53 protein-coding genes and 1 tRNA gene are annotated in these 55,454 nt (G+C 71.7%); 39 read left to right on the top strand and 15 right to left on the bottom strand.

All coding sequences use genetic code 11. From position 1 onward, the window contains the following. Nucleotides 1-61 precede the first annotated feature (61 nt). From ABD875_RS07435 to ABD875_RS07425, 3 genes are read left to right on the top strand one after another with little or no spacing between them, the layout of a single operon-like run. Nucleotides 62-2,224 carry an MMPL family transporter gene (locus tag ABD875_RS07435; RefSeq protein ID WP_345172857.1) on the top strand — a complete coding sequence of 721 codons (2,163 nt, stop codon included), beginning with the start codon at nt 62-64 and terminating at the stop codon, nt 2,222-2,224. A 42-nt stretch (nt 2,225-2,266) separates the two neighbouring features. Beyond that, nucleotides 2,267-2,908: a hemerythrin domain-containing protein gene (locus ABD875_RS07430; RefSeq protein ID WP_345172856.1), complete on the top strand. Its 642-nt coding sequence runs from the start codon at nt 2,267-2,269 to the stop codon at nt 2,906-2,908. 30 nt (nt 2,909-2,938) lie between these two features. After that, nucleotides 2,939-3,649, top strand: a complete 711-nt coding sequence (locus ABD875_RS07425) for a hypothetical protein (RefSeq protein WP_345172853.1) — start codon at nt 2,939-2,941, stop codon at nt 3,647-3,649. 3 nt (nt 3,650-3,652) lie between these two features. Here ABD875_RS07425 and ABD875_RS07420 read toward each other — a convergent pair whose 3' ends face one another. Then, nucleotides 3,653-5,710, bottom strand: a complete 2,058-nt coding sequence (locus ABD875_RS07420) for an acyltransferase family protein (protein WP_345172852.1) — start codon at nt 5,708-5,710, stop codon at nt 3,653-3,655. A gap of 70 nt (nt 5,711-5,780) precedes the next feature. Between ABD875_RS07420 and ABD875_RS07415 the strand changes: the two genes are divergently transcribed. Next, nucleotides 5,781-6,926 carry an acyl-CoA dehydrogenase family protein gene (locus tag ABD875_RS07415; RefSeq protein ID WP_345172850.1) on the top strand — a complete coding sequence of 382 codons (1,146 nt, stop codon included), beginning with the start codon at nt 5,781-5,783 and terminating at the stop codon, nt 6,924-6,926. A 3-nt stretch (nt 6,927-6,929) separates the two neighbouring features. On the opposite strand, the gene treZ is transcribed toward ABD875_RS07415, so the two are convergent. The 3 genes from treZ to glgX are packed head-to-tail and all read right to left on the bottom strand — an operon-like array spanning nt 6,930 to nt 13,104. Beyond that, nucleotides 6,930-8,666 carry a malto-oligosyltrehalose trehalohydrolase gene (treZ, locus tag ABD875_RS07410; RefSeq protein WP_345172848.1) on the bottom strand — a complete coding sequence of 579 codons (1,737 nt, stop codon included), beginning with the start codon at nt 8,664-8,666 and terminating at the stop codon, nt 6,930-6,932. Further along, nucleotides 8,666-10,924: a malto-oligosyltrehalose synthase gene (gene treY, locus ABD875_RS07405; protein ID WP_345172846.1), complete on the bottom strand. Its 2,259-nt coding sequence runs from the start codon at nt 10,922-10,924 to the stop codon at nt 8,666-8,668. The genes treZ and treY overlap by 1 nt, the downstream gene beginning before the upstream one ends. A gap of 2 nt (nt 10,925-10,926) precedes the next feature. Continuing rightward, nucleotides 10,927-13,104, bottom strand: a complete 2,178-nt coding sequence (gene glgX / locus ABD875_RS07400; RefSeq protein ID WP_345172844.1) for a glycogen debranching protein GlgX — start codon at nt 13,102-13,104, stop codon at nt 10,927-10,929. 117 nt (nt 13,105-13,221) lie between these two features. Between glgX and ABD875_RS07395 the strand changes: the two genes are divergently transcribed. From ABD875_RS07395 to thpR, 3 genes are read left to right on the top strand one after another with little or no spacing between them, the layout of a single operon-like run. Then, nucleotides 13,222-14,664, top strand: coding sequence for an MDR family MFS transporter (locus tag ABD875_RS07395; protein ID WP_345172842.1), 1,443 nt, complete (start codon nt 13,222-13,224; stop codon nt 14,662-14,664). Between the two features lie 52 nt (nt 14,665-14,716). Then, nucleotides 14,717-15,448: a VIT1/CCC1 transporter family protein gene (locus tag ABD875_RS07390; protein ID WP_345172840.1), complete on the top strand. Its 732-nt coding sequence runs from the start codon at nt 14,717-14,719 to the stop codon at nt 15,446-15,448. After that, nucleotides 15,448-16,014 (top strand): RNA 2',3'-cyclic phosphodiesterase, encoded by a 567-nt coding sequence (thpR, locus tag ABD875_RS07385; protein ID WP_345172837.1) that lies wholly within the window; start codon nt 15,448-15,450, stop codon nt 16,012-16,014. Before ABD875_RS07390 ends, thpR begins: the two co-directional genes overlap by 1 nt. On the opposite strand, the gene ABD875_RS07380 is transcribed toward thpR, so the two are convergent. Next, nucleotides 15,978-16,739 (bottom strand): GTP pyrophosphokinase, encoded by a 762-nt coding sequence (locus ABD875_RS07380; RefSeq protein ID WP_345172835.1) that lies wholly within the window; start codon nt 16,737-16,739, stop codon nt 15,978-15,980. The genes thpR and ABD875_RS07380 overlap by 37 nt on opposite strands. 55 nt (nt 16,740-16,794) lie before the next feature. Here ABD875_RS07380 and ABD875_RS07375 point away from each other — a divergent pair, with 55 nt between their 5' ends. The 4 genes from ABD875_RS07375 to ABD875_RS07360 all read left to right on the top strand — a co-directional run bounded on the left by ABD875_RS07375 (nt 16,795) and on the right by ABD875_RS07360 (nt 19,883). After that, a complete protein-coding gene (locus ABD875_RS07375) occupies nt 16,795-17,919 on the top strand; it encodes an NAD(P) transhydrogenase subunit alpha (protein WP_345172833.1) in 1,125 nt (374 codons plus the stop codon). Next, nucleotides 17,919-18,239, top strand: coding sequence for an NAD(P) transhydrogenase subunit alpha part 2 (locus ABD875_RS07370; protein WP_345172831.1), 321 nt, complete (start codon nt 17,919-17,921; stop codon nt 18,237-18,239). The genes ABD875_RS07375 and ABD875_RS07370 overlap by 1 nt, the downstream gene beginning before the upstream one ends. Beyond that, complete coding sequence (locus ABD875_RS07365) at nt 18,239-19,618, top strand: NAD(P)(+) transhydrogenase (Re/Si-specific) subunit beta (protein ID WP_345172829.1); 1,380 nt, start codon at nt 18,239-18,241, stop codon at nt 19,616-19,618. The genes ABD875_RS07370 and ABD875_RS07365 overlap by 1 nt, the downstream gene beginning before the upstream one ends. Before the next feature lie 88 nt (nt 19,619-19,706). Next, the gene (locus ABD875_RS07360) at nt 19,707-19,883 is read left to right on the top strand and encodes a hypothetical protein (RefSeq protein WP_345172826.1); all 177 of its coding nucleotides are present in this window, start codon (nt 19,707-19,709) and stop codon (nt 19,881-19,883) included. A 112-nt stretch (nt 19,884-19,995) separates the two neighbouring features. On the opposite strand, the gene upp is transcribed toward ABD875_RS07360, so the two are convergent. Continuing rightward, entirely contained in the window at nt 19,996-20,637 is a 642-nt protein-coding gene (gene upp, locus ABD875_RS07355) for a uracil phosphoribosyltransferase (RefSeq protein WP_345172824.1), read from the bottom strand. Between the two features lie 103 nt (nt 20,638-20,740). Here upp and ABD875_RS07350 point away from each other — a divergent pair, with 103 nt between their 5' ends. Genes ABD875_RS07350 through ABD875_RS07340 form a run of 3 tightly spaced genes read left to right on the top strand, consistent with a single transcriptional unit; the run spans nt 20,741 to nt 21,840 of the window. Continuing rightward, nucleotides 20,741-21,226: a tRNA adenosine deaminase-associated protein gene (locus tag ABD875_RS07350; RefSeq protein WP_345172822.1), complete on the top strand. Its 486-nt coding sequence runs from the start codon at nt 20,741-20,743 to the stop codon at nt 21,224-21,226. Continuing rightward, on the top strand, nt 21,223-21,684 hold the full coding sequence (locus ABD875_RS07345) for a nucleoside deaminase (protein WP_345172820.1): 462 nt from the start codon (nt 21,223-21,225) through the stop codon (nt 21,682-21,684). The genes ABD875_RS07350 and ABD875_RS07345 overlap by 4 nt, the downstream gene beginning before the upstream one ends. Nucleotides 21,685-21,696: 12 nt before the next feature. Beyond that, nucleotides 21,697-21,840: a hypothetical protein gene (locus ABD875_RS07340; RefSeq protein ID WP_345172818.1), complete on the top strand. Its 144-nt coding sequence runs from the start codon at nt 21,697-21,699 to the stop codon at nt 21,838-21,840. 21 nt (nt 21,841-21,861) lie between these two features. Here the strand turns inward: ABD875_RS07340 and ABD875_RS07335 are convergent, their stop codons facing one another. After that, nucleotides 21,862-22,845 carry a LacI family DNA-binding transcriptional regulator gene (locus tag ABD875_RS07335; RefSeq protein WP_345172816.1) on the bottom strand — a complete coding sequence of 328 codons (984 nt, stop codon included), beginning with the start codon at nt 22,843-22,845 and terminating at the stop codon, nt 21,862-21,864. Nucleotides 22,846-22,923: 78 nt separating this feature from the next. Between ABD875_RS07335 and ABD875_RS07330 the strand changes: the two genes are divergently transcribed. From ABD875_RS07330 to ABD875_RS07305, 6 genes are read left to right on the top strand one after another with little or no spacing between them, the layout of a single operon-like run. Further along, nucleotides 22,924-23,484, top strand: a complete 561-nt coding sequence (locus tag ABD875_RS07330) for a TRAP transporter small permease (protein ID WP_345172814.1) — start codon at nt 22,924-22,926, stop codon at nt 23,482-23,484. Next, the gene (locus ABD875_RS07325; RefSeq protein ID WP_345172812.1) at nt 23,481-24,755 is read left to right on the top strand and encodes a TRAP transporter large permease; all 1,275 of its coding nucleotides are present in this window, start codon (nt 23,481-23,483) and stop codon (nt 24,753-24,755) included. Before ABD875_RS07330 ends, ABD875_RS07325 begins: the two co-directional genes overlap by 4 nt. Next, nucleotides 24,752-25,654: a shikimate dehydrogenase gene (locus ABD875_RS07320; protein ID WP_345172810.1), complete on the top strand. Its 903-nt coding sequence runs from the start codon at nt 24,752-24,754 to the stop codon at nt 25,652-25,654. Before ABD875_RS07325 ends, ABD875_RS07320 begins: the two co-directional genes overlap by 4 nt. After that, a complete protein-coding gene (locus tag ABD875_RS07315; RefSeq protein ID WP_345172807.1) occupies nt 25,654-26,697 on the top strand; it encodes a DctP family TRAP transporter solute-binding subunit in 1,044 nt (347 codons plus the stop codon). Before ABD875_RS07320 ends, ABD875_RS07315 begins: the two co-directional genes overlap by 1 nt. Further along, nucleotides 26,694-27,680, top strand: a complete 987-nt coding sequence (locus ABD875_RS07310) for a phosphotriesterase family protein (RefSeq protein WP_345172805.1) — start codon at nt 26,694-26,696, stop codon at nt 27,678-27,680. Before ABD875_RS07315 ends, ABD875_RS07310 begins: the two co-directional genes overlap by 4 nt. Before the next feature lie 2 nt (nt 27,681-27,682). Further along, on the top strand, nt 27,683-29,470 hold the full coding sequence (locus ABD875_RS07305; protein ID WP_345172803.1) for a bifunctional sugar phosphate isomerase/epimerase/4-hydroxyphenylpyruvate dioxygenase family protein: 1,788 nt from the start codon (nt 27,683-27,685) through the stop codon (nt 29,468-29,470). On the opposite strand, the gene ABD875_RS07300 is transcribed toward ABD875_RS07305, so the two are convergent. Together ABD875_RS07300 and ABD875_RS07295 are read right to left on the bottom strand one after the other, a co-directional pair. Then, entirely contained in the window at nt 29,467-30,129 is a 663-nt protein-coding gene (locus ABD875_RS07300) for a hypothetical protein (RefSeq protein WP_345172802.1), read from the bottom strand. The genes ABD875_RS07305 and ABD875_RS07300 overlap by 4 nt on opposite strands. Before the next feature lie 60 nt (nt 30,130-30,189). Further along, entirely contained in the window at nt 30,190-31,203 is a 1,014-nt protein-coding gene (locus ABD875_RS07295; protein WP_345172800.1) for a LacI family DNA-binding transcriptional regulator, read from the bottom strand. A gap of 186 nt (nt 31,204-31,389) precedes the next feature. On the opposite strand from ABD875_RS07295, the gene ABD875_RS07290 reads away from it, so the two are divergent. The 10 genes from ABD875_RS07290 (at nt 31,390) to ABD875_RS07245 (ending at nt 44,632) form a co-directional block, all read left to right on the top strand. Further along, entirely contained in the window at nt 31,390-32,910 is a 1,521-nt protein-coding gene (locus ABD875_RS07290) for a sugar ABC transporter ATP-binding protein (protein ID WP_345172798.1), read from the top strand. Next, entirely contained in the window at nt 32,907-33,953 is a 1,047-nt protein-coding gene (locus ABD875_RS07285) for an ABC transporter permease (protein WP_345172796.1), read from the top strand. The genes ABD875_RS07290 and ABD875_RS07285 overlap by 4 nt, the downstream gene beginning before the upstream one ends. Then, complete coding sequence (locus tag ABD875_RS07280; RefSeq protein WP_345172793.1) at nt 33,950-35,062, top strand: ABC transporter permease; 1,113 nt, start codon at nt 33,950-33,952, stop codon at nt 35,060-35,062. The genes ABD875_RS07285 and ABD875_RS07280 overlap by 4 nt, the downstream gene beginning before the upstream one ends. Nucleotides 35,063-35,067: 5 nt before the next feature. Beyond that, nucleotides 35,068-36,099 carry a rhamnose ABC transporter substrate-binding protein gene (gene rhaS, locus ABD875_RS07275; protein ID WP_345172790.1) on the top strand — a complete coding sequence of 344 codons (1,032 nt, stop codon included), beginning with the start codon at nt 35,068-35,070 and terminating at the stop codon, nt 36,097-36,099. A 201-nt stretch (nt 36,100-36,300) separates the two neighbouring features. After that, nucleotides 36,301-36,654 (top strand): L-rhamnose mutarotase, encoded by a 354-nt coding sequence (locus tag ABD875_RS07270; protein ID WP_345172787.1) that lies wholly within the window; start codon nt 36,301-36,303, stop codon nt 36,652-36,654. Between the two features lie 6 nt (nt 36,655-36,660). Further along, nucleotides 36,661-37,824, top strand: coding sequence for an L-rhamnose isomerase (rhaI, locus tag ABD875_RS07265; protein WP_345172783.1), 1,164 nt, complete (start codon nt 36,661-36,663; stop codon nt 37,822-37,824). 3 nt (nt 37,825-37,827) lie between these two features. Then, nucleotides 37,828-39,873, top strand: coding sequence for a bifunctional aldolase/short-chain dehydrogenase (locus ABD875_RS07260; RefSeq protein ID WP_345172780.1), 2,046 nt, complete (start codon nt 37,828-37,830; stop codon nt 39,871-39,873). 124 nt (nt 39,874-39,997) lie between these two features. Next, complete coding sequence (locus ABD875_RS07255) at nt 39,998-41,473, top strand: rhamnulokinase (protein WP_345172777.1); 1,476 nt, start codon at nt 39,998-40,000, stop codon at nt 41,471-41,473. Beyond that, the gene (locus ABD875_RS07250) at nt 41,470-42,702 is read left to right on the top strand and encodes an alpha-hydroxy acid oxidase (RefSeq protein ID WP_345172775.1); all 1,233 of its coding nucleotides are present in this window, start codon (nt 41,470-41,472) and stop codon (nt 42,700-42,702) included. Before ABD875_RS07255 ends, ABD875_RS07250 begins: the two co-directional genes overlap by 4 nt. Nucleotides 42,703-42,757: 55 nt before the next feature. Beyond that, the gene (locus ABD875_RS07245) at nt 42,758-44,632 is read left to right on the top strand and encodes a CocE/NonD family hydrolase (RefSeq protein WP_345172773.1); all 1,875 of its coding nucleotides are present in this window, start codon (nt 42,758-42,760) and stop codon (nt 44,630-44,632) included. On the opposite strand, the gene ABD875_RS07240 is transcribed toward ABD875_RS07245, so the two are convergent. Continuing rightward, nucleotides 44,629-45,048: a MarR family winged helix-turn-helix transcriptional regulator gene (locus ABD875_RS07240; protein WP_345172771.1), complete on the bottom strand. Its 420-nt coding sequence runs from the start codon at nt 45,046-45,048 to the stop codon at nt 44,629-44,631. The genes ABD875_RS07245 and ABD875_RS07240 overlap by 4 nt on opposite strands. Nucleotides 45,049-45,146: 98 nt before the next feature. Between ABD875_RS07240 and ABD875_RS07235 the strand changes: the two genes are divergently transcribed. Both ABD875_RS07235 and ABD875_RS07230 read left to right on the top strand, forming a co-directional pair. Then, on the top strand, nt 45,147-45,725 hold the full coding sequence (locus ABD875_RS07235; RefSeq protein ID WP_345172770.1) for a TIGR03086 family metal-binding protein: 579 nt from the start codon (nt 45,147-45,149) through the stop codon (nt 45,723-45,725). A gap of 42 nt (nt 45,726-45,767) precedes the next feature. After that, nucleotides 45,768-45,855: transfer RNA gene (locus ABD875_RS07230), tRNA-Ser, on the top strand. Between the two features lie 84 nt (nt 45,856-45,939). Here the strand turns inward: ABD875_RS07230 and ABD875_RS07225 are convergent. After that, nucleotides 45,940-46,119 carry a hypothetical protein gene (locus ABD875_RS07225; protein ID WP_345172768.1) on the bottom strand — a complete coding sequence of 60 codons (180 nt, stop codon included), beginning with the start codon at nt 46,117-46,119 and terminating at the stop codon, nt 45,940-45,942. Between the two features lie 97 nt (nt 46,120-46,216). On the opposite strand from ABD875_RS07225, the gene ABD875_RS07220 reads away from it, so the two are divergent. From ABD875_RS07220 to ABD875_RS07200, 5 genes are all read left to right on the top strand, one after another. Further along, nucleotides 46,217-46,933, top strand: coding sequence for a hypothetical protein (locus tag ABD875_RS07220; RefSeq protein WP_345172766.1), 717 nt, complete (start codon nt 46,217-46,219; stop codon nt 46,931-46,933). 495 nt (nt 46,934-47,428) lie between these two features. Continuing rightward, the gene (locus tag ABD875_RS07215) at nt 47,429-48,319 is read left to right on the top strand and encodes a hypothetical protein (protein WP_345172764.1); all 891 of its coding nucleotides are present in this window, start codon (nt 47,429-47,431) and stop codon (nt 48,317-48,319) included. 9 nt (nt 48,320-48,328) lie between these two features. Then, nucleotides 48,329-48,454 (top strand): hypothetical protein, encoded by a 126-nt coding sequence (locus ABD875_RS07210; protein ID WP_345172762.1) that lies wholly within the window; start codon nt 48,329-48,331, stop codon nt 48,452-48,454. 26 nt (nt 48,455-48,480) lie between these two features. Next, nucleotides 48,481-49,008 carry a gamma carbonic anhydrase family protein gene (locus tag ABD875_RS07205; protein WP_345172760.1) on the top strand — a complete coding sequence of 176 codons (528 nt, stop codon included), beginning with the start codon at nt 48,481-48,483 and terminating at the stop codon, nt 49,006-49,008. Beyond that, the gene (locus ABD875_RS07200) at nt 49,005-49,766 is read left to right on the top strand and encodes a crotonase/enoyl-CoA hydratase family protein (protein WP_345172758.1); all 762 of its coding nucleotides are present in this window, start codon (nt 49,005-49,007) and stop codon (nt 49,764-49,766) included. The genes ABD875_RS07205 and ABD875_RS07200 overlap by 4 nt, the downstream gene beginning before the upstream one ends. On the opposite strand, the gene ABD875_RS07195 is transcribed toward ABD875_RS07200, so the two are convergent. After that, nucleotides 49,763-50,089 carry a hypothetical protein gene (locus ABD875_RS07195; RefSeq protein WP_345172756.1) on the bottom strand — a complete coding sequence of 109 codons (327 nt, stop codon included), beginning with the start codon at nt 50,087-50,089 and terminating at the stop codon, nt 49,763-49,765. The two genes, ABD875_RS07200 and ABD875_RS07195, sit on opposite strands and share 4 nt — an antisense overlap. A 77-nt stretch (nt 50,090-50,166) precedes the next feature. Here ABD875_RS07195 and ABD875_RS07190 point away from each other — a divergent pair, with 77 nt between their 5' ends. Both ABD875_RS07190 and ABD875_RS07185 read left to right on the top strand, forming a co-directional pair. Beyond that, nucleotides 50,167-51,069: an AAA family ATPase gene (locus tag ABD875_RS07190; protein WP_345172754.1), complete on the top strand. Its 903-nt coding sequence runs from the start codon at nt 50,167-50,169 to the stop codon at nt 51,067-51,069. After that, nucleotides 51,066-52,442, top strand: coding sequence for a vWA domain-containing protein (locus tag ABD875_RS07185; protein WP_345172752.1), 1,377 nt, complete (start codon nt 51,066-51,068; stop codon nt 52,440-52,442). Before ABD875_RS07190 ends, ABD875_RS07185 begins: the two co-directional genes overlap by 4 nt. Here the strand turns inward: ABD875_RS07185 and ABD875_RS07180 are convergent. The 3 genes from ABD875_RS07180 to ABD875_RS07170 are packed head-to-tail and all read right to left on the bottom strand — an operon-like array spanning nt 52,439 to nt 55,452. Then, nucleotides 52,439-53,923 carry a hypothetical protein gene (locus ABD875_RS07180; RefSeq protein ID WP_345172749.1) on the bottom strand — a complete coding sequence of 495 codons (1,485 nt, stop codon included), beginning with the start codon at nt 53,921-53,923 and terminating at the stop codon, nt 52,439-52,441. The two genes, ABD875_RS07185 and ABD875_RS07180, sit on opposite strands and share 4 nt — an antisense overlap. Beyond that, nucleotides 53,923-54,222, bottom strand: coding sequence for a putative T7SS-secreted protein (locus ABD875_RS07175; RefSeq protein ID WP_345172747.1), 300 nt, complete (start codon nt 54,220-54,222; stop codon nt 53,923-53,925). Before ABD875_RS07175 ends, ABD875_RS07180 begins: the two co-directional genes overlap by 1 nt. A gap of 60 nt (nt 54,223-54,282) precedes the next feature. Next, on the bottom strand, nt 54,283-55,452 hold the full coding sequence (locus tag ABD875_RS07170; protein WP_345172745.1) for a pyridoxal phosphate-dependent aminotransferase: 1,170 nt from the start codon (nt 55,450-55,452) through the stop codon (nt 54,283-54,285). Nucleotides 55,453-55,454: the final 2 nt, after the last annotated feature.

Below are 55,454 nucleotides of genomic sequence, written 5' to 3'. Positions count from 1 at the left end.
CTTACGGTTTACACCGTTCACAAACCTGACGGATGTTCACCGAGGGCGCGAGGAGACGGTCATGCTGGATCGATGGGGCGGGTTCGTGGCCCGCCGGGCGGTGCTGGTGCTGGTGGCGGCGGTGCTCGTCACGCTGGGCGCCGCGGCGTACGGGAGCGGGGTGTTCGACTCCCTGAGCCAGGGCGGGTTCGACGACCGGGGCTCGGAGTCGGCGCGTGAGCTGGAGGCCGAGCGGGACACGTTCGGCAACCGCGCGGTCGACGTCGTCGCGGTGTACTCCAGCGACGAGCTCACCGCCGGCGACCCGGCCTTCCGCGGCGCGGTCGAGGACGTGCTCGCCGACCTGCCGGCCGGGACCACCACCCAGGTGGTGCCGTACTGGGCGGCTCCCGAGGCCGGGCTGGTCTCCGGCGACGGGCACACCGCCCAGGTGCTGATCTCGCTGGCCGGCGAGAGCCAAGACGACTACCTCACCCACTACGACGAGATCGAGCCGGTGCTCCACGCCGACGGGGTGGACACCGACCTCGCCGGGTCGTTCGCGGTCTACAACGACGTCAACGAGATCACCTCCGAGGACCTCGAGCGCGCCGAGCTGATCTCGCTGCCGCTGGTGATCCTGCTGGCCCTGCTGATCTTCGGCAGCGTCGTCGCCGCGCTCATGCCCGCGATGGTGGGCGTAGTCGCGATGGTCGGCGCGCTCGCGGTCGTGCGGCTGCTGACGAACGCCACCGAGGTCTCGGTCTTCGCCGTGAACGTGATCTCCCTGCTCGGCATCGGCCTGGCGATCGACTACGCGCTGTTCGTGATCAGCCGTTTTCGCGAGGAGCTCGCGCTGCTGCCGGCCGACCACCCCGACGCGTCCGCGATCGCGATCCGCCGCACGATGGGGACGGCCGGCCGCACCGTGCTGTTCTCCGGCCTCACCGTCGCCGCGGCCCTGGCCAGCCTGCTGATCTTCCCGCAGGCGTTCCTCAAGAGCATGGGGTACGGCGGCATCGCCGCGGTGCTCGTCGCGATGGTGGCGGCCCTCACGATCCTGCCGGCGACGCTGAAGCTGCTCGGCCGCCGCATCGACGCCGGCCGGCTGCCGTGGCGCCGCCACCAGGCGGTCTCGGGCGCCGACGAGCACGGCCGGTGGGCCCGGCTCGCCCGCGCGGTGATGCGGCGCCCCGTCGCCGTCATCGTCGCGACCGTCGCCGTGCTGCTGGTCATCGCGTCGCCGTTCCTCGGCGCCCAGTGGGGCAGTGTCGACCACCGGGTGCTGCCCGAGGACGCCCCCGCGCACCAGGCGCAGGCGCTGCTGAGCGAAGAGTTCGGGGCCGAGACCTCGACCGCGAACCTGCTGCTCCAGGGCGCCGACGAGGCCGACGTGGCGTCGTACGTCCGCGCGGTCGAGCAGGTGCCCGGCATCGTCTCGGTCGCGCCGGTCGACCAGTCCGGCGACACCACGCTGCTGCGGGCGACGTGGGAGGGCAACAGCCAGTCGGAGGAGTCGCAGGCGGTCGTCGCGGAGCTGCGGCAGGTCGACCCGGGGTCAGGCACCGCGCTGGTCGGCGGACTGACCGCCGACACCGTCGACCTGATCGACTCCGTCGGCGCGCACCTGCCGTGGATGGGCCTGATCGTCGTCGTGGTGATGCTCGGCCTGCTGTTCGTCGCCTTCGGGTCGGTGGTGCTGCCGGTGAAGGCGGTGGTGATGAACCTGGTCTCGATCACGGCGTCGTTCGGCGTCGTCACCTGGATCTTCTCCGACGGCCACCTGGCCGAGCAGCTCGGCTTCGTCTCCCAGGGCTACCTCGACGCGACGATGCCGATCCTGATGCTGGCGATCCTGTTCGGGCTCTCCATGGACTACGAGGTGTTCCTGCTCTCGCGGATCCGGGAGCAGTACGACCTCACCGGCGACAACGACGAGGCCGTGGTGACCGGCGTGCAGAAGACCGGCCGGATCATCACCAGCGCCGCCCTGCTGCTGGCGGTCGTGATCGGGGCGTTCGGGCTCTCCGGGATCGTGTTCATGAAGATGCTCGGCATCGGGATGCTGGTCGCGCTGCTCATCGACGCGACCGTCGTCCGTGCGGTCCTGGTCCCCGCCACGATGAAGCTGCTCGGCCGGTGGAACTGGTGGGCGCCGGCGCCGATGCTGCGCTGGTGGGAGCGGCACGGCTTCCGCGAGAGCGACGCCGAGCGCCCGGAGCGCGAGCCCGTCGGCGTGGTCTGAACCGGTCTGGTCGCCGTTCCGGGACGGGCCTACCGTCCCGGAATGGCCCCGACCGCCCCGATGTCGATGAATCGGGTCATCCACGCCGCCGTACGGCGCGACCTCGCCCGGCTCGACACGGCGTTGGGCGACCTGCGAGACGGTGACGCCGGGCGGGCCCGCGACCTCGAGCGCGCGTACGCGTTCCTCCGCGCAGAGCTCACCCGGCACCACGAGCACGAGGACGACCTGGTCTGGCCGATGCTCGCCGACTTCGACGTCGACCCCGCGCTGCTCGCGGCCATGGAGTCCGAGCACCACGCGATGGCCGACGCGCTGCGGGAGGTGGCCGAGGCGCTCGCCCGCCTGGTCGAGAGCCCCACCGCCGCGTCGGCGCGCGAGGCCCGCCGGGTGGTCGGGGCCGCGCGGGAGGTCGTCGACCAGCACCTCCACCACGAGGAACAGACCATCGAGCCGGTCATCCACGACCTCCTCGACACCCCGGAGTGGAAGTCGGTCGAGAAGCGGCTGCGCAAGGCGCCGCCGACGGTCGCGGGCGACTTCTTCGCCTGGATCCAGGACGGCATCGAGGATCGCGAGCGCAGCTACCTGCGTGACACCGTGCCCGGCCCTGTGACATTCGTCCTCGGGCGGGTGCTCGGGCGCGGCTACCGGCGCGAGGTCGCGAGCGTCTGGCACGGTTGAGGCCACGCACGCCAAACCAAGGAGACTTCCATGACCCGGATCGGACTCGCTGTCGCGAGCGTCGGCCTCGCCACCGCCCTCACCGCCTGCGGAGGAGGCGACAGCTTCACCGACCAGTCCGCCGAGGAGATCGCCGACGCCTCGAAGGACGCGATGGCGGACCTGAAGTCGGTGAAGGTCGCTGGCTCGATCACGGCCGACGGCCAGCAGGTCGAGATCGACATCCAGACCGACGACCAGGGCAGCTGTGTGGGGAGCATCGGCGTCGACGGTGCGTCCGCCGAGCTGCTCGGCGCCGACGGCAAGACGTGGTTCCGCCCGAGCGAGGAGTTCTGGCGGCAGTCCGGGGGCGAGGCGGCCGACCAGCTCATCTCGATGGTCGGCGACAAGTGGGTCGTGATCCCGGAGGGCGAGGAGGACGGCTTCGGCCAGTTCTGCGACCTCGACGAGCTCCTCGAGCAGATGCTCAAGGACGACGAGGAGGACGACGACGCGAAGTTCTCCAAGGGCGACACCCAGGACATCGACGGCGAGGAGGCGATCGCCATCGACCAGGAGGACCCCGAGGACGGCACCTCGACCGGCTACGTCCTCGTGGACGAGCCGCACTACCTCGTGAAGATCGAGAAGACCGACGGCGAGGACTCCGGTGACGTGACGTTCTCCGCGTTCGACGAGGAGGTCGACGCGGAGGCGCCCGCCGAGGAGGACACGATCGACCTCGACAGCCTCGGCGGGTAGTCGCTAGGGGAGCACCCCGTCGAGCTGCTCGAGCTCGGGGAGGATGTGCTCCACCCAGTCGATGCTGAGGTGGTCGGCGTTCGCGAAGACCATCCGGCCGCCGGCGAAGCTCGGGCAGCGCTGCTCGAGGCAGACCAGGGGTGTGATGTCGACGTACGTCGCCCCGGTCTCCTCGGCGGCCTGCCGGGTCGCGCGGTTCGCGTCGCGGACCGGCTGGTTCGCCGGCGCGGTGCAGGTCGCCATCGTCGCCTCGAGGTCGGTGAGACAGTCGATCGGGTCGAACTGGGTCCTGTTGGTGTCGGCGAGCAGCCGGACGTCGGGCGCCGTCGCCTGCAGCGCCCGCACCGTGCTCGCGACGCCGTCCCGCCACACCTGTGACCGCTCGTCACCGGTCACCAGGTAGTTGCCCGGCATGCCGCGCCCGCTCACGTAGACGACGTCCGGGTCGAGCTCGGGCAGCTCCTCGAGCACCCAGCTGCGGAAGTCCTCGCACTCGGTGTAGGGCCGCGACAGGTCGTCGGTCACCAGCGGCACGTCGTACGGCACGCAGCCGAGCTTGATCAGCGGCACGACGCGGTAGCCCTGCTCCTGCCCGATCCGGTCGAACGCCGGCAGCCACTGCCCCGCGTGCGAGTCGCCGAGCACGACGAGGGTCTTGTCGCTGTCGACGTCGCCGACCGGGCAGATCTTGGCGACGCTCCGGTCGTGCCCGACGAAGCACTTGTACTGGTGGTTCCAGAGGTCGCGGGCCAGCTCGTCGACCTGCCCGATGCTCTCCAGCGGGAACGCGACCGGAGCCTCGCTGTCGGCGAGCTCGAGCGAGACGGCGAGCTCGTCTCGGACCGGCACCTGCTCGGAGCGCAGCGCCTCGTACTGCTCCAGCTCGCCGAGGTGCTCCTCGAGCCGGTGGTCGGCGACCGAGCGTCCGCCCATGACCGCGACCAGGACCACGGCGAGCGCCGCCGGCCAGAGCACCAGCCCGCGCCGCGTGGACCCGCGGAACCAGCGGCCGTTGCGGAAGGGGTTCTCGACGAGGTGGTAGCTCGCGAGCGACAGCAGCAGCGTGAGCGCCAGCAGGACGCCGGTCCCGGCGTGCGCGGCGCCGTACACGAGCACCGGCCAGTGCCACAGGTAGATCGAGTAGGACAGGTCGCCGATCCACGGCAGCGGTGTGATCGAGAGCGCGCGGCCGGCGCTGGCCCCGGCCCCGGTCGCGCCCCCGGTCGCGCTGCCGGTCCCGGCGGCGATGAGGGCCGCGGTGCCGAGCACGGGCAGCAGGGCGTGGAACCCGGGGAACGGGGTCGCGGCGTCGAACGTCCAGACGGCGAGGGCGATCGCCGCGAGCCCGGCCCAGCCGAGCACCAGGCGCGGTGCGCGCCCGAGGTTCGTCAGCCGGGCGCCGGCGAGGGCCAGGAGCGCACCGATCCCGAGCTCCCAAGCGCGGGTCAGCGAGGAAAAGTACGCCGCGGTCTCGTCGCTGCCGGTGAGGACGACCGACCAGGCGAGCGACGCTGCGCAGAGCAGGCCGAGCACCCCGGCCACGACGTCGAGCCGGCGGCGCGCGACCAGCAGCAGGAGGATCAGCAGCAGCGGCCAGACCAGGTAGAACTGCTCCTCCACCGCGAGCGACCAGTAGTGCTGGACCGGCGACGGCGGCAGTCCTTCGGCGAAGTAGTCGGTGCCCAGCCGTGAGAACCGCACGTTCGAGAGGAACACCGCGGCCCAGGCCGCGTCGGTCGTGATCCGCTGCACCGCGCGGTAGGAGAGCTCGAGGGTCGCGTACGTGACGATCGCGACCAGCACGAGCGTCGCCGCGGGCAGGATCCGCCGGGCCCGGCGGGCGTAGAACCCCGTCAGGCTGATCCGGCCGTCGCGCTCGGACTCCCGCAGCAGCAGCCCGGTGATCAGGAAGCCGGACACGACGAAGAAGACGTCGACGCCGACGTACCCGCCGGTGAACCCCGACAGACCTGCATGGTCGGCGACCACGGCCAGGACGGCGATCGCGCGCAGGCCCTGGATGTCCAGCCGGTTGTGGCTGGGTGTGGTGGTCGGCGACATCGCACGGACCATAACCCGGCTCCCGGGCCGTCCGCGGGACCTCTGGTTACCGAAGAGTAGTATCGCGCCCATGAAGCGCTCCATCTACGACGAGGACCACGAGGCGTTCCGCGCCTCGGTGAAGGAGTTCCTCGACCGGTCGGTCGTCCCCCACGTCGAGCAGCACGCCGCGGACAAGGCGATCCCGCGCGAGTTCTGGCTCGAGGCAGGCAAGCAGGGCTTCCTGGGCCTCGAGATCCCCGAGGAGCACGGCGGCGCCGGCGCGGACGACTACCGCTTCAACGCGGTGCTGTTCGAGGAGCTCAACAAGGTCAACGCCGCGCTCGGCTCCTGCGTGGGCATCCACGCCGACATCACCGCGCCGTACCTCGTGGAGCTCGGCACCGAGGAGCAGAAGAAGCGCTGGCTCCCGGGCGTCGCCGCCGGCGAGATCCTCCTCGCGATCGGCATGACCGAGCCCTCCGGCGGCTCCGACCTCGCCGCGCTGAAGACCACCGCGGTCCGCGACGGGGAGCACTGGGTGATCAACGGCTCGAAGACGTTCATCACCAACGGCTACTCCGCCGACCTCGTGATCACCGCGGTGCGCACCTCGCCGGAGAAGAAGGCGCGCGGCATCACGCTGTTCGCGATCCCGGCGACCGCCGAGGGCTACTCCCGCGGCCGCAAGCTCGACAAGGTCGGCCAGGACGAGTCCGACACCGCCGAGCTCTTCTTCGAAAACGTCCGGCTCACCGACGACGACATCGTCGGCGAGCTCGACGGCGGCTTCATCCACATGATGCAGAAGCTTCCCCAGGAGCGGCTCGGCTGCGCGATCTCCAACCTCGCGCACGCCCGCCAGATCCTCGAGGAGACGCTGGTGTACGCCAAGGAGCGCAAGGCGTTCGGCCAGGGCATCGGCTCGTTCCAGCACAACAAGTTCCTGCTCGCCGAGCAGTTCACGACCGTCGACGTCGCCCAGGCGTACGTCGACCAGTGCGTCATCGCCCACGACGCCGGTGAGCTCACGCCGATCGACGCGGCCAAGGCCAAGTGGTGGACCTCGCAGGTGCAGAACGACGTGCTCGACCACTGCGTGCAGATCTACGGAGGCTACGGGTTCATGAACGAGTACCGCGTGGCCCGCGCCTGGCGCGACGCCCGGGTCTCGAAGATCTGGGCCGGCTCGAACGAGATCATGAAGGAGCTGATCGGGCGCGACCTGGGCCTGTGACGCTCAGCCCACGACCGCGCCGGCGTGGGCGGGCAGCACCAGTCCGTTCGCGCCGAGTGAGGCTCCGGCGGGGGTCGCGAACAGGACCTCGCTCGCCTCGGTCTCGACCGTCGCCTCGTCGTCGCCGAAGTTCACCGCGACCAGCAGGTCGCCGCGGCGCATCGTGAACACGCGGCTGTCCTCGTCGGCGGTGCAGGAGACGGACGCGAACGACGGGTCGGTCAGTGCCGGCTGCTCCCGGCGCAGCCGGGCGAGGTCGCGGTAGACCTCCAGCAGCACGGCGTGCCGGCCGGTGGTCGCCTCGGACCAGTCCAGCTTCGACCGCTCGAACGTCGCCGGGTCCTGCGGGTCCGGCACCACGGCCGGGTCCCAACCCATCCGCTCGAACTCCGCGATCCGGCCCTCCGCCGTCGCCCTGCCGAGCTCCGGCTCCGGGTGCGAGGTGAAGAACTGGAACGGCGTCGAGGCCGCCCACTCCTCACCCATGAACAGCATCGGCGTGAACGGGCCGCACAGCGTCAGCAGCGCCGCGCAGGCGAGCTGGTCGTCGTCGAGCACCTCGGTGATCCGGTCGCCGCGCGCCCGGTTGCCGATCTGGTCGTGGTTCTGGCTGCACACCACCAGCCGCCACGTCGGCATCGCGCGCAGGTCCACGGGGAAGCCGTGCGGGCGCCCGCGGAACGACGACCAGGTGCCGTCGTGGAAGAACCCGCGCTCGCACACCTTGGCCAGCGCCCCCAGCGGGGCGAAGTCCGCGTAGTAGCCCGCGGTCTCGCCGGTCAGCGCCACGTGGACCGCGTGGTGGAAGTCGTCGCTCCACTGGGCGTCGAGCCCGTAGCCGCCGGCCTCGCGTGGCCGCACCAGCCGGGTGTCGTTGAGGTCCGACTCCGCGATCAGCGTGAGCGGCCGGCGCAGGTGCGCCGACAGCGCCGCCACCTCGACCGCCATCTCCTCCAGCAGGTGCTGGTGCGACGCGTCGTTGAGCGCGTGCACGGCGTCCAGCCGGAGCCCGTCGACGTGGTAGTCCTCCAGCCACATCCGGATGTTGTCGAGGATGTAGCGCCGGACCTCCGCCGAGCCGGGACCGTCGAGGTTGAGGTAGTCGCCCCAGGTGTTCGCACCCTGCTTGAGGTAGGGCCCGAACTCCGGCAGGTAGTTCCCCGACGGACCGAGGTGGTTGTAGACGACGTCCTGGATCACGCCCAGGCCGGCCGCGTGACAGCCGTCGACGAACCGCTGGTAGCCCTCGGGCCCGCCGTACGGCTCGTGGACCGCGAACCACCCGACGCCGTCGTAGCCCCAGTTGTGGGTGCCGTTGACGGCGTTGACCGGCATCACCTCGACGAGGTCGACGCCGATCTCGCGCAGGTGGCCGAGCTTGCCGAGCGCGGCGTCGAACGTGCCCTCCGTGGTGAAGGTCCCGATGTGCAGCTCGTAGATCACCGAGCCGGCGAGCTGGCGGCCGGTCCAGGTCACGTCGTTCCAGACGTGCGTGGACGGGTCGTAGGTTCGCGAGCGCTGGTGGACGCCCGCCGGCTGACACCGCGAGCGCGGATCGGGCCGCGGCGTGTCCGAGTCGTCGATCAGGTAGCCGTAGTCGACCCCTCCTTCCGAGATGTCCGGGATCGGTCCCGCCGGGACCCACCAGTCGCCGGGGGTCTTCGACATCTCGACGGTCTCATCGTCCACCGACAGTCGCAGGCGACGGGCGTTCGGCGCCCACACGTCGAAGGGAGTCATCAGGCCTCCTCCACCAGCAGGGCGACGGGGTGGGTGGCGAGCAGGTCGGCGAGCCGGCCGGTGGTCGACGCGCCGGTGAGCACGTCGTGCCAGCGCCCCGGCGGCAGGTCGAGGGCGGTGTCGCCCCACCCACCCGCGGCGGCCAGCCCGACGGGCATCCGGGTCGCGACGGTGATCGCGCCGCCCCGGTCGAACGCGAGCACGTGCCCGGCCGCGGGGCCACGGGCGGGCACCGGCGCGTACGTGGTGAAGAGCTCGGGCCGGTCGCGGCGCAGCCGCAGCGCGCTGCTGGTGACGTGGAGCTTGTCGACGGCGTCGTCGCCGGCCTCCCCGGCGAGGACCGCGGCGCGGTGGTCGAAGTCGACCGGGCGCCGGTTGTCCGGATCGACCAGCGACGTCTCCCACAGCTCGCTGCCCTGGTAGACGTCCGGGACCCCGGGCATCGTGAGCGCGACCAGCTTCGCCGCGAGCGAGTTGGCGCGGCCGGGCTCGTCGACCCGGGCGCACAGCTCGGCGAGCACGCGGCGTACGTCGTCGGACTCGAAGATCGCGTCCACGGCGCGGTGCACCGCCGCCTCGTACTCCTCGTCCGGCTCGGTCCACGTCGTGCGGTCCCCGGCCTCGCGCATCGCCTTCTCGGCGTAGCCGTGCAGCCGTGCGGGGAGGTCCGGCAGGTGCTCCGGGGTCCAGGCGCCGAGAACGGCCTGCCACAGCAGCGCGCCGAAGCCGGGGTCGGGCACGGGCGCCAGCCGGAGCAGCTCGCCGAGCGCCTCCGCCCAGACGTCGGGCATCTCCGCGAGCACGGTGATGCGGGCGCGCACGTCCTCGCCGCGCTTGGTGTCGTGCGTGGAGAGCGTGGTCATGGCGTACGGCCGGTCCCGCTGGCGCAGCGTCATCGCGTGGTGGAAGTCGTCGACGTCGATCGCGAAGACCGCCGGGTCGCCGCCGACCTCGTTGAGGGACGTGAGCCGGGACCAGCGGTAGAACGCGCAGTCCTCGACCCCCTTGGCCATCACCATCCCGCTGGTCTGCTGGAACCGGCGGGCCGCCGGGGCCCAGGGGTCCGAGAGGATGGGGAGCAGGACGTCGAGCGTCCCGGCCAGGTCCGGACGGTGCGCCCGGGCCCGGGCGAACGCCTCGTCGAGGTGCTCGCGGCCCTCGGGCAGGTAGGAGCGGTAGACCGGGAAGCAGGCGAGGAGCTCGGCGAGGGCGTCCTCGGTGCGCTCGTCGCCGTCCAGCTCGCGGTTGATCCGGAGCACTTCCGAGTGCAGGATCCCGTCCGCGACCGCGCGCTTGCTGTCGTGCACCATCGCGTGCCAGTCGACGGGCGCGCCGCGCAGCGAGGCCTCCAGCGCGTCCAGCGGCTGCTCGCCGGCGGGGTCGGTGAGCACCCGGTCCACGAGCGCGAGCGCGTCGTACCCGGTCGTGCCGGCCGTCGCCCAGGTCACCGGCAGCGTCTCGCCGGTCTCGAGGATCTTCTCGACCAGCACGTAGCTGTCGCCGGTGAGGTCGGCGAGGTCGTCGAGGTAGCGGCCGGGGAAGCGCAGCCCGTCCGGGTGGTCCACCCGCAGGCCGTCGACCAGGCCCTCCTCGAACCAGCGACGGATCTCGGCGTGCGTCTCGGCGAAGACCTCGGGGTCCTCGACCCGCACGGCCGCCAGCGTGTTCACGGCGAAGAAGCGGCGGTAGTTGAGACCGTCGTCGGCGACGTGCCAGTTCACGAGCTCGTAGTGCTGCTCGTCGAGGGTCGTCGTGCCGGGCGCCATCGGGAAGCGGTGGTCGTGGTACCTGACCTCGCCGTCGCCGGAGTCGGACGGCACGACCTCGATCGCGTCCTCGTCGCCGTCGCCGACCACGGGGATCCGGATCTTGCCGCCACCGGCGTCCCAGTCGACGTCGAACGCGGTCGCGTGCTCGGACTCGCGCCCCAGCCGCAGCAGGTCCCACCACCACGGGTCCGCGGACGGGGTCGCGACGCCGACGTGGTTCGGGACGATGTCGACGAGCACACCCATCCCGAGCCGGCGCGCCTCGGCGGACAGCGTCGCCAGGCCCTCGGCCCCACCGCGCTGCGGGTCGACGTGGTCGAACGCGACGACGTCGTACCCGTGCTGGCTGCCGGGCTCCGACGCGAGCAGCGGGGACAGGTAGACCCAGTCCACGCCGAGGTCGTGGAGGTACGGCAGCCGCCGGGCCGCCTCGAACAGGTCGAACTCGGGCGTGATCTGCAGGCGGTACGTCGACACCGGGACGCGCATCGTCAGGCCTTCCGGGCCTGAGCCACCGACGCGGCGACCGACAGGTCGGGCTCGACCTCGGGCGCGCGGTGCTCGCGCAGCACCACCATGCTGCGGTGCGGGAGCGTGAAGGATCCACCCGCCTCGAACGTGCCGTCCTCGTCGGCGGACCCGCCGGTGTCGATGACGACGTCCCACGCCTCGGCGTACTCGTCGGACGGGAGCGTCACCGTCGCTTCACCGTCGGCGTTGAAGTACAGCAGGAAGTGGTCGTCGACGATCGGCTGGCCGCGCTCGTCGCGACCGGCGATGCCGTGCCCGTTGAGGTACATCCCGATGGCCTTGTCGCCGTCGTCCCAGTCGCCGTCCTCCATCGGCCGGCCGTCCAGGTGGAGCCACACGATGTCGTTGAGCCGGTCACCGTCGCCACCGTCCGGCACCCGCACGGTCCCGCCGGTGAAGAAGCGCTTGCGCCGGAACGTCGGGTGGTCGCGGCGCAGCCGGGAGACGGCGGCGGTGAACTCGACCAGCGGGCCGTCGGCGTCGTCCCAGTGCACCCAGGAGAGCTCGTTGTCCTGGGCGTAGGTGTTGTTGTTGCCCTGCTGGGTGCGGCCGAGCTCGTCCCCGTGCAGCAGCATCGGGACGCCCTGGCTGAGCAGCAGGGTGGCGATGAAGTTGCGCTGGGCGCGGGCGCGCGCGGTCTGGATCTCGGGGTCGTCGGTCGGGCCTTCGGCGCCGTGGTTCCAGGAGCGGTTGTGGCTCTCCCCGTCGTTGTTGTCCTCGCCGTTGGCGTCGTTGTGCTTCTCGTCGTACGACACCAGGTCGCGCATCGTGAAGCCGTCGTGCGCGGTGACGAAGTTGATGCTCGCGACCGGGCGTCGGCCGGAGTGCTCGTAGAGGTCCGCCGAGCCCGCGATGCGGGACGCGAACTCACCCAGCGAGGGCTCGCCGCGCCAGAAGTCGCGGACGGTGTCGCGGTACTTGCCGTTCCACTCGGTCCACTGCGGCGGGAAGCCGCCGACCTGGTAGCCGCCCGGACCGATGTCCCACGGCTCCGCGATCAGCTTCACCTGGCTCACGACCGGGTCCTGCTGCACGAGCTCGAAGAACGTCGAGAGCCGGTCCACGTCGTAGAACTCCCGCGCCAGCGTCGAGGCGAGGTCGAAGCGGAAGCCGTCCACGTGCATCTCGGTCACCCAGTAGCGCAACGAGTCCATCAACAGCTGGAGCGAGTGCGGGTGCCGGACGTTGAGGCTGTTGCCGGTGCCGGTGTAGTCCATGTAGTAGCGCTGGTCGTCCTCGACCAGGCGGTAGTACGCGGCGTTGTCGATGCCCTTGAAGCTCAGCGTCGGCCCGAGGTGGTTGCCCTCCGCGGTGTGGTTGTAGACCACGTCGAGGATCACCTCGATGCCCGCCTCGTGCAGCGCCTTGACCATCGCCTTGAACTCCTGCACCTGCTGGCCGATGGCCTCCTCGCCGCGCGCGGTGGCGGAGTAGTCGGCGTGCGGTGCGAAGAACCCGAGCGTGTTGTAGCCCCAGTAGTTGCGCAGCCCCTTCTCGAGCAGCGTGCTGTCCTGCACGAACTGGTGCACGGGCATCAGCTCGAGCGCGGTGACGCCGAGCTTGGTCAGGTGCTCGATGACGGCCGGGTGCGCGATACCGGCGTACGTGCCGCGCAGATCCTCCGGAATGTCGGGGTGGAGCTGGGTCAAGCCCTTGACGTGCGCCTCGTAGATGACCGTCTCGTTGTACGGGTAGGAGAGGCGGCGGTCGCCCTCCCAGTCGAAGAAGGGGTTGATGACCACGCCGTGGGTCATGTGCGGCGCGGAGTCGTCGTCGTTGCGCGAGTCCTCGTCGCCGAAGTTGTACGAGAACAGCGCCTGGTCCCAGTCGATCTCGCCCGCGGTCGCCTTGGCGTACGGGTCGAGCAGCAGCTTGTTCGGGTTGCAGCGCAGCCCGTTCTCCGGGTCCCACGGACCGTGGACCCGGTAGCCGTAGCGCTGACCCGGTTGCACCGACGGCAGGTAGCAGTGCCAGACGTAGGCGTCGACCTCGGTGAGCTCGACGCGCGACTCGTTGCCGGCGGCGTCGAAGAGGCACAGCTCCACCCGCTCGGCGGCCTCGCTGAACAGCGCGAAGTTCGTGCCGCTCCCGTCGAACGTCGCCCCTAGCGGGTACGCCCTGCCCGGCCAGACCTCCACTGCGTCCTCCCCTTCACCCTCTTGGATCGATCAAACCAGGAGTACCCACACCCGGGCGGGTCGAACCATGGGCCGGGACGGGAACAAGGCCGGCCCGGGCGTAGGTTGGCGACCGTTGTGGCAGTCAACGAGGTGAGCCGGGCGAGTGTCGGGCTGCGCAGCGAGCGTGGCCCGGTCCTCCTCGCGGTCATGCTCAGCATGTCCCTGGTGGCCATCGACTCGACGATCCTCGCCACCGCGGTGCCGGCGGTCGTGGGTGACCTCGGCGGCTTCTCCCAGTTCCCGTGGCTGTTCTCGGTCTACCTGCTGACGCAGGCGGTCACGGTGCCGATCTACGCCAAGCTCGCTGACCTGTACGGGCGCAAGCCGGTGATGCTGGTCGGCGTCGGGCTGTTCGTCGTCGGGTCGCTGCTGTGCGGCCTCGCGTGGGGGATGACGTCGCTGATCGTGTTCCGCGCGCTCCAGGGCGTCGGCGCGGGCGCCGTGCAGCCGATCGCGCAGACGATCATCGGCGACATCTACTCCGTCCAGGAGCGCGCGAAGGTGCAGGGCTACCTCGCCAGCGTGTGGGCGGTCTCCGCCGTCCTCGGCCCGACGCTGGGCGGCCTGTTCTCCGACTACCTGTCGTGGCGCTGGGTGTTCCTGGTGAACCTGCCCGTCGGGCTCGCCGCCGCGGTGATGTTCTGGCGCGGGTTCCACGAGGACGTCGAGCGCCGCCAGCACCGCATCGACTACGCCGGGGCGGTGCTGCTCACCGTCGGCGGCCTGCTGCTCCTGCTCGCGCTGCTCGAGGGCGGGGTGCGCTGGTCCTGGACCTCGGCCACGAGCATCGCGCTGTTCGCGGCGGCGGCCGTGCTGCTGACGGCGTTCGCGCTCGTCGAGCGGCGCGCGGCCGAGCCGGTGCTCCCGGGCTGGGTGTTCCGCCATCGCGTGGTGGTCGCGGCGATGACGACCACCCTCATCGTCGGCGTCCTGATGATGGGCATGACGACGTACGTCCCGCTCTACGGCCAGAGCGTGCTCGGCCACGGTGCGGTCGCCTCCGGGCTGGCGCTCGCCGCGATCGCGCTCGGCTGGCCGCTGTCGGCGTCGAACTCCGGTCGGCTGTACCTCACCGTCGGGTTCCGTACGACGATGCTGATCGGCGGCGCGGTCGCGACCGCTGGCGCGTCCCTGCTGCTGCTCGTCGGGCCGGGCAGCTCGATCCTGGTCCTGGCGGCGCCGTGCTTCGTGATGGGGCTGGGCTTCGGGCTGGTGGCCAGCCCGGCGATCATCGCCGCCCAGTCGGCGGTGTCGTGGCAGCAGCGCGGCGTCGCGACCGGGTCGACGATGTTCTCCCGCTCGATCGGCAGCGCGCTCGGTGTCGCGGCCTTCGGCGCGATCGTGAACGGCGTGCTGACGTCCCACCTGGGCCGCGGCGTACCCGACCTCGAGAACCTGACCCCGGAGGTCCTCGAGCCGGCGATCCACGCGGTGTTCGTCGCGTCCGCCGTCGTCGCGGTGGCGCTGCTCGTGGTGGGCTTCCTGATGCCCCGAACGGTGTCGACGGAGGACCGGTGAGCACAGGCTGCCCTTGCTTGCAGGCGCCTGCGTCACGGCGTTGGATCGAGCCATGACCGCAGAGCTCGAGGTCCCGGTCGGCCCGCACGAGGACGAGCCGCACCAGTCGGGGTTCAACAACCGGCTCAACTGGCTGCGGGCCGCCGTCCTGGGCGCGAACGACGGCATCGTGTCGACGGCCGGCATCGTCATCGGCGCGGCCGGTGCCACCAGCGACCGCAACGCGATCGTGATCGCCGGTGTCGCAGGCCTGGCCGCGGGAGCGATGAGCATGGGGGCGGGGGAGTACGTCTCGGTCAGCACCCAGCGCGACTCCGAGCTCGCGCTGCTCGCCAAGGAGCGCCGCGAGCTGCGCGAGGAGCCGGAGGAGGAGCTCGCGGAGCTCGCCGGCATCTACGTCGAGAAGGGTCTCAGCGAGGAGCTCGCGCTCGAGGTCGCGGAGGCGCTGACCGCGAAGGACGCCCTCGGCGCGCACGCCGAGGCCGAGCTCGGCATCGACCCCGACGACCTCTCCAGCCCCTGGCACGCCGCGTGGGCGTCGATGCTCTCCTTCACCATCGGCGCCCTGCTCCCGCTGCTCACGATGACGCTCGGCGGCTCGGGCTACCGGCTCTGGCTGACGGTCGCGGCGGTCGTCCTCGCCCTCGGGTTCACCGGGTTCATCAGCGCCCGCCTCGGCTACGCCCGCCCCGGTCGGGCCGTCGCCCGCAACGTCGCGGGCGGGCTCTTCGCGATGGCGGTCACCTTCGGCATCGGCTCCGCCCTCGGCACCCAGATCGGCTGATGCGCCTCTTCGTCGCGCTGGTGCCTCCTCCCGAGGCGGTCGAGCACCTCGACGAGTTCCTCGACGTACGACGTTCCGCGGGCCCGTTCCGCTGGGCCGGCCCCGAGCAGCTCCACGTGACGCTGGCGTTCCTGGCCGAGGTCGAGGAGCGCCGGCTCGACGACCTGGTCGAGCGGCTGGGCCGGGCCGCCGCGAAGCGGACCGCGTTCGAGACCGCGATCGCCGGCGGAGGCGCGTTCCCGAACGCCGCGCGGGCGCGGGTGCTCTGGGCCGGCCTCGACCTCGAGGATCACGGCCGTACCGAGATCGACCGGCTCGCGACCGGCTGCCGGGCCGCGGCCAACCGGGCCGGCGTACCGGTCGACGGGCAGCGGTTCCGGCCGCACGTGACCGTCGCCCGGCTCGGCCACCCGGACGAGGTCGCGAGCTGGGTCCGGCTGCTGGACGGCTACGCCGGCCCCCGCTGGGTCGCGGACCGGATCACGCTGGTCGAGTCCCACCTGGGCGAGGGACCGCGCCGGCGGCCGCGCTACGAGTCGCTCGCGGAGCTCCCGCTGTCCGGCTGAGCCCCGATCCGGCGCAGCGCGGCCAGCAGCGACGCGTCCGGCGCCTCGGTCCGGATCCCCTCGACGACCTCGGCCGGGAGCGGGTCGAGGCCGCGCACCTCCTCGTGCAGCCGCTCCATGTCGGAGTCGAGCGCGAAGGCCGCCTCGGCCGCGCTCCGCAGGCCCGCGAGGAGCTCGGCCGGCACGTCGCGCCGGTACTTGTAGTAGATCTTGTGCTCGAGGCTCGCCCAGAAGTCCATGGCGATCGTGCGGAACTGCACCTCGACCCCGACGGGCATGGTGCCCTCGGACAGGAAGACGGGGACCTCGACGAGCGCGTGGAGGCTGCGGTAGCCGTTCGGCTTCGGCTCCAGGATGTAGTCACGCACCTCGACGATGCGCACGTCGGACTGGTGAGCGAGCAGGTCGAAGACCCGGTAGACGTCCGAGGTGAAGCTGCACACGACGCGGACGCCGGCGATGTCGACCACCCGTTCGCGGACCTCGTCGAACGACGGGTGGGCATCGAGGTCGAGGCCCTTGCGCTGGATCTTCTCGAGCAGGCTCTCCGGCGACTTCAGCCGGGACGTGACGCTCTCGATCGGGTTGTAGTCGTGCAGGTGCAGGAACTCGTCGCGCAGGATGTTCAGCTTGGTGACGACCTCGTCCATGCCGAAGCGGTGCTCGAGCATGAAGCGGCGGAAGTCCTCCTCGCTCGAGGCGCCGCTTCGGGGACTGGTGCTCACCTCGCCACCCTACGAAGTCCCAGAAGTTGCCTCGGACTCGGCTAGGTTGCGACGGGTGAAGATCGCGGTGGCGAGAGAGACCAGGGACGGCGAGGCCCGGGTGGCGATGGTGCCCGAGCTGGTCGGCAAGCTGACCGGACTCGGGTACGACGTCCTGGTCGAGCCCGGTGCGGGCGAGCACGCGCTGATCGCCGACGCCGACTACGAGGCGGCGGGCGCGGGCGTCGCCGCCGACGCCGTCGAGCAGGCGGACGTCCTGGTGGCGGTGCAGCCGCCCGCGACCGACGTGGTCCGCCGGCTGCGCAGCGGCGCGGCCACCGTGTCGTTCCTGCCGACGGGGCAGGAGCCCGAGATCGTCACGGCCCTGCGCGACGGCGGCGTGACGTCGTTCGCGATGGAGCTGGTGCCCCGCATCTCCCGCGCGCAGTCCATGGACGCGCTGTCGTCCCAGGCGCTCGTGTCGGGGTACCGCTGCGCGATCGTCGCGGCCGGGATGCTGCGCCGCTTCTTCCCGCTGAACATGACCGCCGCGGGCACGGTCCCGCCGGCCGAGGTCGTGGTGCTGGGCGCCGGCGTCGCCGGGCTCCAGGCGATCGCGACCGCCAAGCGGCTCGGCGCGGTCGTGAAGGCGTACGACGTGCGCGCCGCCGCCGCCGAGGAGATCCGCTCGATGGGCGCGCAGGCGATCGACCTCGAGCTGGACACGCTGGAGGGCGCGGGCGGCTACGCCCGGGAGATGACCGAGGAGCGCGCGGCGCTGCAGATGGAGCGGCTGGCGCCGTACGTCGCGAACGCGGACGCGCTGATCACGACGGCCGCGGTGCCCGGCCGGAAGGCGCCGCTGCTGGTCACCGCCGCGATGGTGGAGCGGATGCGGCCCGGGTCGGTCGTCGTGGACCTGGCCGCCGAGTCCGGCGGCAACGTCGAGGGCGCGGTCGCCGGCGAGGTCGTGCGGATCGGGAACGCGCAGGTCTGGGGCGGCCGGAACGTGCCGTCGCAGATGCCGGGGCCGGCGTCGAGGCTCTACGCGCAGAACATCGTCAACATCGTCACGCTGATGACCGCCGAGGGTGCCTTCGCCCCGGACTTCGAGGACGAGATCGTCACCGGGTCGTGCGTGACCCACGGCGGGGCGATCCGGCACGAACCCACCCGTGTGGCTCTGGAAGGAGCGAGCTGATGGACGAGGCCGTCGTCTGGCTGACGATCTTCATCCTGAGCGTCTTCGTCGGGATCGAGGTGATCTCGAAGGTCTCCTCGACGCTGCACACGCCGCTCATGTCGGGCGCGAACGCCATCCACGGCATCATCCTGCTCGGCGCGGTGCTGGTCACCGGGTCCACCGACAACGACGTCGCGCTCGTCGTCGGGCTGGTCGCGATCGTGCTGGCCGCGGTCAACATGGTCGGCGGCTTCGTGGTGACCGACCGGATGCTGCAGATGTTCGTGCGCAAGAAGCCGAAGCCGGCCGCCACCCCGACCGAGGGCGGGAACGCCTGATGCCGACCTGGGTGCAGCTGGTCAACCTGCTCTGCGCGGTGTGCTTCATCCTCGCGCTCAAGGGGCTCTCGGGCCCGAAGACGGCGCGCGCCGGCAACCTGCTTGGTGCCGGTGCCGCGGTGGTCGCCGTCGTGCTGCCGTTCATCTACCTCGACCTGAAGCACGTGCCGCTGATCGTCGCCGCGATCGCGGTCGGCTCGATCGGCGGTGTCGTCGGCGCCCAGAAGGTGCAGATGACGCAGATGCCGCAGATGGTGGCGCTGTTCAACGGCGTCGGCGGTGGCGCTGCCGCGCTCGTCGCGCTGGTCGAGCTGCACGAGATGGTCCCGCACGCGGACGCCGTCAGCTGGTTCGTGCTCGCCGCCACCGCCTTCACGATCGCGGTCGGCGCGGTGTCGTTCGCGGGCTCGATCGTCACGTTCGCGAAGCTCCAGGAGCTGATGACGTCGCGGCCGGTGATCTTCCCCGGCCTGCCGATCGTGTTCGGCGCGTCCGGCGTCGCCGCGGTCGTGCTCGGCGTGCTCACGGTGACCCAGCCCGCCGTGTGGATCGGCATCGCGCTCGCCCTGCTCGGCCTGCTGGTCGGTGTGCTGCTGGTGCTCCCGGTCGGCGGCGCCGACGTACCGATCGTGATCTCGCTGCTCAACGCGTTCACCGGCCTCACGGTCGCGGCCGGCGGCTACGTGCTGTCGAACGTCGTGCTGCTCGTGGCCGGCACCCTGGTCGGCGCGTCCGGCACCTACCTGACGCTGCTGATGGCCAAGGCGATGGGCCGCTCCGTGGCGAACATCCTGTTCGGCGCGCTCAAGGGCGGCTCGACGCTCGGCGCCGGCGAGGCCTCGGACCGGCCGGTGAGGTCGGCCGGGCCCGAGGACGTCGCGATCCTGCTCGGGTACGCCGACCGCGTGATCATCGTGCCGGGCTACGGCCTCGCGGTGGCACAAGCCCAGCACACGCTGCGCGAGCTGGTCGACGTACTCGTGGCGCGCGGCACGCGCGTGGACTACGCGATCCACCCGGTGGCCGGCCGGATGCCCGGCCACATGAACGTGCTGCTCGCCGAGGCGCAGGTGCCGTACGAGCAGCTGGTCGAGATGGACGACATCAACAGCGAGTTCAAGCACACCGACGTCGTGCTCGTCGTCGGCGCCAACGACGTGGTGAACCCGGCGGCGAAGACCACTCCCGGCGCCCCGATCTACGGCATGCCGATCCTCGACGCGGACGAGGCCAAGCAGATCGTGTTCATGAAGCGCTCGATGCGCCCCGGCTTCGCCGGCATCGAGAACGAGCTGCTGTTCGACCCGAAGACGACGCTGCTGTTCGGCGACGCGAAGGACTCGCTCGGCAAGCTGCTGAACGCGGTCAAGGCGCTGTAGCGGCGGCGCTCGCCGGGGTCGTCGTACGAGCCGGTCACTGGGGCGATCGTCACGTATGACGTCCGGGCGACTCCGTCGTTGGAGGGGCATGACGGACGAAGACGACGACCGCCGCGGCCGCCCCGACGGGCACCGGTACGACGCTCCCGAGTCGGACGAGACCCGGGTCAGCAAGGAGTGGGTCTACGGCCTGCTCGGCCTGCTCGTCGTGGCGCTGATGGTGCTGATCGCGACCGGGAAGGTGCAGATCTTCCCTGGGGGCTGAGGGGGCGGCGGTTTCCCCGGCTACCCGGGGAAACCTGACGTTTTGCCCCGAAACTTCGGCCGAGAAGGTCAGGTTTCCCCGGTGGGCCGGGGAAACCTGGGACGGGTGGGACTCAGCCCACCACGCCGTACAACCGGTCGCCGGCGTCGCCGAGCCCGGGGACGATGTAGCCCTTCTCGTTGAGGCGCTCGTCCATCGCGGCGGTCACGACGGTGACGGGGACGGACAGGCCGGCGAGGCCCTCCTCGAGGCGCGCGCAGCCCTCGGGGGCGGCGAGCAGGCAGATCGCGGTGATGTGGTCGGCGCCGCGGTCGGTGAGGAACTTGATCGCCGCGGCGAGGGTGCCGCCGGTCGCGAGCATCGGGTCGAGCACGTAGCACTGCCGGCCGGACAGGTCGTCGGGCAGGCGCTCGGCGTACGTCGACGCCTCGAGGGTCTCCTCGTTGCGGATCATGCCGAGGAAGCCGACCTCCGCGGTCGGCAGCAGCCGCATCATCCCGTCGAGCATGCCGAGCCCGGCGCGCAGGATCGGCACCACCAGCGGCTTGGGGGTGGCCAGCGTGACGCCGGTCGTCGGGGACACGGGCGTGGTGATCTCGTGCGGGGCCACGCGGACGTCGCGGGTGGCCTCGTAGGCCAGCAGGGTGACCAGCTCGTCGGCCAGCCGGCGGAACGTCGGCGAGTCGGTGTTCTCGTCGCGCAGGTGGGTCAGCTTGTGGGCGACGAGCGGGTGGTCGACGACGTGCGTGCGCATGGTCGAACCCTAGGGCACGCAACGGGCAAAGGGGTTGGCCGCATCCCGGTCGTCTGACACTCTGGAGGACGGGTGAGAGGCGAGCAGAGACAGGAGGACCGACATGACCGACCAGCTCGACGGAGTCGACTTCGCACTGGCCGCCTACCGCGAGGAAGGTGTGTGGACGGTCCAGGAGCTCGTCCACGACGTGCTGGAGGACGTCGACAAGCTGTCGCACGCGCTGCGCCGCTTCCCCGGTGACGGCGGCGCGGTCGGTCTGGTGGCCATGGATGAGGACTTCTTCGTCATCGTCCGGGTGGCCGGTCCGACGACCCGGGTGCTGCTCTCCGACATCACCGCGGCCGACGAGTGGGAGCTGGCCAGCTCGGCCGTCGAGTTCCTCGGCCTGCCGATGCCCGAGGACGAGGACGACCAGGCCCCGGCCGGCGACCTCGACCTCCTCGGTGACCTCGGCATGCACGCCATGGACATGGGCGTGCTGCTCGACGACTTCGACCTCTACCCCGACGAGATGCTCTCGGACGTCGCGCGGCGGCTCGGCTTCGGCGAGCTCTTCGACGACGCGGTCGGCCTGACCTCCGCGTGAGGCCGGCTTCCTGGGAGGCGCCGATGCGCGCCGCCCTCGACGAGGCGCGCGCCGCGCTGGCCACCGGCGACGTCCCCATCGGCGCGGTCGTCGTCGGCCCGGACGGTACGACGGTCGGGCGCGGGCGCAACGTGCGCGAGGCCGAGCACGACCCCACCGGGCACGCCGAGGTCGTCGCGCTCCGCGAGGCCGCGCGCGCCCGCGGCGAGTGGCGCCTCGACGGGCACACGCTCGTCGTCACCCTCGAGCCGTGCACGATGTGCGCCGGCGCGGCGGTCCTCAGCCGGGTCGACCGGGTCGTGTTCGGGGCGTTCGACCCCAAGGCGGGAGCCGTCGGCAGCCTCTGGGACGTGGTCCGCGACCGGCGGCTCAACCACCGCCCCGAGGTGCTCGCCGGGGTGCTGGCCGACGAGTCGGCCGCGTTGCTGGAGGCCTTCTTCGCCGGGCACCGCGGCTAGTACGGTCGGGTCATGAACGACACGGTCGCGCTGATCCTGGCCTGCGGGGTCGCGGTGGTCGTGATGGCCGCGCTGGCCTTCTGGGGCCTGCGCGCGATGGGGATGAGCTCGGACTACCAGGGCCGCGTCGACGACGCCGACGACGACCTGGAGTAGCCCCGTCGGGGAGCCGGGTCGCTACGCGACCGGCCCGGTCGAGCCGCGCAGCACCAGCTCGGTCGGCAGCAGGACGCGCGGCTGGTCGTCGGGTCCCCGGGTGCCGGCGGTGAGCAGCAGCTCCACGGCGGCCCGGCCGAGGTCGGCGTGCGCGCCGCCGAGCGTGGTGAGCCCGGGGGTGCAGACGTCGGCGGCGAAGATGTCGTCGAAGCCGACCACGCTGATGTCCTCCGGCACCCGCAGCCCGCGCTGCGCGAGCCGCTGCATGACGCCGATCGCGAGCAGGTCGTTGTGCGCGACGACCGCGGTGGTGCCCGCGTTGACTGCGCCGTCCGCGGCCGCGCCGCCCTGGCTGACCTTGGGGGTGAACGGCCCGATCCGCCGGGCCGTGAGGCCGACCTGGTCGGCTGCCGCCTTGAGCGCGGCCCACCGGGTCCCGGCCATCCAGGAGTTGCGCGGGCCGGCCAGGTAGACCAGGTCGCGGTGCCCGAGCGACGACAGGTGCGCGACGATCTGGCGGCAGCCCTCGACGTGGTCGAGCACCACGCTCGCCAGCCCCGGGAGCTCGCGGCTCATCAGGACGATCGGACGCTGGACGGCGATCTGGCGCAGGTTCTCGTCCGGCAGCCGGCTCGCTGCGAGCAGGAACCCGTCGACGGCCGGGGCGAGCCGCTGGATCTGCTCCCACTCCACGCGGGGCGACTCCTCGGCGTTGACCAGGAGCAGCGTGTACTCCGAGACGCGGGCGCGCATCTCCGCGCCGCGGATCAGCTCGAAGTAGTGCGGGTTGGTGATGTCGGAGACCACCATCGCGACCGTGTGGTGCTTGCCGGACAGCAGCGCCCGCGCGTGCGGGTTCGGCTGGTAGCCCAGCTCCGCCGCGACCGCGAGGACCTTCTCCCGGGTGGCGGCCGAGACCCGGCCCGGCGTCGAGAACGCGCGTGAGACGGTCGAGGTCGCGACGCCCGCCGCGGTGGCGACGTCGTAGATCGTGGGGCCGGGCACGGCGTCAGCAAACCGGATCTGGCAACACGATGGCAACCCCTTGCCGTCGGTTGTCGTGGGTCCGTACGTTCTGCCGCTGTGACCGTCGACACGTCCCCAGGACGCCAGCTCCCCGGCTGGCTGCGCCGTACGGCGCGGGTGATCACCGCGTGCGAGCTCGCGCTCGGGGTGACCGCGCTGCTGCTGATCTTCGGGCTGGTGCTGCTCCAGGCCGCGCAGCGGTACCTGCCCATCGATGGCTGGCCGTGGACCGGCGAGCTGGCCCGCTTCTGCCTGGTCTGGCTGACGTTCGTGGTGGCCGGCGTGCTGGTGACCAGCGACTCCCACATCTCGATCGAGATGGTCGACATGGTCCCGGGGGAGACGCTCCGGCGGGTCATCCGGGTCATCTCCTGCCTGGTGATGGCCGCGATCGGTGTCGCCCTCTGCGCGGAGGCCTGGGAGCTCTGGGAGACCCAGGCGATCATCAAGTCGCCCGCGATGCGGATGCCGATGTCGTGGCTCTACCTGATCTCGATGGTCGGGTTCGTCAGCGTCGTGGTCCGCTCGCTCATCGCCGCGGTCGAGTACGCCCTGGTCGGCGCGCCGCCGCCGTCGTACGTCGACGAGCTCACCGACGGAGGGTTGCCGACCGCATGAGTCTCCTCGTCCTCTGCCTCTTCATCACCGCGCTGCTGGTGATCCGCGTGCCGATCGCGTTCGCGTTCTTCGGGCCGTGCCTGGTCTGGATGATGACCAACGACCAGTCCACCGGCCTCGCGCTGCGCCTGGTCGCGAACTCGATGGCCAGCTTCCCGCTGCTCGCGGTGCCGCTGTTCATCCTCCTCGGGTGCGTCGCCAACCACGCGGGCATCGCCGACCGGCTCTTCGACTTCGCGCTCGCCCTGCTCGGCCGGGTCCGCGGCAACCTCGGCTACGTGAGCGTCGGCGTCAGCGTCGGCTTCTCGTGGATGAGCGGCTCGGCGGTCGCCGACGCCGCCGCGCTCGGCAAGGTGCAGATCCCCGCGATGGTGCGGGCCGGCTACCCGCGTCCGTTCGCGCTCGGCGTCGTGGGCTCCTCGGCCCTGATCGCCCCCGTGATGCCGCCGAGCATCCCGGCCGTGATCTACGCCGGTCTCGCCGGCGTCTCGACGGGTGCGCTGTTCGCGGCGTCGGTCGGGCCCGCGATCTTGATGGCGCTCGGCCTCTGTGTGGTCGTCTTCCTCTGGGTCCGGCGGATGCCGGACCTCGAGCGCACCGAGTTCAGCTGGGACCGGGTGTGGGTCACCGGCCGCCGGGTGATCGCACCGCTCGGCGCCCCGGTCATCATCCTGGGCGGCATCCTCGGCGGCTACGTGACGCCGACCGAGGCCGCCGCGGTCGGCGCGGCGTACGTGCTGCTGCTCGGGTTCGCCTACCGCACCCTGACGCTGCGCGACCTCCCGAAGGTGCTCGTGGAGACCACGGTGACGACCTGCAGCATCATGCTGATCGTCGCCTCGGCCAGCCTGCTGGGCTACATCTTCGCCCGGGAGCGGGTGCCGCAGGAGGCGTCCGAGGCGCTGCTCGGCCTGACCAGCGACGCGACCGTCTTCATGCTCGTCGTGCTGCTGCTGTCCTTCGTGCTCGGCACCGCGCTCGACGCGATCGCCGTGCTCACGCTGACCGTCCCGATCCTGCTGCCGATCTCGGCGGAGTACGGCGTCGACCCGATCGCGCTGGGCGTGCTGATGATCCTGTCGCAGATGATCGGCCTGCTGACGCCACCGGTCGGCACGGTGATCTTCGTGCTCCAGGCGATCGCGAAGGCGCGGATGTCGGAGGTCTTCTGGGGATCGCTGCCGTTCCTGGCGCCGCTGACGCTGCTGTGCGTCGCGATCATCCTCTGGCCGGACGCGATCCTGTACCTGCCCGAGAGGCTCGGGCTGTGAGCCGGCGGTCCTGGCTGACCGGGCTGATCGGCCACGGCGTCGGCCCGTCGCTCACGCCCGAGATGCACGAGCGCGAGGCCGAGCGCCAGGGGCTGCGCTACGTCTACAAGGTCATCGACCAGCCCGACGGCCTCATCGACACCGCCCGGCTGGAGCGTCTCCTCGCGAGTGCCATCGAGCTCGGCTTCGACGGGCTCAACGTGACCCATCCGGTGAAGCAGGCGATGGTGCCGCTCGTCGACGAGACCGCGCCGACGGTGCGCGCGATCGGCGCGCTCAACACCGTGCTGATCCGCGACGGCCGGACCACCGGGCACAACACCGACGTCACGGGCTTCCGGCGCTCCTTCGCCGACGGGCTCCCGGGCGCCGACCGCGCGAGCGTGGTGCTGGTCGGGGCCGGCGGGGGCGGTACGGCGGTCGCGCACGCGCTCGCGGACCTCGGCGTACGCCGGCTCCTCGTCGTCGACGTCGACCAGGTCCGGGCCGCCGCGCTGGCCGCCACCCTCGACGGCCACGCCGTCGAGGTCGAGACCGTGGCGCCGACCAGGGACGGTCTGGGCGACGCCCTCGCCGGCAGCGCGGGCCTGGTGAACGCCAGCCCGATGGGCATGGCCGCGCACCCCGGCTCGCCGGTGCCGCGGGAGCTGCTCCGGCCGGACCTCTGGGTGGCCGACATCGTCTACCGGCCGCTCGAGACGGCCCTCCTGGCCGAGGCTCGCGCCACCGGCTGCACCGTGCTCACCGGCGCCGGCATGGCCGTGCACCAGGCCGCCGACGCCTTCGAGCTGATCACCGGCCGCACGGCCGACCGCGCGGCGATGCTGCGCGACTTCGACGAGCTCGTCGCCGCTGAGACGAGCACCTCTCGGGACACCACTGGAGAAAGGAACCGATGATGGCACTGCGAAGCCGGGGTACGAAGAGAAGGAGCGCCGCGCTCGCGGCGTGCGCGCTCGCCCTCCCACTGGCGCTCGCCGCCTGTGGCGACGACGAGAGCGACGGCGGTGGCGGCGGCGAGGACGGTGGCGACGTCACCCTCCAGCTGGCCCACAGCTACACGGAGGACCAGCCGCAGCACCGCTGCGGTGCTCAGGTGATCGCCGACGAGATCGCCGCCGCCGACGTTGGCGTGACGATCGAGATCTTCCCGGCGAGCCAGCTCGGCGCCGACGCCGACCGGATCGCCTCGGTCGTCTCCGGCGACATCGACATGGACATCCAGGGCGCCTCCGCCCTCGGTGCGGTCTACGAGCCGGTGGCCACGCTCGACGCGGTGTACGCGTTCGACGACAGCGACCACCTGGCGCGCTACTTCGACGGCGACGCCTCCGACGAGCTGCTCCAGGGCTTCGAGGACGAGGCCGGGGTCCACACCCTCGGGGCGTGGTCGGCCGGCATGCGCCAGTTCACCGCCAACGAGCCGATCCGGGAGCCCGGTGACCTCGACGGCCTGCGGATGCGCTTCCCGAACTCGCCGCAGTACCTGATGAACGCCGAGGCGCTCGGTGCCGACGCCACCGAGGTCGCCTACGAGGAGCTCTTCCTCGCCCTCCAGCAGGGCACGGTCGACGGGCAGGAGAACCCGATCACCAACATCGCGGCGAGCAGCCTGCAGGACGTCCAGGACTACATCTCGATGTCCAACCACCAGGCCAACTCGAACCTCGTGATCATCGGCGGCGACTCCTGGGGCGAGCTGTCCGAGGAGCAGCAGGAGGCGCTGACCGCCGCGGTCGACACGGCCGAGGCGCAGGTTCCCGACTGCGTCGCCGAGGACGAGGAGGCGACCCTCGCCGAGTGGACCGAGAGCGGCGACATGGAGGTCGTCGACGACGTCGACGTCGAGGCGTTCCGCAGCCAGGCCGACGCGTACCTGCGCGAGAACTTCAACGAGGAGCAGCTCGCGGTCTACGAGGCGATCCGGAGCGAGTCGCAGTGACATCGGGGGAGGTCGAGACCTTCCGGGGTCCGGTCGCGCCCGCTGACCTGGGCACGACCCTGATCCACGAGCACGTCTTCGTGGGTCACCCCGAGCTCGATCTCGACTTCCCTCATCCCGAGTGGTGCGAGGACGCCGCGATCGAGACCGCGGTGGTGGGGCTGGACCGGCTGTGGGACCTCGGGGTCCGCACGGTCGTCGACCTCACCGTGCTCGGTCTCGGTCGCGACGTCGCCCGCGTCCGCCGGATCGCCGAGCGGGTGCGGGTCCAGCTCGTCGCATCGACCGGCTACTACACGGCCGACACCCTGCCGGCGTACTTCCGCACCCACGGCCCCGGCCGGCTCGTGGGCGGGCCGGACCCCCTGGTCGAGCTGTTCCTGCGCGACATCGAGGTCGGGATCGCCCGCACCGGGGTCCGGGCCGGCATGCTCAAGGTGGTCACCGACGAGCCCGGGATCACGCCCGACGTCCGGCACGTGATGGAGGCCGCCGCCACCGCGCACCGGCGTACCGGCGTGCCGATCACCACCCACAGCCACGCGCCGTCGCGCAACGGCCGCGACCAGCTGGCGTTCTTCGTCGAGCGCGGCGTCGCACCGGACCGGCTCGTGATCGGGCACTGCGGTGACTCCGAGGACCTCGACTACCTGCGGGAGCTGATGGACGCGGGCGCGACGATCGGGATGGACCGCTTCGGCATGGAGCACGTGCTGCCCGACGACCGGCGGACCGCGACGGTCCTGGCGCTCCTGGCCGAGGGGTACGCCGACCGGATGGTGCTGTCCCACGATGCTGCGTTCTTCAGCCGGGTGACGCCGCCGTCGTGGCGGGCCGCGCACGTGCCGCACTGGAACATGGAGCACATCTCGCGCCGCATCGTCCCCGCGCTGCTCGTCGGCGGGGTGACCGAGGCGCAGGTCCACCAGCTGCTCGTGGCCAACCCGGCGCGGCTGCTGACCCCGTCGGCGCCGGTGGAGTGACGATGCGGACCTCCATCGCGACCGTCTGCCTCAGCGGAACCCTGTCCGAGAAGCTGCGCGCAGCGGCCGACGCCGGCTTCGACGGTGTCGAGGTCTTCGAGCCCGACCTGGTCGCCTCCCCGGAGAGCCCCGAGGAGGTCGCGGCCCTCGCCGCCCGGCTCGGTCTCACCCTCGACCTCTACCAGCCGTTCCGCGACGCCGAGGGCGTGAGCGAGGAGGAGTTCGCGCTCGTCCTGCGGCGGGCCCGGGCGAAGTTCCGGCTCATGCAGCGACTGGGCACGGACACGATGCTGGTCTGCAGCAACGTCGCGACCGCCACCGTCGACGACGACGAGGTGTCGGCCGACCAGCTGCGCCGGCTCGGCGACGAGGCGGCGGCGCACGGCGTGCGGCTGGCGTACGAGGCACTGGCGTGGGGTCGCTACGTCGACGACTACCGCCGGGCGTGGCGCATCGTCGAGCTCGCCGACCATCCCGCGGTCGGGGTGTGCCTCGACAGCTTCCACATCCTGTCCCGGGGGCACGACCCGGCGGCGATCGAGCAGATCCCGGGCGCGAAGGTGTTCTTCCTCCAGCTCGCGGACGCGCCCGCCCTGACCATGGACGTGTTGTCGTGGTCGCGTCACCACCGGCTGTTCCCGGGCGAGGGCGCGTTCGACCTCGCCGCCTTCCTGGGGCACGTGCTGCGCACCGGGTACGACGGTCCGCTGTCGCTCGAGGTCTTCAACGACGTCTTCCGCCAGACCGACGTACGTCGCACCGCGCGGCAGGCCCGCCGCTCCCTCACCTGGTTGGAGGACGTGGCCGGCACCCACCCGCTGCCCGAGGTCGCCGAGCCGACCGGCTTCGACTTCGTCGAGGTGCGCGCGGAGGACACCGGCGACGTCGACGTCCTCCTCGGCCAGCTCGGCTTCACGTTCCGCGGCCGTCACCGCAGCAAGGACGCCCGGCTCTGGACCGAGGGCCCGGCCCGGGTGGTCTGCAACGAGCAGCACGCGCGCGACCGGTCGCCGACCCTGGCGGCCGTCGGCTTCGAGGTGACCTCGCCGCCGACCTCCGCCGCGCGGGCGACGGCGCTGCGGGCGCCGACCGTCTACCGCCGTACCCTCGCCGACGAGCAGGAGCTGCCCGCGTTCGCGGCGCCCGACGGGACCGAGGTGTTCCTCGGTGCCTCGTCCGCGGTGGTCGACGCGTCCTGGGTGCCGGAGTTCGCGGGCGGCCACGAGCCGGGAGCGGCGCTGCTGACCGGGATCGACCACGTCAACCTCGCCCAGCCGTGGCAGAGCTTCGACGAGGCCGTGCTGTTCTACAGCAGCGTCCTGGGCCTGCGTGCCGACGCCGGCCAGGAGGTCCCCGCGCCGAACGGGCTGGTGCGCAGCCAGGTGCTGCGCTCGGCGGCCGGCTCGTGCCGGATCGCGCTGAACGTCGCCCCGCTGGTGTGGGAGTCCGCGGCGGGCTTCCCCCAGCACGTCGCGTTCCGCACCGACGACGTGGTCGCGGTCGCGCGCCGGGCGGTCGCTCGCGGCCTGGAGCCCCTGGGCATCGGGCGCAACTACTACGACGACCTCGTCGCCCGGTTCGGCCTGCCCGACGACGAGATCGAGACGATGGCCGAGCTCGGACTCCTCTACGACCGCGACGCCAGCGGCGACTTCACGCACTTCTACACCGCGACCATCGGCGGGGTGTTCTTCGAGGTCGTGCAGCGGCGGGGCGGGTACGACGGCTACGGCGCCCCGAACGCCGGCGTGCGCCTGGCGGCCCAGCATCGAGCCCAGCACCGCACCTAGCCGCGCAGGACCTCCGCGTGCGGAGCGCGCACCGAGGGCTCGGAGCCACGGCGCGCGGCGTCGATGCCGGTGACCAGCAGGTCGCGCAGCCGGGCATCCGGGTCGGCCGAGGCGCCGGTGGCGATGCCGAGGACCGAGCAGCGGATCATCGTCGGTGCGGTGTTCCGGCGGAACTGGTTGGACGTGATCGGCCCGGGCGTCAGGTACCGCCGGGACCACCGCACCGCCAGGGGGACGTCGGCGAGCGCCTGACGCATCGCGTCGACCCCGTGCACCTGTCCGGGACCGAGCGCGACGGCGAGCTCCTCGCAGCGGATCAGCCCGGAGGCCAGTGCCCGCTGGCGCTCCTCGGGCACGTCGAGGATGGCCTCGACCGCCACCGCCGCCACCAGCGAGACCTCCCAGCCGAGCCCCTCGCCGCGCACCCCGACCACGGACGGGATGTGCTCGACCAGCTCGCGGCGGCCGGTGTCGCTGATGCTGTCGTTGACCAGCCGGGCGAGCCCGCCCAGCAGCGGATGCGTGCACTGCGGCTGGTCGCTCCACTTCTCGCCGGCCAGCACCGACGCCATCTCCATGAAGCACGCGCCCGAGCGCGGCGTCCGGTGCTTCCCGCGGGAGAGCACCGGGAGGCCGTCGGGAACCATCGTCTTGGCCATACCTCACGATCCGCCTGCGGCGTCTCCGGGGCAAGGCCTATTTGTCGTCGAGACGGGAGATCAGCCGAGCGTCGAGGCCCGCGCGACCAGCTCGGGGGTGAACAGCACCTGCCGGTGGTCGTGCGCAGGGTTGGTCGCCTCGTCCAGCACGAGCTCGGCGGCGGTGCGGCCGAGCTCCTGGCGCGGCTGGCGCACGGACGTGAGAGGTACGGCGGCCGCGGCGGCGAACTCGATGTCGTCGTAACCCACGATCGCGAGGTCGTCGGGCACGTGCTGGCCGGCGCCGATCACCTGCTGGAGCAGGCCGAGCGCGACCAGGTCGTTGGCGCAGAACGCCGCGGTCGGCCGGCGCTTCGCGGTCATGCCCGCCAGGCGCTGCCCGGCCTCACGGCCCTGGGCGACGTCGAGCCCGGTGGTGGCGATCTCGACCAGGTCCTCGCGGGGGAGCCCGGCGGCCTTCCAGGCGGCGCGGGCGCCCTGGCGCCGGTCGCGGACCTGGCCGAGCGTGGCCGGCCCGCCGACGAAGGCGACCCGCACGTGCCCGCGGTCGAGGAGGTGCTCGATCGCGAGCCGCCCGCCGAGCACGTCGTCGACCGCGACGGAGCAGAACGACTGGTCGGCGCGGGTGCGGTCGACCACGACGACCGGCGTCCCGCGCTGGGCGAGCTCGTCGAGGGCGGCCGAGTCCGGGTCGACCGGCGTGACCAGCACGCCCTGCACCCGCTGCTGCTCGAGCAGCGCGAGGTGGGAGTGCTCGCGGTCGGAGGAGTTGCGGCTGTTGAACAGCATCAGCGACAGGTCCGCGGCCTCCGCGGCCACGTCGATGCCGGCGGCGACGTCGGTGAAGAACGGGTTGCTGGCGTCGAGCATGACGTAGGCGAGGGTCCGGCTGGTGCCGGCCCGCAGCTGGCGCGCCGACTCGTTGCGCACGAATCCGAGCTCGGTCATCGCGCGCTGCACGCGCTCGCGGGTGTCGGGGCTGACCCGGTCCGGCCGGTTCAGCACGTTCGAGACCGTGCCGAGGGAGACACCGGCGGCCGCAGCGACGTCCTTGACCGAGGCGTTGCGGACCATGCGCCCTCCCTCCTTGAAACGATCAAGCAGAGGATACGGCCTGGCCCGGACGCCCGTTGCCGAATCGTGTCCGAGGAAATTTCGCCGGAATGTGTTGACTCCTGTGACGGTCGCCACTTACGTTGACGTCACAAGATTGAAACCTTTCAACAAATCGTTTCAACCCCCGATCCTGAGGGAGACCCGATGTCCGACAGCCCCGCGCTCGTGCTGCGCGACGTGGCGAAGTCGTTCGGAGCCGTCGTCGCACTCCGCTCCGGCAGCCTCGCGGTCGAGCCCGGCTCGATCCACGCCCTCGTGGGCGAGAACGGCGCCGGCAAGTCGACGCTGGTGAAGATCGTGGCCGGCGTGCACCGCCGCGACGCCGGCGTCTTCCAGCTGCACGGAGCCGACGTCGACTTCGGCTCGACCGCCGAGTCCAAGGCGGCGGGCGTCGCGGTGATCTACCAGGAGCCGACGCTGTTCCCGGACCTCTCGGTCACCGAGAACATCTTCATGGGCCGCCAGCCCCTCGGCCGCGGTCGCCGCATCGACCGGGCCGCGATGTACACCGAGGCCGGGCACCTCTTCGACCGCCTCGGCGTGGCGATCGACCCGCGCCGCCCGGCGCGTGGCCTGTCGATCGCCGACCAGCAGATCATCGAGATCGCCAAGGCCATCTCCCTCGACGCCAGCGTGCTGATCATGGACGAGCCGACCGCGGCGCTGTCGGGCGTCGAGGTCGAGCGGCTGTTCGCCGTGGCGCGCAGCCTGCGCGACGAGGGACGAGCGCTGGTGTTCATCTCGCACCGCTTCGACGAGGTCTTCGAGCTCTGCGACACCGTCACCGTGATGCGCGACGGGGAGTACGTCTCCACCGACGCGGTCGCCGAGACGTCGATCGACCAGATCGTCTCCCGGATGGTGGGGCGCGAGGTCGCCGAGCTGTTCCCCAAGGCCCCTGCCGAGATCGGCGACGTCGTGCTCGAGGTCGAGGGCCTGAGCTCGCTCGGCACGTTCCACGACGTCTCGTTCACCGTCCGCGCCGGGGAGATCGTCGGCCTCGCCGGCCTGGTGGGCGCCGGCCGCAGCGAGATCGCCCGCGCCGTGTTCGGCGTCGACCGGTACGACGCCGGCTCGGTCCGGATGTCCGGCCGGGCCGTCGCCGCGCACAAGCCCCGCGCGGCCATCCGCGCCGGCATCGCGTTCGTCCCCGAGGACCGCCGCAAGCAGGGCCTGGTCACCGACGCGTCGGTCGCCCGCAACGTCGCCGCCGTGATCCGCCGTGGCCTCACCCACGCCGGGCTCCTCACCAACCGCGACGAGAACCGTGCCGCCGGCCCGTGGGCGGGCCGGCTCGAGGTGAAGACCAGCGCGCTGGACATGAACGCCGCCACCATGAGCGGCGGCAACCAGCAGAAGGTCGTGCTGGCCAAGTGGTTGGCCACCGAGCCCCGGCTGCTGATCATCGACGAGCCCACCCGCGGCATCGACGTCGGCACCAAGGCCGAGGTGCACCGGCTGCTGTCGGACCTCGCGGGCCAGGGCCTGGCGATCCTGATGATCTCCTCCGAGCTCCCCGAGGTGCTCGGCATGGCCGACCGGGTCCTCGTCGTCTGCGAGGGCCGGATCACCGCCGAGCTCAGCCGCGACGAGGCCACGCCCGAGCGGGTCATGCACGCGGCCACCGCCACCGTCCACCACAGTGCCGAGGAGGTGCCGGCATGAGCGACACCCTGCTCGTCGAGCCCAGCGCGGTGTCCCCGACCAAGCGGGCCGTCGGCGGCCTGCTCCGCTCCCGCGAGATCTCGGTCGCAGCCGTGCTGGTCCTGGTGATCGTGCTGACCACGCTGAAGAACCCCAACTTCCTCTTCAGCAGCGACGGCTGGCGCGACCTCCTCCTCACGCCGTCCCTGCTGCTCCTGCTCGCGGTCGGCCAGACGGTCGTGATCATCACCCGCAACGTGGACCTCTCGGTCGGCTCCACGCTCGGCCTGACGGCGTACCTCACCGGCAAGCTGTTCGTCGAGTACCCCGGCATCCCGGTCTGGGCGGTGTTCCTCGCCGGTCTCGCGGCGGGCGCCGTGCTCGGCCTGGTCAACGGCGCGCTCGTGGCGTACGGCAAGGTCCCGGCGCTGGTGATCACGCTCGGCACGCTCTACATCTACCGGGGCATCTTCCTCACCTGGGCCGGCAGCGACCGGATCAACCCGGGCGACATGCCGAGCGGCTTCCTCGACCTCGGCACCAAGACCATCCTCACGATCCCGGTGCTGACGATCATCGGCTTCGTCGTGCTCGCCGCGGTGGGCTACTACCTCTACACCGCGCGCGGCGGCCGTGAGCTCTACGCGATCGGCTCCGACCCCGACGCGGCCGTGCTCTACGGCCTGCCGGTGCGGACCCGTGTGCTGAGCGCGTTCGTGCTCTGCGGCGCTCTCGCCGGTCTGGCCGGCGTCGTGTACGCCGCCCGCTACGGCACGATCAGCTCCGGAGCCGGCTACGGCATGGAGCTCCAGGCCGTCGGCGCCGCGGTGATCGGCGGCGTCGCGATCTTCGGCGGCAGCGGCACCGTCTGGGGCGCCGCGATCGGCGCCTTCCTGCTGGTCACCATCAACCGCGCGCTCCCCGTCGTCGGCATCTCCGACTTCTGGCAGCGGGCCGTGGTCGGCGCGCTGATCATCGCCGCGATCGTGCTCGACCGGGTCTTCTCGGCCCGCGAGGAACGCCGGCTCGTGGCCGCCCGTGACGAGATGAGGAACGCGAAGTGACGACCTCGACCCTGGACCGACCGGCCGCGCGCACCTATCCGGCGTACTCCCGCCCGCTGTGGCGCCGCGCGCTCCTCACCCGCGAGTTCGCGGTGATCGCGCTGCTGATCGCCGTGCTCTTCTACTCCAACGCCAACGTGCCGAACTTCGACAGCCCGTTGACGATGTACTACCTGTTCCTCGACATCGCGCCGATCCTGCTGATCGCGCTGCCGATGACGATGATCATCATCACCGGCGAGATCGACCTGTCGGTCGCGAGCGTGGTCGGCCTGAGCAGCGTGCTCGTGGGCGTGCTGCACCAGGACGCCGGGATGTCGATCCCGGTCGCCGGCGCCGTCGCGATCCTGGTCGGCGCGGTGTGCGGCGCCTTCAACGGCTTCCTCGTGGCGTACGTCGGCCTCCCGTCGCTCGCCGTCACGATCGGCACGCTCGCGCTCTACCGCGGCATCGCGGTCGGGCTGCTCGGCACCAAGGCGGTCACCGACTTTCCGGAGAAGTGGACCGACCTGGCGAAGGAGCGGATCACCGAGGGCTCGTCGTACCCGATGATCCTGGTGCCGTTCCTGGTGCTCGCGGTGGTCTTCGTGGGCCTGCTGCACTTCTCGCCGTTCGGACGCGGCGTCTACGAGATCGGGCTCAACGACGAGGCCGCGCACTTCAGCGGCGTCGACGTGGAGCGCACGAAGTTCTGGCTGTTCGTGATGGCCGGCGCGGTCTCGGCGTTCGCCGGCATCTACTACACGCTGCGCTTCGGCAGCGCCCGCGGCGACAACGCCACCGGCCTCGAGCTCCAGGTCATCGCAGCCGTCCTGCTCGGCGGCGTCTCGATCTTCGGTGGCCGGGGCGCGCTGCACGGCGTGCTCGCCGGCGCCGTCCTCATCGGCGTCATCTCCAGCGCGATGCGGCTGGAGAGCTACACGGTCAACGTCATCAACATCGTCATCGGCACGCTGCTGGTGCTCTCGGTGATCTCGACCAGCCTCCTGGCGTGGGCGCAGGGCCAGCTGGCCCGCCGCCGCGCCTCCCCACCCGTCTCGGGCCAGAGCTCGGAACCAGGTCAGCGCCGGCAGGCGGCAGCGGCCACTGATAGCACCAACGAAAGGTGAGCACCATGAAGATCCGGAACGGGCGCATCTCCGCCCTCGCCGCGCTGGCGCTCGCCGCCAGCATGGCGCTGACCGCGTGCGGCAGCGACTCCGAAGGCGGCGACAGCGGCGACGGTGGTGGCGGCGACGTCGCGATCACGATGCTGCCGAAGAACCTCGGCAACCCGTACTTCGACACGAGCACGGCCGGCGCCGAGAAGGCCGCCGACGAGTTCGGTGGCTCGATCGACGAGGTCGGCCCGGACGCCGCGTCCCCGGACGCGCAGGTCCCGTTCATCAACACCGCCGCCCAGCAGGGCGTCGACGCGCTCATCGTCTCGGCCAACGACCCGGAGGCGCTCTGCGACGCGCTCGACGAGGCCAGCTCGGCCGGAACCAAGATCGTCACGTTCGACTCCGACACCAACCCGGAGTGCCGCGACCTCTACATCAACCAGGCCACCTCCGAGGGCATCGCCAAGGCCCAGGTCGACCTGATCGCCGAGCAGATCGGTGACGAGGGCGAGATCGCCATCCTCTCCGCCGCGGCGAACGCCACGAACCAGAACGCCTGGATCGAGATGATGGAGAAGGAGCTCGCCGACAACCACCCGAACATCGAGCTCGTCGACACGGTGTACGGCGACGACGACGACCAGACGTCGTTCGACAAGACCGCGGCCCTGCTGCAGTCCCACCCGAACCTCAAGGGCATCATCTCGCCGACCACGGTCGGCATCGCGGCGGCGGCTCGCTACCTGTCGACCTCGGAGTACAAGGGCAAGGTCGCGCTGACCGGCCTCGGCACCCCGAACCAGATGCGTGACTACGTCAAGGACGGCACCGTCACCGCGTTCGCGCTCTGGAACCCGGGCGACCTCGGCTACCTGGCGGCCTACGCCGCCCAGGCCCTGGTCGACGGCGACATCTCCGGCGAGGAGGGCGACACCTTCGAGGCCGGCGACCTCGGCGAGTTCACCGTCGGCGCCGACGGCGTCGTGCTCCTCGGTGACCCGTTCGTGTTCGACAAGTCGAACATCGACGACTTCGACTTCTGAGCGCCCATCTCACGGAGCTCGCTCCGGGAGATGACCAGGCGCCAGGTTGAGGACGCCCGTCTCGAAACCCAGTCGCCCAGTTGTCGAGAACCCCGCAATACCCGCTGCCGGCCGGCGCCCGCTCCGTCACCACCACCACGGTGCCGGCCGGCAGCACCACCACAGATCACCCCACCCGACTCCGCACGGAAGGCCGGATCGATGCCGCGCGTCTGCTTCCAGCTCCAGGTCAAGCCCGACCGGATCGAGGAGTACAAGGTCCGCCACGCCGCGGTCTGGCCGGAGATGCTCCGGGCGCTGCACGAGACCGGGTGGCACAACTACTCGCTGTTCCTGCGCGAGGACGGTCTCCTCATCGGCTACTTCGAGACCCCCGACTCGGTCGCGGCCGCCCAGGCCGGGATGGCCGCCACCGCGGTCAACGCCCGCTGGCAGGCCGAGATGGGGGAGTTCTTCGAGGAGCTCGACGGCCAGGCCCCCGACGAGGGGTTCCTGGTCCTGGAGGAGGTCTTCCACCTGGAGGACCAGCTCACCCGCACCGACTCAGAGAAGTGACCTGACATGAAGACGTTCAGCGAGATCGCCCCGCTCCTGGAGGGCCAGGCGATCGAGGTGCCCTCGTGGGCGTACGGCAACTCCGGGACCCGCTTCAAGGTGTTCGGGACCCCCGGGACCCCGCGCACCGTGGAGGAGAAGGTCGCCGACGCCGCGACCGTGCACCGGTTCACCGGCCTCGCGCCCTCGGTCGCGCTGCACATCCCGTGGGACCTGCACGACGACTACACCGCGCTGCGCCGGTACGCCGAGGACCTCGGCATCCGGCTCGGGACGATCAACTCCAACACGTTCCAGGACGACGACTACAAGCTCGGCGCCCTGACCCACACCGACCCGAAGATCCGGCAGAAGGCGATCGACCACCACTTCGAGTGCATCGACGTCATGAACGCCACCGGGTCGCGCGACCTGAAGATCTGGCTGGCCGAGGGCACGAACTACCCGGGCCAGGGCGACATGCGTGGCCGCCAGGACCGCCTGGCCGAGAGCCTCCGCACGATCTACGACCGGCTGTCGGAGGACCAGCGGCTGGTGCTGGAGTACAAGTTCTTCGAGCCGGCGTTCTACCACACCGACGTCCCGGACTGGGGTACGTCGTACGTGCAGGTGGCCGCCCTCGGCGAGCGCGCCGTCGTGTGCCTCGACACGGGCCACCACGCGCCGGGCACGAACATCGAGTTCATCGTCGCCCAGCTGATCCGGCTCGGGAAGCTCGGCTCGTTCGACTTCAACAGCCGCTTCTACGCCGACGACGACCTCATCGTCGGGGCGGCCGACCCGTTCCAGCTGTTCCGGATCCTCTTCGAGTGCATCCGCGGTGGCGCGTACGGCCCGGACAGCGACGTGGCCTACATGCTCGACCAGTGCCACAACATCGAGAAGAAGATCCCCGGCCAGATCCGGTCGGTCCTCAACGTGCAGGAGATGACGGCGCGCGCGCTGCTCGTCGACCGTGACGCGCTGACCGCGGCCCAGGATAGCGGCGACGTGCTGCTCGCCAACGAGATCTTCATGGACGCCTTCTACACCGACGTACGAGCCGACCTCGCCGCCTGGCGCGAGGGCCGGGGCCTGCCCGCGAACCCGATGCGGGCCTACCTCGAGAGCGGCTACCAGGAGCAGATCGAGGCGGACCGCGTGGGCGGTACGCAGGCAGGATGGAACTGAACGATGAGCACGCCCGCCACGAATGCAGCTCAGGAGCTGATCGCCCGGTCCAACCGGCTGGGCGCGGACCCGAAGAACACCAACTATGCCGGGGGCAACACCTCCGCGAAGGGCACCGAGACCGACCCGGTCACCGGTGAGCCGGTCGAGCTCGTCTGGGTGAAGGGCTCCGGGGGCGACCTCGGCACCCTGAAGGAGTCCGGCCTCGCCGTGCTCCGCCTGGACCGGATGCGCGCGCTGGTCGACGTCTACCCGGGCATCGACCGCGAGGACGAGATGGTCGCGGCGTTCGACTACTGCCTGCACGGCAAGGGCGGCGCCGCACCGTCGATCGACACCGCGATGCACGGCCTCGTCGACTCCGCCCACGTCGACCACCTGCACCCCGACAGCGGCATCGCGATCGCGACCGCCGCCGACGGCGAGGCGCTGACGCAGAAGATCTTCGGCGACAAGGTCGTGTGGGTGCCGTGGCGCCGCCCCGGCTTCCAGCTCGGCCTCGACATCGCCGCGATCAAGGAGCAGAACCCGAAGGCGATCGGTTGCATCCTCGGCGGTCACGGCATCACCGCGTGGGGCGACACCAGCGAGAAGTGCGAGAAGAACTCGCTCTGGATCATCCGGACCGCCGAGAAGTACATCAAGGCGAACTCCAAGAAGGAGCCCTTCGGCCCGCGCGTGAAGAAGTGGGAGCCGCTCAGCCCCGCCAAGCGCCGCGCCCGCGCCGCCGAGCTCGCCCCCACCCTGCGCGGCGTCGCGTCGAAGGACCGCCCGATGGTCGGCCACTTCACCGACGACAAGGTCGTGCTCGACTTCCTCGCCAGCCGCAACCACCCCCGCCTGGCCGAGCTCGGCACCTCGTGCCCGGACCACTTCCTGCGCACCAAGGTGAAGCCGATGGTCGTCGACCTCCCGGCCGACGCCCCGCTGGAGAAGGTCAAGGCCCGGGTCGCCGAGCTGCACGAGGCCTACCGCGCCGACTACGCCGGCTACTACGACCGCAACAAGGTGAAGGGCTCGCCCGCGATGCGCGGGGCCGACCCGCTGATCATCCTGGTGCCCGGCGTCGGCATGTTCTCGTACGGCGCGAACAAGCAGACCGCCCGCGTCGCCGGCGAGTTCTACGTCAACGCGATCAACGTGATGCGGGGCGCGGAGGGCCTGTCGACGTACGCCCCGATCGACGAGTCGGAGAAGTTCCGCATCGAGTACTGGGCGCTCGAGGAGGCCAAGCTCCAGCGGATGCCGAAGCCGAAGCCGCTCGCCACGCGCGTCGCGCTCGTCACCGGTGCCGCGTCCGGCATCGGCCGGGCCACGGCGGAGAAGCTCGCCGCCGAGGGCGCGTGCGTCGTCATCGCGGACCTCTCGCTGGAGAAGGCGCAGGCCGCGGCCGCCGAGATCGGCGGTCCGGACGTCGCCGTCGGCGTCCAGGTCGACGTGTCCGACGCCGCGGCGGTGCAGGCGATGGTGGACGAGGCGGTGCTCGCGTTCGGTGGCGTCGACCTCGTCGTCAACAACGCCGGCCTGTCGCTGTCGCGCTCGCTGCTCGAGACCACCGAGCGGGACTGGGACCTCCAGCACGACGTGATGGCCAAGGGCTCGTTCCTCGTCGCCCAGGCGGCGGCCCGCGCGATGATCGACCAGGGGATGGGCGGCGACATCGTCTACATCTCCTCGAAGAACTCGATCTTCGCCGGACCCAACAACGTCGCGTACGGCGCGGCCAAGGCCGACCAGGCCCACCAGGTCCGGCTGCTCGCGGCCGAGCTCGGCGAGCACGGCATCAAGGTCAACGGCGTGAACCCCGACGGCGTCGTCCAGGGCTCGGGGATCTTCTCCAGCGGCTGGGGCGCCAACCGCGCGGCGGTCTACGGCGTGAAGGAGAAGGACCTGGGCAAGTTCTACGCGCAGCGCACCATCCTCAAGCGCGAGGTGCTGCCGGAGAACATCGCCAACGCGGTCTTCGTCCTCTGCTCGGCTGAGCTCAGCCACACGACGGGCCTGCACATCCCGGTCGACGCGGGCGTGGCGGCGGCCTTCCTGCGATGACCGAACACGGCAGGGGTGGTTTCGAGGCTCGCTTCGCTCGCACCTCAACCACCGTCTCGGTGGTTGAGGTGCGAGGAGCGCCAGCGACGAGCCTCGAAACCACCACACCGAACGGATCCATCCGATGACTGAGCCCATCCGCGTCGCCGCGGTCGACCTCGGGGCCACCAGCGGCCGCGTCATGGCCTGCCGGGTCGGCGCGCGGACGCTGCACCTCGAGGAGCTGCACCGGTTCCCGAACGGCGCCGTCCCCGTGCACGGTGGCCTGTTCTGGGACGTCCTCGGCATCCACCGCGAGGTGCTCGCCGGCGTCCGCGAGGTCGCCCGCACCGGGCACCTCGACGGCATCGGCATCGACTCGTGGGCGATCGACTACGGCCTGCTCGGTGCCGGCGGCCGGCTGCTCGGCAACCCCCGCAGTCACCGGGACCGGCGCACGGACGGGGTACCGGAGCAGGTGCGGCGTACCGTCTCGGACGCGGAGCTGTACGGCATCACCGGCCTGCAGCAGCTGCAGTTCAACACGATCTACCAGCTCGTCTCCGAGGGGTCGTTCGACGGCGTGGAGCGGCTGCTGCTGCTCCCGGACCTGCTGACCTACTGGCTGACCGGCGAGGTCGGTGCCGAGCGCACCAACGCCTCCACGACCGGTCTCTACGACGTTCGCGCGCGCGACTGGTCACTCGACCTGACCAAGCGGCTCGGACTGCCCGGCGCGGTCCTGCCGGCGCTGCGCGAACCCGGGTCTGTGGTGGGCCCGGTGCTGGCCGAGGTGGCGGAGTACGTCGGCGTCGCCGGCGTACCCGTCATCGCGGTCGGCTCGCACGACACGGCGTCCGCGGTGGTCGCGGTCCCCGCGGAGGAGGAGTCGTTCGCGTACATCTCCTCGGGCACGTGGTCGCTCGTCGGGCTCGAGCTGGAGTCGCCGGTGCTCACGGAGGCGGCCCGTGTCGCGAACTTCACCAACGAGGGCGGCGTCGACGGCACCATCCGGTTCCTGAAGAACGTGATGGGGCTGTGGGTGCTCTCGGAGTCGGTGCGCACGTGGGCCGACAAGCGGCTCCGGGACGTGACGCTCCCGGGCCTGCTCGCCGGCGCGACCGAGGCGCCCGCGCTGCGCACGGTCATCGACATCGACGACCCGCGGCTGTTGACGCCGGGTGACATGCCCGCGCGGGTCCAGCAGCTCGCCCAGGAGGCCGGTGAGCCGATCCCGCGCACGCCGGTCGCGATCACGCGCTGCATCGTGGACAGCCTGGTGCTCGCCTACCGGCGCAACATCCGCACCGCCGCCGAGCTCGCGGGGCGTGACGTCGACGTCGTCCACCTGGTCGGCGGCGGCTCGCAGAACGCGCTGCTGTGCCAGCTCACCGCCGACGCCCTGGGCGTCCCCGTGCTCGCCGGGCCGGCCGAGGCGGCCGCGCTCGGCAACGGACTCGTGCAGGCCCGCGCTCTCGGGGCGGACCTGCCCGACCTCGGCGCGATGCGCGCGCTGATCCGGCGCACGCACGACGTGCGCCGCTTCGAGCCTCGTCCGGGGCTCGACTGGGACGCCGCCGAGTCGCGCGTCGCCGCCCGACGTGATGGAGTTGACCGATGAAGCGGCAAGCGCCCAAGCCCCGTGACCTGCGGCCCCTGCTGAAGTTCAAGAAGCCGACGATGTCGGGGCGCAAGCGGCGGCTCGCCGCGGCGCTGACCCTGGACGACCTACGGGTCATCGCGAAGCGGCGTACGCCCAAGGCGGCGTTCGACTACACCGACGGCGCAGCCGACGGCGAGGTGTCGCTGGCGCGGGCGCGGGAGGCGTTCGCGGACGTGCAGTTCAACCCCGCGATCCTGCGGGACGTGTCGACGGTGGACACCTCGCGGGTCGTGCTCGGCGAGCGCGTCGCGTGGCCGTTCGGCATCGCGCCGACCGGGTTCACCCGGATGATGCACGCCGAGGGCGAGGTCGCCGGGGCGCAGGCGGCGGCTGCCGCCGGGATCCCGTTCTCCCTCTCCACGATGGGCACGACGTCGATCGAGGACGTCGCCGCGGCGGCGCCCGGTGGGCGGCACTGGTTCCAGCTCTACATGTGGAAGGACCGCGACCGGTCGATGGCGCTGGTCGACCGGGCCGCGAAGGCCGGGTACGACACCCTCCTGGTGACGGTGGACGTCCCCGTGGCCGGCGCGCGGCTGCGCGACGTGCGCAACGGCATGACGATCCCGCCCACCCTGACCCCGCGCACGGTCCTCAACGCGATCCCGCGGCCGGAGTGGTGGTGGAACTTCCTCACCACCGAGCCGCTGGCGTTCGCCTCGCTCGACGCCTGGTCGGGCACGGTCGCCGACCTGCTGGACACGATGTTCGACCCCACGGTGACGTACGCCGACCTGGCCTGGATCAAGGAGCAGTGGCCCGGCAAGGTCGTGGTCAAGGGCGTGCAGACCGTCGACGACGCCCGGCGGCTCGCCGACGCGGGCGTGGACGCCGTGCTGCTGTCGAACCACGGCGGCCGCCAGCTCGACCGGGCACCGGTGCCGTTCCACCTGCTGCCCGAGGTGGTCAAGGCGGTCGGGTCCGAGGTGGAGGTGCACCTCGACACGGGGATCATGTCCGGCCAGGACATCGTCGCCGCGCTCGCGCACGGCGCGACGTTCACGCTGGTCGGGCGCGCATACCTCTACGGCCTGATGGCCGGCGGCCGTCCCGGCGTGGACCGGATGATCGAGATCCTCACCGGCCAGATCACCCGCACCATGCGGCTGCTCGGCGTTGCGTCGCTGGACGAGCTCAACCCGGAGCACGTCACGCAGCTGGTGCGCTGGGGGCCGCGCCCGATCTGATCGAGCCCCCTGGGAAGACGCGTAACCCGGCGTTACAAGATCTCGTTGGTCCGGCATGAGCCACCGGATCCTGACCCGTGTCGCTGCCGCGCTCGTCGCCGGGCTCCTCGTGAGCCCGCTCCCGACGCTCGCCTCCTCGGGTCCGGCCCACAGCGCCGCGCCGCAGTCGACGACCGGCTGGGAGCCGCGTCCGGCCCTCTACCCGAGCACGGTCAAGCAGACCGACCTGGCGATCCCGATGTCGGACGGCACGGTGCTGCGCGGCGACCTCGAGCTGCCCGCGGACGCCGACGGCAACCCGGTCGACAAGCGGTTCCCGGTGATCGTCACGATCACGGCCTACAACAAGTCGGCCGGCAGCTTCAGCGGCGGCCTGACCGGTGGCAGCCCCAGCTACCTCGTGCAGCGCGGCTACGCCCAGCTCACGGTCGACGCCCGCGGCACCGGCAGCTCCGAGGGCAGGTGGGCCGCGTTCGACCGGCGCGAGGACCGCGACGCCGGAGAGATCGTGGAGTGGGCGCACTCGCGCCAGCGACCGTGGAGCAACGGCCGGGTCGGCATGAGCGGGCCTTCGTATCTCGGGATCAGCCAGATCTTCGCGGCCGGCGCCCGGCCGAAGGGGCTCAAGGCGATCTTCCCGCAGGTGCCGGCGTACGACGTCTACCGCGACGTGGTCGCCTCCGGCGGCGCCATCGACGTCGGCTTCATCCCGCTGTGGCTCGGCCTGGTGACCGGCACCGGGATCATCCCGCCGGCGGTGACGGCGACCGACCCGGAGTCGGGCTTCGGCGCGCTCGTCGACCACCTGGGCGCGGCGGCGACGTTCACGCTCCCGCTGATGCTGGAGGCCGTGACCGGCGGCGACGCGGCGTACGACGGGAAGTTCTACCGCGACCGCTCCCCGGAGCGGGTCATCGACAAGGTGCAGGTGCCGACGTTCCTCGTCGGCGGGGAGTTCGACATCTTCCAGCGCGGCACGCCGCTGCTGTTCGAGAACCTCCAGCGCCGCGGGGTGCCGGTGAAGATGATCATCGGCCCGTGGGACCACCTCGAGGGCTCTGCGGCCACCGACATCGGTGACGCCGGGTACGGCAGCCTGAGCGAGCTGCAGCTGCGCTGGTTCGACCGCTACGTGCGCGGCGTCCCCGACCCGACGCTGGACTCCGACATCGCGCCGATCACGTACTACGAGCAGGGCAGCGGCGAGTGGACCCACGCGAAGCGCTGGATGGGCGAGCAGCACGCCGAGTCGTTCCGGCTCACCGGCTCGGCCGCCGCGGGCGGCGGGATCGGCGTCCTGACGCAGGGCGAGGTCGAGGACGGCCGCGCGTACGTCCCGCCGGTGCCGGTCTCGGGGCTGTGCACCCGCTCGGCCAGCCAGTGGACGGCCGGGCTGCCGCAGGCGCTGCTCGCCGACCTGCCGTGCTGGACGGACAACGCGCCGAACGACAAGACCGGCGTGGTCTTCCAGACCGAGCCGCTGACCGAGCCGCTGCGGCTGCGCGGTCCGATCAACGCGCGGCTGTACACCTCGTCCCCGAGCGGGGACGGGATGCTCTCGGTGTCGGTCTCCGACGTCGCACCCGACGGCACCGTCACCCGGCTGACCGGGGGCTGGCAGGTCATCTCGCACCGCGCGCTCGACCGGAGCCGCACCCGGTACCTCGACGGCGAGATCGTCCAGCCGTACCACCCGTTCACGCGGGCGGCGAAGAAGCCGCTGGGCGCCGGGGAGATCGCGCCGGTCGACGTCGAGATCTTCCCGACGGCGGCGCAGATCGCGCCCGGCCACCGGCTGCGCATCGCGATCCAGGCGTTCGACGTGCCGCACCTGCTGCCGAACGCCACCGACCTGCCGGGCGCGCTGACCGTGCTCAAGATCCACGCCGGCGACGACTACCCGTCGGCCCTGACCGTCCCGGCCCTCTAGACGAGCCTGCGGAGCAGCTCCTCCAGGCGCCGGCGGTCGCGGGCGGGCAGCGCCTGGACGAGGTGGCGGCGTACGGCGTCGGCGTGGACCGGCCGCGCTCGCGCGGTCGCGGCGCGGCCCATGGTCGTCAGGCGCACCTCCGCGCCGCCGGGCACCTCCGCGCGGGAGACGAGCCCCCGCTCGGCCATCCGGCGCAGGTGATGTGACAACCGGCTGCGGTGCCAGCCGGTGATGGCGCACAGCTCGCTCTGGCGGAGCACCCCACCCGCGGACTCCTGTAGACGTGTCAACACCTCGAAGTCCGGCTCGGACAGGCCGGTGGCCGCAGTGACTTCCGTGCTGACCTGGGACAACGCGTCGGAAGCGGCCCGCCACGCGTCCCAGAGGGACTGCTCCTCGGCGGTCAGTGGCTGCACCAGGGCATCCTAGCCGCGCTCGTTGTCACGTCAACACTTCCGACGTTGTCGTGTCAACGGTGGCGATGAGTTTTCCACGCTCAGGCGGTCGTCCCGGCATGGAGACCATCGACTTCACCCCTGCCACGAGCGCGGTCGCCCGCCTGGTGCGCGGCGTCCGCGACGACCAGCTGGGCGCGCCGACCCCGTGCCCGGCGTACTCGGTCGGCGACCTCCTCGACCACCTCGGCGGCCTGGCGATCGCGTTCCGGGACGCCGCCACGAAGGACACGCCTCCCGGCGGCGCCCAGGCGCAGGCCGACGGCTCGAACCTCGGGGACGGCTGGCGCGACCGGATCGCCGCCGACCTGGACGCGCTCGCCGTCGCGTGGCGCGACCCGGCGGCGTACGCCGGGATGACCATGGCCGGCCCGATCGAGATGCCGGGCGAGGTCGCCGCCCTGGTCGCGCTGGACGAGGTCGTCGTGCACGGCTGGGACCTCGCCCGGGCCACCGGGCAGGACTATGCGCCGGATGACGCGTCTGTGCGGGCCAGCCTGGGGTTCGCGCAGAGCTTCGAGGTGCCCGAGGGCGTGACCGACGGCCCGTTCGGGCCGCCCGTCGCCGTGCCCGACGACGCCCCGGCCCTCGACCGGCTGGCCGGGGCCACCGGACGCGACCCGGGCTGGACCCCCTGACCGATTTCTCGACCGCCGAGGCCCTCCGGTAATCTCTCCGGCGGTGGCGTGTCCGAGCGGCCGAAGGTGCAACACTCGAAATGTTGTGTGGGGAAACCCACCGAGGGTTCAAATCCCTCCGCCACCGCCATGAGAACCCCCGGGGAGCGTGAGCTCCCGGGGGTTCTCTGCACTGAAGCCCCGGCCCGGAGGGGCGTCGGCCGCGGGGCGAGCCTTACGTGTGGGGGTTGTCCTTCCAGTTCGACTGGTCGGTCCCGTCCACGGCGCCGCTCGGCCCGTTCGACTCGACGAGCCGAATCTGCGCTGCTTGTAGGTCGCCGTTGATGCCGTGGAAGGGGTTGGCAAGGGTGATCGTCGATGGACCGTTGTTGCACCCGTCGTTGTCGAAGTTCATGTTCTCCCGGAAAGAGACGACCCCGTCGGTGTACCTGAAATAGATCCACAGGTAGGCTCCGTCGCCATCCCCGTCGGGATCCCCTCCACATCGATCTGTGACAGTGCTGGTCCAGGTGATCGTGTCTTTATCGATGAATGTGATTGACCCAGTTGCGGTTGCGTATCCGTCGTCACCATCGCGGTCCGGCGTCTGCAGGTCGAAACTCTGCGCGGCGTGTGCTTCCGACGGCCAAGAACCAACCGACTACACATCGAGCGCCTTCAGTCCGCCCGACGGCCAGCTCGGCAGCTGGACTATTCATTACTTGAATGGCTCGGGCCAGAAGGTCTACAACACGTCGGCAAAGGGTGCCACCTGGTGGGATGCGCAATGTCCTGGGAGTGACGGCGGCGACCGCTACAACCACGTCAAGGAGTACCCGCGGGCAAAGTTGCACTCGCGGATGGTTGGCACAGACGCCATCCTCTACTGCGGCATGACGGGAGATGAGGGGACAGAGCACGCCTTCGGGCTGAGGCATCTGCGCGAGGGCCACCAGCGCCAATTTGCGAAGTACGCGGCTTGGGAAGGTCGCGACTGGGGAAGTTTCATGAATTGGACCGTCTGGCATGCAATCGCCGAGCCTAACAACGTCACGAATCAGTCTGCGACGCGCTTCTGCTACGAGAAGCAGTACATCTGGACTAACCCCAACGGCACGCAGGTAAAGCGGACTGTGGCTGTCATCCTCGGTGAAACTGGGAGGCGGGTCATGAGTGCGTGGCCGCGAACGAACGGAAGTTTCACCTGCAAGGGAAACCCGATCTTGTAATGCCGGAGTTTGACGATGTTTGAGGGGACCGCTGCGGGTCGACGGTCAGCCGACTTTCGCGAATGGTTGCCGTCGGCCAATGAGTTGTGGACCGCTTTTGTCGCACATGTCAACTTCTGGCTCGGGGAAGCGGGGCCGGATCTCGTCCAAGTTGACTTTGGGCCGGCTGAGTTTCGCGAACTCTTGGTTATCAGAGCCGCGCGCGCGTGGCCCACTGTTCCGACTAAACCGGTCTTGCTCCACCACCTCGATTGGCAAGGAATCGACGACATGTTGCAGGAGGCCATTGACTCTGGCTACCCGTGGCTGGGAATTCGGGGCGACCGGATAGTCGGATTGCAGGAACCGAGCGGATCGGCCTGGCCAGCGTTGGGTGATGACGAACCGGGACTTGGCGTTTGGTCGACGGACAATCCCGCTGCGGCGGCAACCTCGCGCAAGTCGCCCGAAACGGGGGACTGACGCCACTCGCCGCGCGGTCTAGCGTGACTCGGCGTGACCGGATCGCGGAGATCGCTCGCGTCGTTGGCCGTCCTGGCGCTCGTCGCCGCCCCGCTCACCGCGTGTGGCAGTGACGGCGAGATCTCGTTGCCGACGCCCACCGGGTCGGTCACCTTCTCGCCCACACGGACGCCGTCGCTCCCGTCGTTGCCGACCCGCACGCCCAGCGAGACGCCGTCCGAGACACCTCCGGCGAGCGAGAGTCCCTCCGAGACGCCCACGGGGACGCCCACGGAGGAGCCGCCGCCGAGCGAGACGCCCACGCCGACGCCGACCGAGACGGTGACGGTCACCGAGACGCCCACTCCCACGGAGTCGCCCACGCCGACCGAGACGCCGACCCCCACCGAGTCCCCGACCCCGTCCGGCACCGCGTCCGACACCGCGGACCCGGAGGACGCTGACGAGGCCGACGAGGCCGAGGCGGACGACGAGGAGCACCCCGCGCCGGCTTGGGTGTGGTGGCTGCTGGGCCTGCTGCTGCTCGCGGCCGCGATCGGGATCCCGCTGTACCTCATGCGGAAGCGCCGGGGCCGGTGGAGCGACGACCTCGGCGCGGCCGAGGCCGACCTGGTCTGGCTGGCGCGCACCCACCTGCCCGACCTGCGCCTGAGGGCCGACTCGCCGGAGCGCGTCGTCGGCGCGTGGGAGGTCGCCGGCGAGGGACGGGCGAGCGCCGCGGAGGACCACCTCACCGCGCTGGAGGCCTCCGCGCCGAACGACGACGCCGCCGCGCGGGCCAGGGCGCTGCGCGACGCCGTCCGCGCCGCGCGGGGCCGGCTCACCGGGCTGCAGGCCATGACCGGCCCCGCGGCCGTCGTCGCCGCGCTCGACGCGGCGATCGGCGATCTCGAGACCGCGCTCGACCGGCCGCCCCCGGCGTAGGCTGGGGGCGTGCGGACCCAGGAAGAGCGCGACGAGCAGACGCTGGGCATCGCCATGCTGGTCATGGGCTTCGGAGGGTGCCTGCTGCTGTTCTTCCTCGGCCTCGCCCTCATCGAGGCCCTCGCCGGCCGCTGAGGTCCGCGGGGGTGTGGAATGGCCCCATGCCGAGCTTCGAGTTCGAGGGCAAGCGACCCTCCGTCCACCCCGAGGCGTTCGTCGCGCCGACCGCCACCCTGATCGGTGACGTGACCGTCGAGAAGGGCGCCAGCGTCTGGTACGGCGCGGTCCTGCGCGCCGACATCTGCACGATCGTGGTCCGCGAGGGGGCGAACGTGCAGGACAACTCGGTCCTCCACGCGGCGCCGGGCGAGACGCTGGTGATCGGGCGCAACGCCACCGTCGGCCACGGCTGCGTCGTGCACTGCGCCGAGGTGGGCGAGCAGGCGCTGGTCGGCAACGGCTCCACGCTGCTCGACCACGCCACGGTCGGCCGGCGCACGCTGGTCGCCGCGGGCTCGGTCGTCACCCCGGGCACCCAGCTCCCGGGCGGGATGGTCGTCGCGGGCATCCCCGCCAAGCCGACCAAGCCGATCGACGGCACCTCCTCGGAGTTCTGGGTCGAGCAGAACCCGCCGTACTACCAGGAGCTCGCGCAGCGGCACCGCGACGGAGCCAAGGAAGTCTCGTGAGCGTACGCGTCGAGGTCGACGGTCCGGTCACGACCGTCGTCGTCGACCGTCCAGAGGCGCGCAACGCGGTCGACGGTCCGACCGCGGCCGCCCTGGCCGACGCGTTCCGCGCCTTCGACGCCGACCCGGAGCAGCGGGTCGCGGTCCTGTACGGCGACGGCGGCACGTTCTGCGCCGGCGCGGACCTCAAGGCGATCGGCACCGAGCGGGGCAACCAGGTGAGCGCGGAAGGCGATGGGCCGATGGGGCCGACCCGGATGCGCCTCTCGAAGCCGGTGATCGCCGCGATCGAGGGGTACGCCGTGGCCGGCGGGCTGGAGCTCGCGCTCTGGTGCGACCTGCGGGTGGCCTCGGGCGACGCCGTGCTGGGCGTGTTCTGCCGGCGCTGGGGCGTCCCGCTCATCGACGGCGGCACCGTGCGCCTGCCGCGGCTGATCGGCGAGAGCCGGGCGATGGACCTGATCCTCACCGGCCGCCCCGTCGACGCCTGGGACGCGGAGCGGATGGGCCTGGTCAACCGCGTCGTCCCCGTCGGCACCGCGCGCGCCGAGGCCGAGGCCCTCGCGCACGCGATCGCGGAGCTGCCCCAGGAGTGCCTGCGCCAGGATCGGCTCTCGGTGCTGGAGCAGGCCGGTCTCACCGAGCCCGAGGCGATGGCCAACGAGCTGCGGCACGGGATGGTGTCGCTCGACGCCGGTGCGCTCGAGGGCGCGGCCCGATTCGCCGCAGGCGAGGGCCGGCACGGGAGCTCGGCCTAGGCGGGCGGCTCGTCCAGGCAGACCGCGATCAACGAGGCCGCGCCACGCTCGGTGTAGACCCGCCAACCGGTGTCGAAGTCCACGAACCGGAGGCGTCCGTCGGGTGAGCGCACCACCGCGGACAACGGCTGCTCTCCGGCCCCGAAGCCGGTCGTGGAGCAGGCGTGCGCGTCGAGCATCCGGAAGGCCCGCGCCGAGGTCTGGTCGGCCGGCGGCGCGGTGGGCGTCGGCGCCAGCACGCTGAGCGCCAGCAGGGTGCCGGTGACCACGACCTTGGCGCCCCAGACGGCCACACGGGCGGGGCGGGTCGGTCGCAGTGGCATCGGTCCTCCAAGCGGTCGACCACCCAACGAGCAGGACGCCCGGGAGGTGACGCCCCCGGATGGGTGAGGATGGGGGCATGCCGCAGCCGAACCCCTGGTTCTCCTCGCCCGCCGACGCCGTCGACCGGCTCGCCGCGTCGGGCTACCTCGCCGACCCCGCCACCGCGACCACGGCCTACCTGGCGGGCGCCCTGGAGAAGCCGCTGCTGGTCGAGGGCCCGGCCGGCGTCGGCAAGACCGAGCTGGCCAAGGCGGTCGCGCGGGTGACCGGGGCCGACCTGGTGCGGCTGCAGTGCTACGAGGGCCTCGACGAGGCGCGGGCGCTGTACGAGTGGAACTACAAGAAGCAGCTCCTCTCCATCCAGGCCTCTGCGGCCGCAAAGCAAGCCGCGAACGGAGGTGCTACGTCGAATGGAGACCTCCGAGACCACGAGATCTTCACCGACGAGTTCCTGCTCACCCGTCCGCTGCTGACCGCGATCCGGCGCGAGGACCCCACGGTGCTGCTCATCGACGAGGTCGACAAGACCGACGTCGAGGTCGAGGGGCTGCTGCTCGAGGTGCTCTCCGACTTCCAGGTCACGATCCCCGAGCTGGGCACCGTCGCCGCCGTACGCCGTCCGTTCGTGGTGCTCACCTCGAACGCGACCCGTGAGCTGTCCGAGGCGGTCAAGCGGCGCTGCCTCTACCTCCACCTCGAGTACCCCGACGCCGAGCGGGAGCGCGAGATCGTCACCTCCCAGGTGCCCGACCTCGAGGACCGCGTCGCCGCCCAGCTCGTCGCCACGATCGGGAAGCTGCGCGACCTCGACCTGAAGAAGGCGCCCTCGATCGCCGAGTCCGTCGACTGGGCGCGCACCCTGGTCGCGCTCGAGATCGGCGAGCTCGACGACAAGGCGGTCACCGACACCCTCGGCGTCGTCCTCAAGCACGCCTCCGACCAGGAGCGCGCGATCAAGGAGCTGCGACTCAAGGCATGACCTCCGGACTCGTCGACCGCCACATCTCCTTCCTGGAGGCGCTGCGCGCCGCCGGGATGTCGGTGTCGCTCGCCGAGGACCTGGACGCGGTCGCCGCGCTGTCGGCGGTCGGGTGGGACCAGCGCGAGACCGTCCGGACGGCGTACGCCGCCACGCTGCTCAAGAAGCAGTCGCAGCGCCCGACGTTCGACGCGCTGTTCGACCTCTACTTCCCGCGCATGGTCGGCGACGGCGTCGCCCGCGGGCAGGACGCCGACCCCGACGCGGACCCGGGCGTCCAGGACAACGCCCAGGCGCTCTCGGAGTTCCGCGACCAGGTCGTCGACGCGCTCGCCGAGGGCGAGCGCCAGGCGATGCTCGACGTGGCCGCGGAGATGCTCGCGCGCTTCGGCGCGATGCCCGGCCGCGGGCCGGGGCTGTCCTCGTGGTCGGCCTACACGGCGCTCCAACGGGTCTCCCCGCAGGAGCTGGTGGACCGGATCGCGCAGGCACTGCTCGGCGAGGGCCGTCTGGAGGACGCCCGGGTGGAGGCCCGGCGCCGGGTCGGCGAGCTGACCGGCCTGGTCGAGGCGGACGCCCGTCGCCGGATCGCGGAGGAGAAGGGTCCCGAGCACGTCGCGAACGTCGCGATCCGCCCCACCATCGACCGGCTCGACTTCATGGCCGCGCGGCGCACCGACCTGGAGGAGATGCGGCGCGAGATCTACCCCCTCGCGCGCCGGCTCGCGACGCGGCTCACCCAGGAGCACCACGCGCGACGCCGCGGCCCGCTCGACTTCCGGCGTACGGTCCGCGCCTCACTCTCCACCGGTGGCGTCCCCCTGGTCACGCACCACAAGCCGAAGCGGCCGCACCGCACCGAGCTGGTCGTGCTCTGCGACGTGAGCGGCTCGGTGGCGAACTTCGCGCAGTTCACGCTGCTGCTCGTCTACGCGCTGCGCGACCAGTTCGAGAAGGTCAGGGCGTTCACGTTCATCGACCACGTGCACGAGGTGACCCACCACTTCCGCCCGGGCGCCGACCCGGTCGACGTGATGGCCGACCTCGCCGCGAGCACCGCCCACGCGGCGCTCTGGGGCCGCACCAACTACGGGCGGGCGCTGACGAAGTTCGAGGAGCAGTACGCCGACGCGCTCGGCCCGAAGTCCTCGCTGCTGATCCTCGGCGACGCCCGCTCCAACTACGCCGACCTGCAGCTCGACGTGCTCAAGCGGCTCGCCGGGTCCGCCCGGCACGCCTGGTGGCTCAACCCCGAGCACCGCCGGCACTGGGACACCGGCGACTCCGCGGCGACCAGGTACGGCGACGTGGTGCCGATGGTGGAGTGCCGCAACCTCACCCAGCTCGGTGAGTTCGTGCACGACATCCTCTAGTCGAGGAACCCCAGCTCCCGCAGGCGGTCCACCGCCTCGCGGATCGCCTGGTGGCTCGCGGCATCGGCGGCCCGGGCACCGTCGACGTACATCCGCGGGCCCTGCGCGCCGCCGTCGAAGACGACGGTCAGCCGGTTGTCCGCGCCCGCGTTGACCAGCGAGCCGAGCAGGGCGACCGGGTCGGTGCGCACCTCCAGCGACAGCACCCGGGTGTGGTCGGGGATCCGGGGGACCAGCGCGGACGGTGCCCCGACCGTCACGACCTGGTCCACGACGAACGGGCCGTGCCCGTCGCGGACCGCGATGTCGACCGCGGTGGCCCCGCCCTGGCCGGCGCCGACCAGCGTCACCCGGGCCGGCTCGTCCCCGCCGCCGACGGCGTTCTCCAGGGCGCGGGTGACCAGGTCGGCGTACCCGTGATGGTCGCCGCTGACCAGCCGCAGCCGCGGGCCGTTGCCGAGCGGGCCGGGCAGGTAGGCGACGTAGCGTCGCGGCCCGACCTCGTGCACCGCGACCGGCTCGGAGGTCGCCGCGAGCGTCGTGATGAGGTCCTCGAGGCCGTGCGGCCGCTCGTGCGGCAGCGTCGCGGGGACGGGTACGTCGGGGGGCTGCTCCACGAGCTCGCCCGCCACGTCGCGCAGCGCCGACCCGAGGTCGGTCGGGAAGACCTCGGCGCCCGCCGCGCGCAGCCCGCCGCGGGCCGCCGACGACCACGCCTCGCCGACGGGGACGCCGGCGGTGAGCAGCGACCGCATCCGGAGGCCGTCGAGCAGCCCGCCGCCGCTGGCCACGTGGTCCATCAGCTCGGGGTTGCTCGCGGCCAGCTCGTCGAGGTACGCCGCGACCCCGTCGCGGTCGAGCGCGTCGGTCTCGATCAGCCCGGCCGAGACGATCGCCCCGCCGAGCGCGACCTCGGGTGCGAGGTAGCCGATCGCGCGGGCCGCGATCGAGCCGAGCGTGCGGTAGGCGGCGTCCTGGAGCTCGTCGATCCAGAGGTAGGTCTGCACGGTGGCGCGCACGATCAGCGCGTCGGCGTCGAGCTCGACCGACCGGGTGAGCAGGCCGTGCGGGCCGGTGGTCGCGCCGCGGACGTCCCCCTCGAGCCGGGTGTACGTCGTGGCGGCCAGCCTCCGGTCGACCTGGTCGAGGTACGCCTCGGCGGCGGCATCGCCGACCTCGAGCGCGACGAGCGCGGCCCGGACGAGGACCGCGTCCGCCTCCCAGGCGCACGACTCGACCAGCACCCCGTCGCGCCCCGTCGTCGCCGCGAGGACCGCGGCCTCGGCCTCGGCGAACGTGAGCGGTGAGAGGGGCGCCGAGGCGAGCAGGTCCGGATCGGTCATCGTCGAGGCGCCGAGGCCGGACCAGGCGCGCAGCTCGCTGCCGGCGTCGTCGAACGTGGCGGCCAGCGCGCGGATCGCGTCGTACACCGCCGCGACGCCGCCGACCCCACCGGTGACGCCGGTGATGTCCGCGGACATCAGCCGATCCCCACGGCGTCGAGCAGCGAGCCGACGGCGTCGCCGGCCAGGCCCTTCACGTGGTCGACCCGGCCGGCGTGCCGGTCGAGCGCCTCGGCGGCGTCCTCGTGCAGCAGGGCGGTACGCCGCAGTGCCGCGGCCCGGTGCCGCACGGCGGCGCGCATCGCGTCCGCCGCGAGGCCCTCCCACGGCACCTGGTCGGCGCTCACGGCGAGCCGGCCGGCCAGCGCCCGGATGTCCTCGGCGCGCTCGCGCAGGTCGGCGGCCAGGGCCCGGATCCGCGTGGTGTCTCCCAACATCACATCCCCCTTCGGTGATCGGTCACCGCAGGGTCGCCGGGCGGCGGATGTGGAGAAACGTCAGCGGTCGAGCGCTGTGGAGAGCCGCGCGAGCGACTCCTCGATCACCGCGCCCGGCCCCGCGAAGCTGAGCCGGACGAACCGGTGGCCGTCCACGGTGTCGAAGTCGACACCGGGGGCCATCGCGACGCCGGTGGTGGCCAGCATCCGGTGGCAGAACGCCATCGTGTCGTCGGTGAGGTGCCCGACGTCGGCGTACACGTAGAACGCGCCGTCGGCGGGGGCGAGCTCGGTGATGCCGATCCGCGGCAGCCCGTCGAGGAGCAGCCGGCGGTTGCCGGCGTACCGCCGCACGTGACCGTCGAGCTCGTCGTAGGACGCGTCGCTGAACGCCGCGAGGCACGCGTGCTGCGCGATCACCGGGGGACAGATCGTGAAGTTGCCGGTGAGGATGTCGACCGCGCGGCGCAGCCGGTCGGGGACGAGCATCCAGCCGATCCGCCAGCCGGTCATCGAGAAGTACTTCGAGAAGCTGGAGAACACCACCGCCTCGCGGCTGGTCTCCCAGGCACTGCGCGCCAGGTGCGGTTCGGCGTACTCGATGCCGTGGTAGATCTCGTCGCTGATCAGCTGGATCTGCTGCTGCTCGCAGTACGCCGCCAGCGCAGCGAGCTCGCTCGGGAGCAGCATGGTGCCCGTCGGGTTGGCCGGGCTCGCGACCACGAGGCCCTTGATGTCCTCGAGCTCGGCGAGCTGGTCGACCGTGGGCTGGAAGCGCGTCTCGGGGCCGGTCGGGATCTCCACGACCTCGCAGCCGAGCGCGGTCAGCACGTTGCGGTAGCAGGGGTAGCCGGGGCGGGCCATCGCGACGCGGTCGCCCACCTCGAACGCCGCGAGGAACGCGAGCAGGAACCCGCCGCTGCTGCCGGTCGTCACCACGACCTCGTCCGGGTCGACGTCGATCCCGTGGGCCCGCTTGTGGTGCCCCGCGATCGCCTCCCGCAGCTCGAGGATCCCGGCCGCCGGGGTGTAGCCGAGCGGGTCGGTCCCGTCGAGCAGCCGCTTCGCCTCCTCGCGCACCGGCGCGGGCGCGCCCGTCATCGGCTGACCGGCCAGCAGGTTGAGCATGTCGCCGTGTGTGCGCTGCCGCTGCGTCGCCGCCGCCAGCAGGTCCATCACGTGGAACGGCGGCACGTTCGCCCGGCTGGCCACCTGGAAGCGGTCGGTCATGG

This window comes from Nocardioides caricicola, assembly GCF_039541135.1.
GTDB classification, from domain to species: Bacteria; Actinomycetota; Actinomycetes; order Propionibacteriales; family Nocardioidaceae; genus Nocardioides; species Nocardioides caricicola.
This window is presented reverse-complemented; position numbering and strand designations above follow the sequence as displayed.

Coding starts and splice junctions, on each gene's coding strand:
- ABD875_RS07435 (WP_345172857.1), top strand. CDS start 62: ATGCTGGATCGATGGGGCGGGTTCGTGGCCCGCCGGGCGGTGCTGGTG.
- ABD875_RS07430 (WP_345172856.1), top strand. CDS start 2,267: ATGGCCCCGACCGCCCCGATGTCGATGAATCGGGTCATCCACGCCGCC.
- ABD875_RS07425 (WP_345172853.1), top strand. CDS start 2,939: ATGACCCGGATCGGACTCGCTGTCGCGAGCGTCGGCCTCGCCACCGCC.
- ABD875_RS07420 (WP_345172852.1), bottom strand. CDS start 5,710: ATGTCGCCGACCACCACACCCAGCCACAACCGGCTGGACATCCAGGGC.
- ABD875_RS07415 (WP_345172850.1), top strand. CDS start 5,781: ATGAAGCGCTCCATCTACGACGAGGACCACGAGGCGTTCCGCGCCTCG.
- treZ (WP_345172848.1), bottom strand. CDS start 8,666: ATGACTCCCTTCGACGTGTGGGCGCCGAACGCCCGTCGCCTGCGACTG.
- treY (WP_345172846.1), bottom strand. CDS start 10,924: ATGCGCGTCCCGGTGTCGACGTACCGCCTGCAGATCACGCCCGAGTTC.
- ABD875_RS07390 (WP_345172840.1), top strand. CDS start 14,717: ATGACCGCAGAGCTCGAGGTCCCGGTCGGCCCGCACGAGGACGAGCCG.
- thpR (WP_345172837.1), top strand. CDS start 15,448: ATGCGCCTCTTCGTCGCGCTGGTGCCTCCTCCCGAGGCGGTCGAGCAC.
- ABD875_RS07370 (WP_345172831.1), top strand. CDS start 17,919: ATGGACGAGGCCGTCGTCTGGCTGACGATCTTCATCCTGAGCGTCTTC.
- ABD875_RS07365 (WP_345172829.1), top strand. CDS start 18,239: ATGCCGACCTGGGTGCAGCTGGTCAACCTGCTCTGCGCGGTGTGCTTC.
- ABD875_RS07360 (WP_345172826.1), top strand. CDS start 19,707: ATGACGGACGAAGACGACGACCGCCGCGGCCGCCCCGACGGGCACCGG.
- upp (WP_345172824.1), bottom strand. CDS start 20,637: ATGCGCACGCACGTCGTCGACCACCCGCTCGTCGCCCACAAGCTGACC.
- ABD875_RS07350 (WP_345172822.1), top strand. CDS start 20,741: ATGACCGACCAGCTCGACGGAGTCGACTTCGCACTGGCCGCCTACCGC.
- ABD875_RS07340 (WP_345172818.1), top strand. CDS start 21,697: ATGAACGACACGGTCGCGCTGATCCTGGCCTGCGGGGTCGCGGTGGTC.
- ABD875_RS07325 (WP_345172812.1), top strand. CDS start 23,481: ATGAGTCTCCTCGTCCTCTGCCTCTTCATCACCGCGCTGCTGGTGATC.
- ABD875_RS07315 (WP_345172807.1), top strand. CDS start 25,654: ATGGCACTGCGAAGCCGGGGTACGAAGAGAAGGAGCGCCGCGCTCGCG.
- ABD875_RS07305 (WP_345172803.1), top strand. CDS start 27,683: ATGCGGACCTCCATCGCGACCGTCTGCCTCAGCGGAACCCTGTCCGAG.
- ABD875_RS07300 (WP_345172802.1), bottom strand. CDS start 30,129: ATGGCCAAGACGATGGTTCCCGACGGCCTCCCGGTGCTCTCCCGCGGG.
- ABD875_RS07295 (WP_345172800.1), bottom strand. CDS start 31,203: ATGGTCCGCAACGCCTCGGTCAAGGACGTCGCTGCGGCCGCCGGTGTC.
- ABD875_RS07290 (WP_345172798.1), top strand. CDS start 31,390: ATGTCCGACAGCCCCGCGCTCGTGCTGCGCGACGTGGCGAAGTCGTTC.
- ABD875_RS07285 (WP_345172796.1), top strand. CDS start 32,907: ATGAGCGACACCCTGCTCGTCGAGCCCAGCGCGGTGTCCCCGACCAAG.
- rhaS (WP_345172790.1), top strand. CDS start 35,068: ATGAAGATCCGGAACGGGCGCATCTCCGCCCTCGCCGCGCTGGCGCTC.
- ABD875_RS07270 (WP_345172787.1), top strand. CDS start 36,301: ATGCCGCGCGTCTGCTTCCAGCTCCAGGTCAAGCCCGACCGGATCGAG.
- rhaI (WP_345172783.1), top strand. CDS start 36,661: ATGAAGACGTTCAGCGAGATCGCCCCGCTCCTGGAGGGCCAGGCGATC.
- ABD875_RS07260 (WP_345172780.1), top strand. CDS start 37,828: ATGAGCACGCCCGCCACGAATGCAGCTCAGGAGCTGATCGCCCGGTCC.
- ABD875_RS07255 (WP_345172777.1), top strand. CDS start 39,998: ATGACTGAGCCCATCCGCGTCGCCGCGGTCGACCTCGGGGCCACCAGC.
- ABD875_RS07250 (WP_345172775.1), top strand. CDS start 41,470: ATGAAGCGGCAAGCGCCCAAGCCCCGTGACCTGCGGCCCCTGCTGAAG.
- ABD875_RS07245 (WP_345172773.1), top strand. CDS start 42,758: ATGAGCCACCGGATCCTGACCCGTGTCGCTGCCGCGCTCGTCGCCGGG.
- ABD875_RS07235 (WP_345172770.1), top strand. CDS start 45,147: ATGGAGACCATCGACTTCACCCCTGCCACGAGCGCGGTCGCCCGCCTG.
- ABD875_RS07225 (WP_345172768.1), bottom strand. CDS start 46,119: ATGAACTTCGACAACGACGGGTGCAACAACGGTCCATCGACGATCACC.
- ABD875_RS07205 (WP_345172760.1), top strand. CDS start 48,481: ATGCCGAGCTTCGAGTTCGAGGGCAAGCGACCCTCCGTCCACCCCGAG.
- ABD875_RS07195 (WP_345172756.1), bottom strand. CDS start 50,089: ATGCCACTGCGACCGACCCGCCCCGCCCGTGTGGCCGTCTGGGGCGCC.
- ABD875_RS07190 (WP_345172754.1), top strand. CDS start 50,167: ATGCCGCAGCCGAACCCCTGGTTCTCCTCGCCCGCCGACGCCGTCGAC.
- ABD875_RS07185 (WP_345172752.1), top strand. CDS start 51,066: ATGACCTCCGGACTCGTCGACCGCCACATCTCCTTCCTGGAGGCGCTG.
- ABD875_RS07180 (WP_345172749.1), bottom strand. CDS start 53,923: ATGTCCGCGGACATCACCGGCGTCACCGGTGGGGTCGGCGGCGTCGCG.
- ABD875_RS07175 (WP_345172747.1), bottom strand. CDS start 54,222: ATGTTGGGAGACACCACGCGGATCCGGGCCCTGGCCGCCGACCTGCGC.
- ABD875_RS07170 (WP_345172745.1), bottom strand. CDS start 55,452: ATGACCGACCGCTTCCAGGTGGCCAGCCGGGCGAACGTGCCGCCGTTC.